The organism is Agrobacterium radiobacter (genome assembly GCF_040801995.1).
In the GTDB taxonomy this organism is placed as follows: domain Bacteria; phylum Pseudomonadota; class Alphaproteobacteria; order Rhizobiales; family Rhizobiaceae; genus Agrobacterium; species Agrobacterium radiobacter.
This window is the reverse complement of the sequence record NZ_JBEGHX010000002.1, coordinates 1,755,204-1,812,874: the sequence shown is the minus strand read 5'-3', so window position 1 is coordinate 1,812,874 and position 57,671 is coordinate 1,755,204. Positions and strand designations below refer to the sequence as shown.

The window sequence follows — 57,671 nt, the reverse complement described above, 5'->3', positions numbered from 1 at the left end:
TGTGGTAAATCGCTGACGATCGCGCGGCCAGATGTCGATCAAACGGTGATCACGACCTTCGGAAAGTCCACGCAGGAATTTAAGGTTGTGCGACGCAGGGGAATAGTTTGTCAGTGTCAGGAGGTAGCAGTTGTAGGCGCTCTCCACTGCCTGATGGAGTTCGAAAACAGCATGCTTCATCCGCTTGTCTTTCAGATACAGCGACGTATCGAGAAACGAACGAGCAGCAGCCATCTCTTCGTTAAAATGCTCTTCGGCTACTCTCAGCGCATCGGCAGGTCTAAGCTGTTTTGGTTCAGCCAGCGGCCTGTCGTCGAATTCGTAAAGGACGATGCCTTCACGGGCGAGATCAACAAAGAAAGGTTGGCCGTCATTTAAAAAATTGCTGATCTCGCGGGCGCCGTGCATGATGAGTCCCACGGGCGTCTCGATCTCCTTGTCCCACATCAGCCGGTCGGTCGCCTTGTCCCAGTATTTGGGATCGGCCAATTCCTTGTTGCTGACGATGACAAGAATGTCGAAATCCGAGCGATAGCCTTTCGACGTATGCGGTTCATCCACCCAGGTGCCACGCGCGTAAGAACCGAACAGAATGATTTTGAAAATCCGCCCGTCTTTCTTGGCGTCAGACTTGGAGCGCTCCACCAGATCAGCAAACTCTTCCTGGATAATTCCGACGACGCGCGCAAGCTCGCGTTGCTTTCGTTCCGGCAAATGTTCAAGGCTGGTCTTCATGTCTGCTCCGTTTCTGGACGGTATCCTGTATGGGCCATTGTAAACTTCTTTGAAACTCCGATTTTTGGTAGCCGCCAATCGAATGCCTGTCTTACGGGACTATCCGCTGCGCGTTACCTGCGCCCGCTCCTGTTTGTCGAGCCGCGCCTCCAATATCTCCTTCCACTTGTCCGGCTCCCTTTGACGCCTATCCCTCCTCCGCCGTGCGATCAGCCTGCGTCTATCGCCCTCCCTTGATTGACGCGATTGTGTCCCTATTCAAACACGAGCAATTGCCACTTGGCGACTACTACTTTTAGTAGTCGAAATGCCTGTTCGATGTTGCTAGCGTTACCACCGGTAAACAGACAAGGGCGCACTTACGACTTGCACCGCAGTTGAGCGCTGAATTTCCCCGTTTGCGGATCGGAGATTTCGGTTGGCGATTTATCATCTCAGCACCAAACCTGTCTCGCGCTCATCCGGCCGCAGCGCTGTGGCATCCGCCGCCTATCGTTGCGCGGTTCTCCTCACCAATCACCGCGATGGTCTCGTGCATGATTTTACCCGGAAAGAAGGAGTGGAGCACATCGAGATCGTGCTGCCGGAAGGTCTTTCTGCCGATTGGGCCTTGGATCGGTCGGCTTTGTGGAACGCTGCCGAGTTTGCAGAAAAGCGTAAGGATGCCCGCGTTGCCCGCGAATTCGAAATCGCGCTTCCGCGTGAGCTTTCGCCAGAGGGGCGACTGAAGGCTGCACGCGCCTTTGCCCAGGATCTGGCAAACCGCTATGGCGCGGCAGTGGATTTTGCCATCCATTCGCCAGGCGAGCATGGTGACATCCGGAACTACCATGCGCATGTGCTGATGACGACGCGAGAGGTTCGCCGGGTCGGCCTTGGCGAGAAGACCCGTCTTGAGCACAAGAACGCAAGGCTGTTGGCAAACGGTATGGCGACAACCGACATGCAGATTCAAGATATCAGGCAGTCATGGGAAGGCATCGCCATCCGTCAGCTTCAACGCGAAGGTCTGGATGTCCGCATCGATCATCGCTCCCTTGCTCAGCGCGGCCTCGAATTGTCGCCGACCGGGCATATGGGCGTGCATGCCTCGCAGATGGAACGGCGAGGGATGGCAGTCGAGCGCGGCCGGCTGGATGACAAGGCAGCACGGCGAAATGCCGCGCTGATCCGTCAAAAACCGGAACAGGTTTTGACGCTGATCAGCCATGAGAAGAGTGTGTTCGATCGGCACGACATTGCCAGGACCCTGCATCGCTATATCAACGATGACGCCCAGACGTTCCGGAACACTTTTGCGGCTGTCATGGCATCACCAGCGCTCGTCGAGCTTCAGGCTGAGCGCATCGATCCTGAGACAGGCAACGTGTCCAATGCGCGCTATTCGACGCGGGAGATGATCGATCTGGAGCTCGCAATGGCGCGGTCGGCGAAGCGATTGCATCAGGCGCATTCCCATGGCGTCGATCATCGCCATGTCGCGCGTGCAATCGAGAGGCAGGATCGCTCTATCCGGAAAACCTCCGGCGGAATGGTGGCTGCGAGCGATCCGTCAACAGGATTGTCCGACGAACAGCGTCATGCGATCAAACATGTTACGGGCCCAGAAGGCATCGCGGCCGTGGTCGGGTTCGCTGGTGCTGGAAAGTCCACCATGCTCGCAGCCGCTCGCAAGGCGTGGGAGGCTCAAGGCTATCAGGTCCATGGTGCGGCGCTGGCCGGAAAGGCAGCCGAGGGTCTTGAGGAAAGCTCTGGCATAGAGAGCCGCACCCTGGCGTCATGGACTTACAGCTGGGACCATGGGCGGGATCTGATTGGCAGCTGTGACGTGTTCGTCATCGACGAGGCCGGCATGGTCGGCAGCCGTCAGCTTGCCCGCTTTATCGCAGAAGCAGAAGAGCGCGGTGCAAAGATCGTTCTTGTCGGCGACCATGAGCAACTGCAGGCAATCGGCGCCGGAGCACCCTTCAGGGCGATAGCCGAGCAGATTGGCCATGTCGAACTTTCGGACATTCGCCGCCAGCGCCATGATTGGCAGAGACAGGCATCGGTTGCCTTTGCGACCCATAAGACGGCCGAGGGCCTTGCCGCCTACCGGGATCGCGGTGACATCCACTTTGCGGAAAGCCGCGACGCGGCGATGGCACAGATCGTGCGTGATTATGTCGCCGACAGTGAGAAGCGTGCCGATGGCACCCGGATTGCCATGGCGCATCGCCGTGCCGATGTGCGCGCCCTCAATGCCGCCATCCGTTCCGAGCTTCAGAACCGACAAAGGCTGGAGCGCAGCCACGGGTCGAGCGCCGGTGGGGACCGTGGGGATGGTGAGGTTGTTGGAGAATGCACGTTCCAGACCAATAACGGCAAACGCGCCTTCGCCGCCGGTGACCGGATCATCTTCCTCGAAAACAAACGCGACCTCGCTGTGAAAAACGGCATGCTTGGCACGGTCGAGCATGTCGAAAAGGGCAAGATCATCGCCCGGCTCGATGTCCGAGGTGGCGACAGTGTCAGCATTCTGACCGACAGCTACCAGGCGATCGACCACGGCTATGCAACGACGATCCATAAAAACCAGGGCGCGACGGTCGATCGCTCTTTTGTGCTGGCGTCCCGCACCATGGATCGGCATCTGACCTATGTTGCCATGACCAGGCATCGCGAAAGCGTGCAGCTCTATGCCGACAGCCAGGAGTTCACCAAGGCCGGCCGGCTGGTCGATCACGGCATTGCGTCCTACAAGCATAATCCGCAATCACGCGACAGCTATTTTGTGACCCTGGAGAACGACAAGGGCGAGCAGCGCACAGTATGGGGCGTCGATCTCAAGCGGGCCATGCAGGAGGCATCTCCCGCAATCGGGGACAGGATTGGACTGCAGCATGAAGGCGCCACGCCTGTCACGCTTCCGGACGGTACGCAGGTCCAGCGAAATGCGTGGCGCGTCGTTACGGGTGATGAACTGGCCTACCAGCAGTTAGAAAACCGCCTGTCGCGTTCCGGCGCGAAGGAAACCACGCTGGACTATGTCAGGGACTTTGCCGAGCGGCGGGGCATCGCGGAGAAGCTCGGGGTCAAAAGCGAGATTGAACTTGCTTCCGCCCGAGATGAGCGTCAAGAGGTCCTGTCCCGCGCGGCCCATCCGGTGCGGGAGCAGCAGGACCGGCCATCAGAGCGTCAGCGGGTTTACGAGGAACGTGCCGGCGATCTGGTCGGCCCTGTTCGCCGCGAAGATCGTCGCAATCAGTTCGCCGGAAATATCGATGACGGACGGCAGGGCGACAGGACAGAGGACAATAAAGGATATCGCCGCATCCGGTGGTCCGATCTCATGTCGCAAGACGGCGCCGCCCCTGCCCCGACAGAAGCTGCCGGCCAGCAATCGTCGCTGGAAACCGGTAAGCAAGCTCCGCTGGTACCAGCAATCACCCGTTACGAAAGCAGCATCGAAGAGGTGGCGCAGATGAGGGCAATGTCCGTCATCGATCAGCAATTCGATACAGTCGAATCTCTGGTGCGGCGCGTGTTCCGTGATCCGGCCGAGGTCTCAGCGAGACTGCGCACCGCGATGACCGAAAAGGAAGGCAATGGCAAGATCATGGCGAAGGCCATGGCCGAGCAGCCAGAACGCTTCGGGGAGCTACGTGGCAAGTCGGGTCTGTTCGGAAACAACAAGGAGCGGAAAGAGGCGCTGCAATATGCCAGGTCTCTCTCTGCCCATATCGGCTATGTCTCCGAGGCGTGGGAGCGCCGGCTTGGCGAAGAACGTCAAAGCGAACAATGGCAGCGCGAAAAGCGTGACGCGATCGAGGTGCCTGGCCTCACGCCCCGCAGTGCCGAAATCCTTGCGAAGATGGAGAAGATGCCGGTCGAGAGGCAAAGCAAGTTCATCAAAGAGCTGCGATCGTTACCTGAGGGCCGAGCCGCGCTTGATGAGGCAAAGCCGGTGGCCAAAGCACTCACCCAGCGGTTGGGAAGCTCCGATCCTCGCAGGATTGCCGAAGAGCTTGCAGCACGCCCGGAGCTCGCGAAGCAGGCTGAGCAGATCAAGACAATCGCCGGCCTGGTGCATCGTGCACGCCATGCAGAACTCAGCCATGACCACGCACTGAAACAGCAACTGGCCGGTCTCAGGGGCTTGGACTGAGCCGATAGTGTGCGCTGGCAACAACACTGGCGTCAGCTTTGATAATCCGTAAGCGGTCAGCCGATGGCGTGGGACTTGAAGTTCCAGGGCATGAGTGCCTCGATTTCAGATACGGGCCAGCCTTGAGCGATGCGGGTCAAGGTCTGGGAGAGCCAGTCAAGCGGATCGACGTTGTTCATCTTGGCTGTCTGCAAGAGGGTGGCGACCGTCGCCCAGGTGCGTCCACCACCCTCGCTGCCGGCGAATAGACTGTTCTTTCTCGTAATTGTTTGGGGCCTGATCGCTCGCTCAACGATATTGGAGTCGATTTCGATCCGGCCGTCCGTCAGGAAGCGCTCCAGTGCTTCGCGCCGGGTGAGCGCGTAACGGATTGCTTCGGCGGTCCTGGACTTGCCAGAGACCTTGCCCAGTTCCTTTTCCCAAAGATCAAAGAGGCCGGAGACGATGGTTGCAGATTTTTCCCGACGCAGCATGGATCGGCTGTCGGCATCCCGGCCGCGGACCTCATCCTCGATGCGCCAAAGCTCGGTCATCGCGATGATCGTGTCCGTTGCAGCCTTTGAGACACCACTGATGTGAAGGTCGTAAAACTTGCGGCGAAGATGCGCCCAGCATCCTGCGAGCCGGATCGTTTCATTGCTGCCGTCTTTGGCGCGCGTCTTGGCGAGACTGGTATAGGCCGAGTAGCCGTCAACTTGCAGGATGCCACTGAATCCGGCGAGATGACGAACCACGCAGTCAGCGCCCCTACTGTCCTCAAACCGATAGGCCACCATCGGCGGGTTGGTTCCACCATAGGGTCTATCATCGCGAGCGTACGCCCAAAGCCAGGCCTTCGTCGTTTTCCCGGACCCAGGGGCAAGAGTGGGTAATGTCGTTTCGTCGGCGAAGATCCTTTCACCCTCCTTGACGCGCTCAAGGATGTAATCGGCGCAAATCTGAAGTTCGAAGCCCAGATGCCCCATCCACTGGGCCATCAACGATCGGCTGATCTCGACACCGTCGCGTAGATAGATTGCCTCTTGCCGGTAAAGCGGAAGGCCGTCGGCGTATTTGGAGACGGCGATATAGGCGAGCAGCCGCTCCGTCGGCAGGCCGCTTTCGATGATGTGCGCCGGTGCCAAAGCCTGGAGCACGCCATCGTGGCCGCGGAAGGTGTATTTGGGGCGGCGCGTCACGATGACCCGGAACTTCGGCGGCACGACATCCAGCCGTTCCGAGCGATCTTCACCGATCAGGACCTTTTCCAAGCCCACGTATTCAGCAGGGATCTCCGGCTCGATCACTTCCTCGATGCGTTCAAGATGAGCGGCAAAACCCTTGCGCGGACGTGCTGCTCGTTTCGGCTTGTCCTTGGCCGCTTGATCAAGCTCGCTCTGGATTTCCGAAAGACCGGTCTCGACTTCCTCGAAGGCAAAGGAGACTTGCTCATCGCTGACACCAAGACGCAGCCGCTCAGAACGGGTGCCATGTTGCGTGCGCTGCAGAACCTTCAGGATCGATGTGAGGTTGGCAATCCGCTCGTTGGCATTCTTCTCCACCGCCTCCAGCCGAACGATCTCAGCTTCAGCAGCTTTCAGCCGCGCTTCTTTCGCCGCCTGCTCGCGCGCCATCGCGAGAACCATCGCTTTCAGCGCGTCCACGTCGTCCGGCAGGTCGTGAAGGGGCAAATCCATGCGAAGGAGTAGAGCACAAAAACAGCTGTTTTCCCAACCATTACAGCGGCATGATTCATCTTGTCGCAGGTGCTGTCAGCCCGTCAACAAGGGTCGCCTGACCTTGGTCGGGCGGATCTTTTTCCAATCCATTCCGGCCAGCAACGCCATCAGCTGCGAATGGTCCAGACGGATCCGTGCCGTCGATATGCCGGGCCAGCAGAAGCCCTGATCTTCCAGGGTTTTCGAATAGAGGCAGACACCACTGCCATCCCACCAGACAATCCGAATACGATCGGCCCGTTTCGACCGGAAGACGTAAAGCGCGCCATTGAATGGGTCGAGTCCCCCATCCCGCACCAGCGCCATCAAGGACGCAGCCCCCTTGCGGAAGTCGACCGGCTGGCACGACACATAGACCACCACACCCGAGGCGATCATGCCTTGCGTACCGCCTGCAGAACCTTCACCAGATGATCAGGATCAAAATTGCCGCCGACGCGCACCACCATATCCGCAATGACAATATCCACCGAGCCGCTGCTTGCCGTTTCAACGCGCGCGAACTTGATCGCCTTGCCCGTTCCTTCCGCCAATGGCGCAACAACTCCCGATGCCAGTGCCTTGCGACGCCACCCATAAAGCTGCGAGGGATCTGAACTGCCCCCCATTTCGACCGGACAGTCGGCATAAGCAGAAAGGCTCAAGCACAGGCTTGGGTATAGGCTTATGTCTAACGACTATCGACACGTTGAATTGCTGACGGGTGATGTTCGCCGCAGGCGGTGGACAACCGAGCAAAAGCTGACAATCATTGAGCAGAGTTTCGAACCCGGCGAGACGGTATCTTCGACCGCTCGCCGTCATGGCGTCGCGCCCAATTTGCTTTATCGGTGGCGCAGGCTCTTGAGCGAGGGAGGTGCTGCAGCCGTGGATTCTGACGAGCCGGTTGTCGGAAATTCGGAAGTGAAGAAACTGGAGGATCGCGTCCGGGAGTTGGAGCGCATGCTCGGTCGCAAGACGATGGAGGTCGAAATCCTCCGCGAAGCCCTTTCCAAAGCGGACTCAAAAAAACGGATATCGCGGCCGATCTTGTTGCCGAAGGACGGTTCGCGATGAAGGCCGTCGCAGACACGCTGGGCGTCTCCCGTTCCAACCTCATCGAGCGGCTGAAAGGCAGATCAAAGCCGCGTGGGCCATACAACAAGGCCGAGGATGCAGAGCTTCTGCCCGCCATCCGCAGGCTGGTGGATCAAAGGCCAACCTATGGCTATCGGCGGATCGCCGCGCTCCTCAATCGCGAAAGGCGAGCCGCCGATCAGCCTGTCGTCAACGCCAAACGGGTCCATCGCATCATGGGCAACCACGCCATGCTGCTGGAGAAGCACACAGCCGTTCGCAAGGGCCGCCTCCACGATGGCAAGGTCATGGTCATGCGCTCCAACCTGCGCTGGTGCTCGGACGGCCTGGAGTTCACCTGCTGGAATGGCGAGGTCATTCGTCTCGCCTTCATCATCGATGCCTTCGACCGGGAGATCATCGCTTGGACGGCGCTCGCCAATGCCGGAATATCCGGCTCGGACGTCCGCGACATGATGCTGGAGGCGGTCGAGAAACGCTTCCATGCAACCCGAGCCCCGAATGCTATCGAGCATCTGTCTGACAATGGTTCAGCCTATACGGCGCGGGACACGAGGCTGTTTGCGCAAGCACTCAATCTGACGCCCTGCTTCACGCCGGTCGCCAGCCCACAGTCGAACGGCATGTCGGAGGCCTTCGTCAAAACCCTGAAGCGGGATTATATCCGGATCGCAGCACTACCGGACGCAGAAACAGCGCTCCGGCTCATCGACGGATGGATCGAGGACTATAATGAAATCCATCCTCATTCCGCGCTCAAGATGGCTTCCCCTCGGCAGTTCATCAGGGCTAAATCAATCTAGCCGACCTGTCCGGTGAAACGGGGAGCACTCCAGGATCCAGGCCTTCAGACCGGGCAACCGCCGAGACATTCGCCCCAGGCTGCAGCGTCGCGGCGACGATCCGTGCCTTTTCGTCATCCGACCAGGCACGCGGCTTGCGCCGTCTTCGCACGGGCTCCGCGGTCAAAACCTCAAAGGTTCGAGGGTGATTCACACTGTCACTCATAGAATTCTCCGCATGACTCATGCAGAAAATCGCCGATCAGCAGTACGAAAGATACGTGGGGTGGCCTACCCGCTTACGATAATCCTCAAATTACCAGAACATGAAGCGAGCCAGCTTTTCGCCGATTCCGCGCCATGTTTCACCGGTTGTGGCTGTGGTCTTCCAATTAGCCACCACAACGATGTCCACGCTGCCGTAGAAAGTAGTTTCAGGGAAAATTGCTATCAGATTACGCGCTATTGGCATTTTTTTCAGAGCTCAAAACAAGGGCCTCCTGGCAAATGAAGACGAGAATTGCATACCTTCTGTCCTTCGGGTGTGCCATGTAACTCGTCCAGAAGCCGGCTCAAGATTGCCCTGACGTCGTCATCACTGTTGTGCTCGATATAAAACCGGGACAGATTTTTACCGGTTTCCTGTCGTTGGGCCCGTAGCAGATACGCTGTCGCCGTGGTCCAGAAACCGGGAGTGTCCTCCGGAAGCGACTCCGGAAGTTTTGCAAGACCGCGGCGCGAAATCTTCAAGCTGAGCAGCGTATTGTCGGTCTCCAGCATCGTGCCGAGAAGGAAGAAAAATGCACGCCTCGCAGCCAATGCCGATATGTCAGGCACGTGTGCAATATAGAACATTCCAGGCTGCACTTGGAGCTTATCGGTTGATGAAATCATGGCCATGCGGTCGGGCTGCGTCCCTCTTGCCCATCCCCGCAGGAAGTTACTCAGGATGGGGTTGTTGGGCAAAGCCTCATGTTTGATGGACTCATTATCAAGGTTGATTTCTGGGAACGGTGTGTCGGCAAGAAGAGGTTGTGGCTGAAACAATGCGGCATCAGGCGCGAACAGCACCCAATGGAATTGCGAATAGATAACGTCCGGTTTCGCTTTTGCGTCATAGCGCCTAGCCTGACGCGCAAACTCGGATAAAACGGCCTTCCTAAGAAAACTTTTGTCTTCGGCGGAAACAAAGCCCTGCAGCTCCGGAGCCATGATACTCCAGATTGCCTGCTCGGTCGGCCAACCGTTGCGGAATTTCGCATCTCTAATAAGAGGACTCCAGTCGTTCAGAGCCTTCTCAATATCCACACGCATCCGTGGCGTACCGATACGATAGAGAAACGACCAAACGCGCAGTTTGGCGTTTCGGACCTCGTGCAACCTGTTGGCGGACGGATCAATAGTGCGGGACGCAAATAAGGCGGTATGCGTTGGACCGCTGCTCGCTCTAAGAAAACGCTCTTGGTTCCGAGTCAGGGTGGGGAGCCATAGCAAGTTAGGCAACTTTCCAGCGGGAATATCGGGAGTGATCAGGCGGGTTGAAAAGCCGTCCGGTTTGCTTGATCGAATGCTCTGAAAGAAATCGAAAAATAAATCATAGCCAAACGCCTCGTCTTTGATTGCCGCATCGAACGCTGGCAGAACCGTGTTCGTCACGAGCTTTTCGGCGGGCTCGGGATAAAGATACCTCGCACTCCATATGTTGCTGCCACTATCCGCCAGGATGATAAGCCCAACAACAAGGGGGAATAGTTCCAAGCCGGTGAAAAAAATTAGTAGCCAGTCTGGGTTGGTAGGCGAATAAGGCGTCAGGTGATTGCGGCGACGCACCTGCTCCCAAATGTGTTTTTTATCCGTTTTGATTATGCGTTTGATCAGAAATCGAAGGGTGAGCCTTCGGAAGAAGACCGCAAAGGTCAGCCGCAATGCCAGCACAGACAAAAGCGAGACAGCGGCTATTCGAATGTCTGTGCCTGCTATTATTCCCAATGTCAGATAGGCGGTAACAAGAGTGAGTCCGAAAATGGTAAGGCCGAACCACAGATTTGTCGACCGCATGATGTGGTATGACGGCATCAGCGTTCTGGCGAAATCGAACGAGAAAGGCCAGCGCCCCTTCTCAAGAGCTTCGTGATAATATGAGTTGAGATCGATTGTTCCAAGATGTGATGGTTGATCTTCCAAGGGGAAGAGCGGGATTTTTCCATTGAAATAAGCCGCTTTCCCCTGACTATTTCTCCACAAAATAGCGTTGCCGCGCTGCGCTTCGGCGAGCCAGTCGAAATAGTGTTTTGCCGATTGCCAGCCACAGACCGTAGCGAGAAGGCCTGGATTTTCCGAAAAATTCGCTCCCTGTTCAATGGCGTTGACCATTGCAGCGATGCCTTTTCCCTCCGTATAGTCTGACAACGGGATTGTATCACCCTTGGGCGGCAACAGTCCCTCAATACCTCTTGCAAGCGCTTGGATGAAGTTTGCATGTTCGGCAAAACTTAGCTCACTGGATGCGCGGTTTAATAGTTCTGTCCATTTGTCGACGCGCCAGTTGCCTTTCTGCGCAACTCCGCGTGTCCGTTCTCTTCCAAAGCTGATAAGTTCACCCAACTCATCCAGCAGCCGCAGTAGACTTTCTTTTCCAGCTTTCTCCTTCTGCGTGGGCTCCCAAAAAAACGGCGCTACGGCGCGTTGTGAGTAATTTTCAGGCTCGGGCGGATTATCGGAATTTTCAGAACTGCCGGAACCCTCTGCAATTCCGTCAATGCTTATGTCGTCAGGCGAAGATGGATAGGCGATTAGCACCCCGGCCATCCGGGACTTTACGATCGCAAGTGCCTGCTTGCGAGCTTCGACCAGAAGCTGAAACCCTGTCGGATCCTCATCCGGGCGAAAATCTCTGAGACGTCGCGAATAGGCTTTGCGGATTGCCTCCTCGTTACTTAGGGGCTTGATGCCGAGAAACGCCCAACAATCACCACTCATTGCGGCTAGCCCCACATTTGATCGAGCGCGTCCAACTGTTTGGCAAACGTTTCCCGCAGTGGTCTCGCATCCCGCAGTCTCTGATTATCCAGAGCCGCGATGAACTGCGCCATTAACGCTGATATCTGTTGGCGTTGCTCGCCGATTGCCTCGGCATACAGGCGCTCCGCCCTTGCGACCAGGGCGAGGTTTTCTTGCTGCTCGCGCGGAGCCAACTTGATTTTCGATAGCTCCTTGAAGCGCAGGGCGATTTCGGCTTCGGTCAGACTGGATTGGTTTTGGAACACTTTACGCTTAATTTCTCCTGTCGAGCGAATCTTGACCTCTACCTCCAGCGCGCCGCTGACATCATAAGTAAAGCGGACCCCAATGCATTGAGATCCGGCCTTGCCCAGCGGTACCGGCACCTCCAGATTTCCGATCAGAATGTTCTGTGAAGGCCGCATGTTCTCGCCTTGATAGACCTGTACATCAATCTTGGTCTGCCCATCGACGGTGGTGGAGTAAAACTGCTCGCGACTTTGCGGAATGATCGCGTTGCGTTCGATAATGGGCGACATCAGCAACTCGTTTAGGCCGTAGGCTTGCTCAACCGACGCAATACCCAATGTATAGGGGCACACATCAGTCATGATGATCTCGTCAAGCGCTTCGTGCCGTGCATGGAGCGCAGATTGAACTGCCGTTCCGATGGCAATGGCGTGATCGGGATTGGGATGCGACAGTGGAAACCGCCCGAACAGGCGGGTCGTCATGGTCTTGAGCAGCGGCATTCGCGATGCGCCACCCACCAGAACAATCTGGCTGAGCGACGACGGATCTGTTTCGGAATCGCGAATGACCCTTTCAATCGGCCTCCGCAACCGAGTGATCAACGGCTTCCACAGCTCCTCTGCCTCCAGTCGCGTAATTTTGCCCTCAACGTCTTTTCCAAAGACGTTGATATGATAAACCGCGTCCTGGGTCTCGCTCAGCGCTGCCTTAATCCGCTCAGCCTCGTTCAGAAACCTGGCCCGATCCAGAGGCCGCTGGCTTTCGAAATCGAGATCGTGGAGGTTCATGAGGTGTGAAGCCAAGCTGTCCCTGAAATCATTACCACCTAGCAGAGAGTCCCCAGCGGACGCCCGTATCTCCATAACCCCGTCGAACTTGTGTAATAGGGAAACGTCAAACGTGCCTCCTCCGAGATCAAGGATCAGAAATTGCCCATCCTCTGAGCTCGCAATTCCATGGGCCAGCGCAGCGGCAGTCGGTTCGTTTATAAGTCTCGTAACATTCAGCCCTGCAAGATGCGCGGCATTGATGGTGGCCTTACGCTGCGGATCGCTGAAATAGGCCGGGATAGAAATAACCACATCAGATACTTCGGTGTCGAGCGCGGCCTCTGCGTCTCTTTTCAGGCTTCTCAGAACAAGCGCAGACAGCTCCTCGGCGCGCCACGCCTTCTTCGCAAGTTTCACCTCATGATTTGTCCCCATCCACCGTTTGAAGGATGCCACCGTTCTGTCCGGGTGAGTAATCAGTCTGTCGAGAGCTGGACGTCCGACAATAGCATCGCCGTTATCCGCGATACTGACCACCGATGGTGTCAGAAACTCGCCCAGCGCATTCTCGATCAGTTTCACGCCTTGGTCGGTCCAGTGTGCCACTAAAGAGTTTGAGGTTCCAAGATCGATACCGATAAGCGCCATTAATCGTTCCATGTCCTGATAAAAGAAAAGACGTCGCGCCAGTCGCTCACTGAGGCTAATTTCCTGCAGCTAACTTCTTGTGAATTGGCATATTGAACCGCCCCAGAGTTGCCAATGCGCTTCACACCTTCCTCGGCAATCGGTCCTGAGCCGGTGCGGGTGTAGTGGACGAGTTGGAGTTGATAGACTATTTATTCAGATAGATAAGCAAGCATTTCCCGTCCTTTTTTCCTACAAGACTGATCGGTCGGACATCATCACCTCCATCGATGGATATCTCTACCGGCAAGCCTTGGTTTTCAAAGGACTGAAGTTCCTTTATCAACTCTTCAATGGTTTTCCCTCTATTAGCCCAATCCTTATGATCTGTGTCTTTAACGTTCATTATCAATCCCCTATACGATTCAGATTTGAGTCATAAGTTCCGAGGCGCGTCCCCTTACCTCCGAGGTCCTTAACGGAAGTGGCCATCTTCCAAGCGCCTCCATTATGACCATCCAAATCCCTCGTTATGAATAGGTTCTGTTGACAAAGTAGCTTGAGGTGCTCGTTAAGAACTACTTTTCTGCGTCGCCCAAAAAAGCTTCGATGCTGACTTCGTGGAGCCTTTTATGCGCTGCTACAGAAATCAGCCTGACGTCGGGATTTTCCTCCACCGCTCTTCCATACCAATATTTTGCGGCATGCAGGTCACCAATCTTCTCATAACACTCTCCCAACCGCTCCCCGAGATATCCGGCATCCAACGACTGGTCGCCATCTGCCATGAAAAGATAAATCTTGATCGCGTCCGCTGCCTTCCCAGTTGCGATCAGGTCTTTCGCTATTCGGTCTAAATGATTGAAGTCATACAAGAATTTTCTCCTTTTTTTGCAACGTGTTACCGTCTTAACTAAGGTGCACAACTCATGAACCAGAGCAAGTGTGGCAACCATATTTTTGCGGCGGCCAACACGAGAAAGGCGGCGAAGGATTTTTGGGTTTTATCGTATCGGGTGGCGACACGACGAAATTGCTTCAGCCGGTTGAACAGCCGCTCGATACGATTTCGGTCCCTGTAGACTGTGAAGTCACAGGCGGGTTGGTCTTTGCCGTTGGCCCTCGGAGGAATAACGGGCCTGACCCCGTGGATCAGCAACTCTTCGCGCAGAGCGTCGCTGTCATAGCCCTTATCAGCGAGAAACAGCCTCGGCTTGGCAACCGGCATGGCTAACAGATCGGGAACGGTATTGTAATCCGAAGCTTCACCGCCTTGTCAGGATGAAGCCGAGAGGGCGTCCCTGACCGTCCGCACGGGCGTGGATTTTTGTCGAAAAGCCGCCGCGTGATCGACCAAAAGCCTCCTTATAAGTCCCTCTTTTGCGCCCGCAGCCTGAGAATGGCCGCGAACCGTGGTGCTGTCAATCATATGCTGCCAGTCATCGGTCAAGCCCAGTTCGACAAGCGTCTCCAGCAGGACATCCCATACGCCTTGTTCTGCCCAACGGCGGAAGCGCACGTAGACGGAATTCCACTTGCCATACCGCTCATGCATGTCGCGCCAAGGGCACCCGACCCGCAGAACATGCAACATTCCGTTGAGATACTGCCGATTATCGTGAGAAGGGCGAGATTTCCTCCCGCGCTCAGTGGGCAGCAGTCCTCCAACAATCCGCCATTCCAAATCCGTCAGGTCGCCGCGAGCCAAAATCGCTTCCTAAAAGGCAGTCTTGAATCATGCTCTATGAATAGACCCGCCTCCCTGCGACTTCAAGGTATATCAAGGTATATAAAGACCACAACCGCATCGAACGAATGTTCAACAGGCTCAGACAGTTCCGACGGATTGCCCCCCGTTACGACAAGACCCGAACTTCCTTCGAAGCGTTCCTTTCGCTGGCCGCCGCAAAAATCTGGCTGCCGCACTTCACACAACGCCTTTAGCCCAGCAATGGCTCAAATCGCCTGTAAGCCCACCATCGCCTATCAACCGGAACCTGCGGTCCATCCGATGGTGGAGACGTGAAGACAGTCATTATTGTTTCATAACCAAAATCCGAGATGACCTCCGATGCGACCACCTCCATGCGTTGTCGGTCATCATCGCTGAAATCGTGATCGATCAAGAATTCCAGCACAATCTTGTTGCCGCTCCAGCCGCACATAACGGCGGCGAGCGTCGGTGATACGGCCCCGAGTAAGGCGCGTTGCACACTAAGTCGAAGTCGTATTTCTCGATCAGGTCCGGACATCGAATCCTCCGTTAGGAGCGATCTTATCGCATTATCACTGATAACTTTGTCAACAGGACCTAGTTCGTCTTCTCATCATACGGCGCGGCCTCGAGTTCATTTGCAGCATTGAGGATCCATACGTCATCCTGATTGTGGTAAAGTAACCACTGTTCAGCGGGGTCATCAGTATTGAGCCACGTCTCTAAGACCCCACCTAAATCAAACTCGAACCGGCATCGCATAGTATCTGGTATGTAAGAGACCGAACGTAAAATTTGGCCGTCGAGAAAATGCGCGGCCCTCGACATCTGAGACTGGTCTGAATTGCTACTCGCCAATAGAGCAGCATTATCTAAAACGTGCCAGCGACAACAATAAATCCACAGATGCCATTCCCCGTGAACTGATATACTTCGCCGCTTTTTCCTCGTGGTGGGCTCTATACGCCGTATACCTGCCCTTCCAAACTCGAAAGTTAGGAAGCTTCCGTGCCCCAATCGCACCAGCCAAGCTGGCTCACCTATTATGGGTTGGAAGATATTTTTGAGAAGTTCGCCATTCAAAGTCGCAATACCTCTAATTCAAGTCAAACATGTCGACTGCAATTTGCTTTATCTCGTGAAACGAATAGCCTTGTCCCGTAATCTCGTCGTGCAGCCTTCTGCGCTGGTTTGGGCTTAGTCCTAGCATTCGCACTATATCGTCTACCTGCTTGTTTTGGGCCTGATTGTTTCCAGGTGTCCCCCCTTTGCCAACGAAATGTAACTCAGCTTTGGCTATAGCCTTATATGTTTCAAGAGAAATCGAAGCACCAGATGTCGAAAAGAAATACGTGCCTGCGCCACCTATTTCAATCTGACATGTTCCCCCGTGTATTCCACATTGTTCCAACTGAGCCAGAACCCGAGGATCATCCCGATAAGAGGCGATTGCAGTCGCCGATTGGGCATCTGTGGATGACAAATTGCCGTCGGAAGCCATCTTTGCAAAGACACTGCCGATAACTTCGGTGACCGTCTTGCCTGCCTCAATTGCTGCATTCAAGCTGTTGGTGGAGATATAGACCTCGAGATCGACGTGCTTGTCTTTGGTGACTTCATAAGCCTTGTTTGGATCGCGGTTGAGTTCGTCGAGCGGCACGGTAGAAGCACCGTCCTTTTCCAGCACCGCTTGCTGCTCCTGGTCACGAATGACAATATCGCCTGGCCCGACAGTGGCGCGTACCGTCTGGCGAGTGTCGTCGAGCCGGTAGGAACCTTCCAGCGTATGGTTGGTGGTGGCGTTACCGGCTGCGTCCTTTCCACTGGAAAGATCGATACCAAGATCAACACTGAAACCTTCGTAACCCTTCTGGCCTTCAAAGTTGTCGTGGGTCAATGTGCCCGTATCGAGTATGAGATCACCGGTTGCAGAGATGATCTTTCCGGCACCCAGATGGGTATTGCCGCCGACGGTGACGTCCATCGCTCCATTGGAAACGAGGCCGGACTGCTCAGTGATCCAGTTCGTTTCTCCAGAACCGCTGCCACCGCCAACTTGCACCCCGGACAGAAGCTGGCCTCCGCCGAGGCTGAAGCCGGCCGAGGTGGAGTGGTTGGAGTTTGTACCGGTATCTGGCACGGACAGGATCGTGAGATCACCACCGACATTGGCAGTGACCGTGTCCCCGGAGACCACCGCACCCGCGAGACGCGTATCGTTTCCTGACTTCAGAGTTATGTCACCGGTTCCGCTGACATGACTATTGACTTGAGTTGTCCCATCGGCGTTGGACTTGCCGACCGACGCATTGGCCCCGCCCGTCAATCCGGCGCTGACACCGTTGATGCCGACGCCAGCGGAAACACCGAAGTTTGCACCGCCTGACATGCTGCTCGTCGATGAGCTGTTGGTTGCCTGGGCGCTTTCGAGAATGATATCCTTGCCGGCCTTAAGCGTAATATCACCGGCTTTTTCATTGTCGGAAATCACGATCTGTCCATCTGAACCGTAACCTGCAGCGATTTGTGCGCCATGGCTCGTCAAATCCCCGGAGACGGCCTCAATCGTTACCGACTGCGCTGCGCGTATCTCGGTCGGAACCGGGACAGAGGATTGCGCGGTTTCCCTTTCTTTCTGGTAGCTGAACCCCACGGTCAGCGACGCCGAGGCAAGGTTGCCGCCCTTGGCAATCTTATCAAGCGCATCATAGGCTTTCAGCGAGGCAAAGGCAGCATTCGCGGCAGAATAGCCATCATTGATGGTCGTAAGCTTCTGTGCTGCGCCGCTTACGCTGGTAGCCGCGTTCACCACAGAAGTCGCCACCGACAGACTTACGCCCGCGAAAAACTCCTCATGCAGGCTTTCGTAGTTGGACTTGTCCTGCGCGGAAAGCAGATTGACGTTGTGCTCAGCGAGAATAGCCACGTCCCGCTCAGCGGATACCCGAGCCGCTTGCAGGTTGGCGTCGCGGCCCGCTGATATCGTGAGGTCACGGCCAGCAAACAGGATGGATTTGGCATTAGTCTCTGATGACTGGCTGGTCTGATCGACCGACTTGCCGTAACCGATACCGATGGATGCGCTGCCATTGCCGGATTTCACCTGAATGCCGAAGCCCGAGCGTTTTTCCTTCTCCTGCGATGAGGCATTTTCTGCCCCAGGAGTGATATTGACGTCGCGGGCTGCATCAAGCGTGATGTCACTGCTGGCTGCGATAGAGGAGCCGATCACATTCACGTCGTTTTCGCGTGCCGTGAGCGTGACATCGGTCCCCGCCTTCAGCGCAGAGCCAACGTTAAGGGTAGATGATTGGCTCTTTTCTTTCTGCTCCTTGCCCCAGAGCGAAAGGAAGCCACCGCCGGAACCGGCGAACAGACCGGATTTCTTGCTGGTGCTCTCCAGCGCGTGCTGCTCCTCCGCCCCGATGATGGCGACGCTGTCGCCCGCGACGCTGATCGCATCCCCGGCCGTTATGTTCGACCCCGCTATGACGGTGTTGCCGCCAGCATCCAGCTTGATGTTGCCGGAGGCGGAAAGCTCGGAGCCTACTGTCGCTTCGTCGTAGTTGTACTGCGTCGAGCTTTTTTTGGAGAGCAAGCCCTTGCTGGAGGAACTCTGTTCGAACTCCGCCGTATTCTTGCCCGACGCGATCAGCAGATCGCCCCCTGCGCTGACGTTGATATCGGCTTTGTTGGTCTCATCGCCAGCAGTTACGTTCGACGCGGAGACAACGGTATCTCCACCTGAGACGATGGATACACCCTTCCCGCCACTGACCGATGATCCGACGGCAGTCTCGGTTTCCGTGTGGCTTGTCGTCTGTTTCTTACCGCCGAACAGGCCACCCTTTTTCTTGTAGGTGTAATCGATCGTGGCGGTGTCGACAGCTTCGGCAATTGTCACGTCGCCAGTCGCTTTCAGACCGACCGTCCCATCAGCGGCAATCGTGCTGCCGATGAGGTTGAGGCTGCCACCCGCATTGGCGGTGATCGATCCGCCCGCGGTGATCTCGGAACCCTGACTTGTGGTTCTCACAACCGTCGTCGTGCTGCGCTTGTCACGTAAGGTGCTGGTTGTCGACCTCTCGGTAACGGAGATATTGATGTCTCCATTCGACGTCAGTCCGAGATTGCCGCCGGCCGTCACCTTTGCGTTGGCGAGCAGAATGCCCTCGTCGCCCTTGATTGAAGCATTACCGCCTGCGCTGAAGGAGCCGCCGATTGCCGCAATCGATGAACCGGAAACGGTAAGATCGCCAGTCGATGCAATCATCCCTGATGTTGCAAGCAAGCCAGTGTCGATCGTTACCTGATTGCCCGCGATCAGCGCGCCAGCGGAGTTCAATCTTTCCCTGTCGTCAGCGGCAAGATGCAGCACCGGCGCAAGAACGGTCGTGCCGTTCACCGTCTGCCACTCATAAACAACGACGGATTCGGTGAGGCTGGCGATCTCTTCAGCCGTCAGCGGTTGGCCGAGCTGGCGCTGGTTCGCTCCCAGATAGGCGGCTCCGTTGTCAAGCAGCTGTTTTATCTGGGTAATCGAATCCTGCCCGGTAAAACCGGAGCCTGTCGCCAATCTGAGCTGCTGCTCAATATATTGGTTCTCGAAATAGGCGTCGCCGAGGAACTGGATCTGACGATCCGGCTGGTAACCGATGCGGCCAAGGAAATAGCCGGAACCGTAGAATTTCGAGACATCGAGGAAGGCGGCACGGGTCTCATAGAGGAATGTCTGGCCGGGAACGGTGCCACCAAACCCGCCGGACTGCGGGGTAGCAACGGCGCCAAGCGTGAATAGCGCTCCGCTCGCCGTTACGCCGGCCAGCAGTGCGATCGGATCGCTCGAAGGCTGAGCCGTAGCAACGGCGGTATGGTCGGCGATTGTTCCAGCCGAAGCAGTATTGTTGACGGCGGCAAAACCGGTGATACCAAGCGCCCCGCCAGAGCGGATCGCCGCGGTAACGCCACCGATCGCCTCAACGCTTTCCACGGTTCGTCCCGGCCCGATATCCTTTGACGCATCCCGCGTTCCGAACGGGCTGGGGCCAGGCACGGCGACCTGCCATGAACCTTCCCAACCACCTGTGTCGCCGCTCGTTTTTGTTTCCTGCCACTCATAAATGACATCCGGATAGTACTGGCAGCCGCCGTGCTGATTGCAATTGAGCGAAGTCGTGCGCTGCAATTGCAGCCCGAGATTGGTCAGCGTGCCCGAGCCATTCAGCGTCATGCCGGAGCCGGCTTCGACTGCACTATAGGCATTGGTAAGATCGACCGTGTCGACAGAAAGTGTGTTGCCCGCCTTGATCAGCGCTCCGGGACTACCTGAGGATATGAGCTGATCCTCGACGACGTCCCGGTAAACGCGATGGATGGGGCTACCGATGACGAATGAGCGGTTATAAAATTCGATGGGCGACGAACAATCCCCGCACTCTCTCGCATAATATATGTCATACGCGGAAACGAGCGCGTTAGAGAGGAACTGTGTTGTGTAGGTAGGTGCAGTTGTTCTTTCGTTGCGCAGATTTGCAGTAATGATCGACATGTTGTGACCGGCTGAGATGAAGCCGGAACTGTTGACAATGGCCGCATTACGCCCGCCATGAGCGTTTCCCGCAATCGTGAGATCATGACCGGCGACAATCGCCCCCTGCTCGTTGGCAAGCACGCCACCCACGAAAAGCGCCGCGTCATTGCCGGTATATATCAGGCCAGTGGCAGTGTTGGTGAGATTGCCGGTGACATTGAACGTCAGATCGTTACCAGCGGCAAGCTGGCCGGCATTGACAAGCTGGGGGAGTGTTAGCGTCAGATCACGTGCGGCCAGAAGATTGGTAGCACCGTTGGCGACGAGGCTATCTGCTGTGATCGCAATATCGCCCGGCACTTGAGCGGAACGAGATGTGCTGCTCGAAGCGACGGCATTGAGCCGCGTCCCCGTCAGATCAGTCACTCCGGATGAGGTAAGATCGATACCGCCGAACGTCAGCGTGCTATTGGCCAGATTGATATTACTAGCATCAATGTAGAGTGTACCCGATGTTGCAAGTCCGCTCCTGTTATTGGAAAGGTCGGCATGTTGCTGCCTGATCCTGATGTCGCCACCGGCGGCTGTGCGTTTATCGAGGCTGATTACACCGCCGGCTGACGATAGCGAGACGTTGCCATTGGCTTCCAGACTGCCATAGCGGATGTTGCCACCAGCCGAGGCCTGCAAATTCTCTTCGGCAAGCACGAGCCCTGAAATCCCAAGATCAAGGCCGGAAAGCAGCGCCAGATCGCCTTTCGAAAGGAGCGCGCCCGCTGCAATCGAGCCTGAAGCAGCCGAAATCGACATCGCCGCGGCGGACTGGGCCGTGCCGCTGATGCCGATGGATCCTGCCCCCGACCATAACGAAACAGGTCCCGCAGCGGAGACGTCGGCCACCGCAACACGTCCATCTGCCAGGATAGTGATCGCGCTACCAGCGCCAAGGGTGCCGACGACATCAACGAAGCCGGCCCCGCCATCGATCAGGATGGCCTCTTCTGCGCCGATCGAAGCGATGTTGACGTCTTTCCCCGCCTTGACCGAGACTGATTTTTTCGAGGTCAGACGACCGGTCGAGACACTCCCCTTCGAAGAGACGCTGACACTTTTATTGCCGGACGTATTGCCGATCGAAATCTTGCCGTCTGCCGATAGCGAAAGCTCGCCTGTGTTGGCAGCCATGTCGCCGCGCATGCGAACGCCAGCGCCCTTCTCCGTGACGACCATCTTGATGCGGCCGGCCTGCATGGCCCCAAGTGCTGAGCCATCGATTGCGTATTCAGGTGTCCCGGAGGTGGCATCGAGCGCTGTTGCCTCACCCGTGGCATAATCGAATTTGCTCTTCCCGGCTGTCAGGCGCAGGTCCTCGCCATAGATCGTTCCGTCGATCTGGATGGTACGGGACACGACATCGAACAGACTGACTGCGCCATCACCAAGCGCAAAATTCCCACCGCTAGGACCGAAGGTGACATCCCCTGCGTTGACCGTGAATCCATTGAGACGTCCATCGGAGCCGATGTCAGGTACACCCGTCGTCAGCGTGGCGCGTGGCGTGTTGATGAAACCGCAGCCGTCGCAGGTGATCCCGTTCGGATTGGCAATGATGACATCGGCCCTGCCACCGAACACTTCGGTTGGACCGAGAAGCGAACTGCGGTTTTGCGACGTGACCTCATTGAGGATGACCGTGGCGGAACCTTTGCCTTGAAGGTTTGGATTACCAGGTGTCGCGCCACCCAGCTTTGACGTACCGATCTCACCGTTGTAGTTGTTGAGAATAACGCCCGGCGTGCCGACGTTGAAAGTGTTGTACTTATTGTGCGACAGACCTTGGCTGTTGGGTCCGACGATGTCGATGAGCGGTACGCCGTTCGGAGCAGCCCCTATCCCGGGGCGATTTTCAAAAGATCCTCCGACTTCCGGCGATATGTCCTGTGCGTGAAGAAGCACTGGCTGAAGCAGGAGCGTAAAACTGACAACGGTGGCAATGATTTTTTGAGCCAGCGTCCCGGCATTAGCGAACAACGCGAGGTCGGTTGTCTTGCGTGGAAGACGCTTAAACTGTGATGTCATTGTTGCTCGCCTCTCGTGGCAGACGGAATTTGGGGCTTAGCGGTCTTTTCTGCTCGTGTCGGCCGGGGATGGCTTGCTGTCGAGTTTCTTGTAGACATCTGCCAGCTTCGATTGCGGAGCTGGGCATTTTTTGCTTTTGGCAATCTCGGCAAGGACCTGATTGCGGTTACGTAAGGCGTCGATCTCCAGTTTTTCCGGCGATTTCGGATCCATGAAAAAAAGGGCCGGCCAGAACAGAAGAACACCTGTCGCACCGAGGATCACGTTTTTACCCTGCGCGTCGGATCGTTCCTTCACCGTCGCCAGCACCTGCCGCTCATTGGCCTCGAACTCGCGCTTTATGCCGGCGCAGTCGAAAGCACTGTCGGCCGGGTTGGTCGACGACACCGGATGTGCAGCCCGGCCACCGCAACCGGATACGACAATGGCTGTCGCCAGCAGGGCGGAGATGAAAGATAATTTGGGGGTGTGAAAAGAAGAGCTGATCATAATATTCTCTTTTGAAGCCTACCAGCGTGCCGTCACGCTGGCGAAAATGAGATTTCCGCGCCCGCCATTGACGCTGCTGGAAAATGTCTGGGAGTAGCCAAAATCGGCGCTGATGTTTCCGCCCACGAGTTTCGCGCCAACGGTCCAGCTTGCGAGGTGGCCGTCGGAGATATCGAAGCGATCCTGTGAAAACACGCGGCCGTAATCGAGGCCGAGGTAAGGGCGTAATTCGCCCAGAACGGGCGCCAGACTCGTGCCCTCCCATGGCATTGTCCGCCATACCAATTCGTTGCGGCTGAAAAATCCGTTATTGCCGAATATGACGCTTTCCCTAAGCCCGCGTACGTTGCTGGAGCCACCCAGGCCGATCTGCTCCGCGCCAAACATGTTATCGGGAGAATATTGGGTATTGAGGAGCGTCGTTAACTCGAAACGCTGGCCAGCCGCTTCGAACGGCCGCGTCGCGCTGACGGTCGTGTTGAGTTTCAGGAACCGGGGATCGGCCGTGCCGGCTCCGGGCTCTCCGGCCTCCACGGCGTCAAAGATATCGAGACCCTGATCAAGGGCAAAATCGATGGCGATGACGCCACCCAATATTCTTTGTGAACGCGACAAGCCCAGGGTGCCTATGGTGTATCGGCGGCTTCCGACCTCAATCCGGTTACCGAGAAGGAAGTTGTCGGTCTGCTTATAGGTGAGACCGCCTCTGAGGGTCGTGATGGAGTCCTTGTCGCGCAGAATGACACGGTCGATGCCAAATCCAACCTGACCGGAATTACCGGAGGTTTCGATAGACCCGAAATTGCCGGGGATGGCGCTGTCATATTCGTACCAGGAACCATTCGCCGAAAACGTCCAGTAGCCATAGGGTACGCTTGTATTGACCGAATAGCTGTTGCTGTGGCCGCGACCATCATCGTCCCATGGGTAGTCCGGGCCGCTGCGCCCATAGGAAAACCCCAACTGGTCATTGATACCCAGCAGGCCGTCGAGGCCGAACGAAACGTTTGTCTGGGAGTAACCGGTGCTCTTCTGACCCAGATTGTTGTTGGAAATACTTGCGTACCAGCGCTTGGATGGTTTGTTCTCGACGTTGAGAATGGATGTTCCATCCTCCTTGCCCGGCAACATCGAAGTCTTGGCGTTATTGGACGACAGACGGTTGATCTGGTCCAGCCCCTGCTCAACATCGCGAATATTAGCAACCTTTCCTTTCATGCCGGGAAAGGCCGTAGCGAATGAACCGTTCTGCTCGGCCGGTTGACCATTGAGGTAGATATCCTCGATCGTGCCTTCGACAACGACCAATCTCAGCAATCCTGTTCCGGCAATATCCTGCGGCGGAACATAGGCGCGTGACGTCACGAATCCCTTGTCTAGATAGATGTCGGTGATGGCCTTGAGCAAGGCGGTAATATCCGCAACACCGATGCAGCGATTATCGTAACGCTCGGTCACTTTTCCGACCGCAGCGCCAGACAGCCTTGTCGCACCTTCGATCTCTACACGTGAAATATCGAAGCAAGGACCAGCGGATTTCGCGTCGCCTCCCGGCGCCCGGCTCTCACGACCAGCGACGCCATCAGGAGTTATCTGTTTCAGGTTTTCAAGCCTCTGCAACTGCTGTTGCTGGTCCTGCCGGCGGGAAAAATCATCGGCGGGCGACTGTGCAGTTGCCTGCCCTGACGCGAGCAGGCTTGCAAAAAAAGAAATGGCAAAGGCGCACCTGAAACTGCTAGACGCGCTCCGCTCCGCCCGCACAGCGATCGGGGAATTGGCGGCAACTCGAACCGCCGAAACAACTGCGAGACAAAAACCCGCAAAGAGTGACGGTCGGGAAGCAGAAATGAGAGCAGCAACGGGCATGTTTAGGAGGCCTGCATTTGAAATGAAGTTTGTCGCGGCAATGCCGCCCATGCTTCACTCTGCAGCTGTCCTCGCTGTCGATCCCCTACCGGGTGCATAGATCAGTTCATCTGATCCAAGAAGCGTTAAAGTAGTAACTTTCTTTGCGAGACGATAGTCTCTAGTCATTTTCTCAAAGAACCGCGCACGTTAAAATCCACGTAATAATCAATCCTACCAACATCATGGCAAGAATGTTACTTTTCATCCGTGATTTTTCAAGACAATCCGCCGAATTTCCCCGCTACGGATCCTTTGATTCAAATAACAACCAGAAGTTATTGCAATAGGTATCACCCTGCAAGCCCCTCACAGGTACCAAAGTTAAGGAAAACTAAAATTGCTTCACAGCCGGCGACATATTTGGGCAATGAGATGGCTCGATCTCGATCGCTGAATTCGGAGTTCATCCAGTGGTCAACCATTGCGGTTGCGGACTAACAAAGGGACTGTTTTAGCCTCACGCACCCCCGGTCCGAGCCTTGCGGAGCGCAAACGTCTTCAGGTTCGGGCGGGCTCCCACAATTCCACGGGATTGCCTTCGGGGTCGTGTATCCTGGCGAAACGTCCAACCTCCGAATCCCATTCGGCCCTAGTTCAACCTCTATACCTTCGGCCGTGAGCTTCGCGATGAGGGTATCGAGATCATCCACCCGGAAGAACACACCGCCAATTCCAACGGCTCTCGCCATGACTTTCTCCCTCTCATCGATAACGGAAGCCATGCTGCGCAGTCGCTCCCAAAACATCAAGCGGAACGGCAGTCGCAGAGGCCATTAAGACCGGTGGAGCATAGTGGCTCTGCTCTGCCGGAGCCACTCAACCGAATCCAAAAGAGCTTTCTTCCCGCTTGCCCGCCAGCGTCGCGTGGCCTTTAAAAAACCCCTTGACCTCAACCATGGTTGAAGTTCTAGAAGTGGTGTCACCTTGTTTTCGCAAGGCTCTTTCCATGCTCTTGAGCGAACAGTTGACAAAGGATACCCCATGGCTTTCCAGCTTCCCGACCTCCCTTACGCCCATGATGCGCTCGCCCCCTCGGGCATGTCAGAGGAGACGCTGAAGTTCCATCACGATCTTCACCACAAGGCCTATGTCGATAATCTCAACAAGGCGATATCAGGCACCGAATGGGAAAACAGGAGCCTCGAAGAGATCGTCCGGGGCACCTATGAGAAGGGTGCGGTGGCGCAATCCGGCATCTTCAACAATGCCTCCCAGCACTGGAACCACAATCTCTTCTGGGAAATCATGGGGCCGGAAAATCATGCGATCCCCAAGGTGCTGGAAGATGCGCTGACGCAGTCCTTCGGCTCGGTCGCGCTGTTCAAGCAGAATTTCGCGCTCGCCGGCGCTTCCCAGTTCGGCTCGGGCTGGGCGTGGCTGGTGGTGGACACCGATGGTTCGCTGAAGATCACCCGCACCGAAAACGGGGTCAATCCGCTGTGCTTCGGGCAGAAGGCGCTTCTCGGCTGCGATGTCTGGGAACACAGCTATTATATCGATTTCCGCAACAAGCGCCCCGCTTACCTCGAAAACTTCCTCGACAAACTGGTGAACTGGCAGGCGGTCGCCACGCGCCTCTGATTTGAGCCCCACCGATCCGGCTGGTCCCGCTGCCCTGGGCGGCCGGTCGGATCAGGCGCAGCCGGACAGCCGCCGTCCGGCTGCAACTCCATTCGAGCGTCCCCATGTCCTACGTCGTCACCGAAAACTGCATCGCCTGCAAATACATGGACTGCGTGGAAGTCTGTCCGGTCGAGTGTTTCTACGAAGGCGAGAACATGCTCGTCATTCATCCCGATCAGTGCATCGACTGCGGTATCTGCGAGGGGGAATGTCCCGCCGCGGCGATCCGGCCGGATACCGAAGCGGGACTGCATGTCTGGCTCGACCTCAATCGCCACTATTCCGGCATCTGGCCGCGCGTGTACGAGAAAAGGTCCCCGCCTGACAATGCCGACATCATGAATGGTGCTGCGGCAAAGATATCCATTTTTTCGAAAAATCCGGGAGCGGGCGGTTAGCCCGGCACACCATGTCTCATAATTTCAGGCTGATCGCCGGCGGCGTCGTCAATCACGCGCATATTCCGCTGAAAGCTTGCGCGTCTCCCATGATCTCCCCGCGTGAATTCAAGGATTCGATGGCAAGCCTTGCTTTCACCGTGGCTGTGGCCACGGCCGCCCACGCCGGAGAGCGGATCGGGCGAACAATCACCTCCTTCATGCCGCTCAGCGCTGAGCCGCCGCTTCTGATGATCTCCATCGATGCCAGCAGCCGCATGGTAGATCTCATCGCAGCAAGCAGGCGCTTCTCTGTTTCGGCGCTTGCCAGAGGGCAGGAAGAAGTTGCCGACGTGTTTGCGGGAAAAGGCAACCTGCGGGACCGGTTTTCCATCGGCTGCTGGGATATCTGGCCTTCAGGAAACCCGAGGCTTGCCGATGCGCTGTTATCCATGGATTGCGAACTTGTCGGTTCCATCGATGCCGCAGACCACATCCTGTTCCTGGGCGGCATCATCGAAGCCGTCAAAAATCCGCTGAGCAAAGCCCTCCTGTGGAGCGAACGCGCCTATTCCGCCCCTCCCTCGCGATAAACCGGGACGACCCTTATCGCCATGACCGGCAACTGCTAGAGAAAAATTGCCTGCTGTCGGCGTCTGTCGCCATTTGCGCGGGCAAAGATGCCAGGAGCGACACCGTTTCTCCTGCGAAAAGCGGTGCTGAATGCGCTGGCGGATTCATAACCGATCTCCTCCGCGATATGATCGAGGGATTTTATCCCGCGCATCAACGCGTCTCTGGCAAGCGCCATTCGCCAGCGGGCCAGATATTCGATCGGCGCGCAGCCGAGCATTTCATTAAAACGCGCTGCGAAGGCCGAGCGCGACATGCCGGCGATCCCAGCCAGTTCGGCCACAGTCCAGTTCGCGCGGATATTGGCGTGCATGGCGGACAATGCGCGGGCAAGCCCGGGCAAACGCATCCCCTTCACCAGCCCCGCCGGAATTGCCTCGCTGCCCGCGTTCGGCCGACGCAGCACTTCAACCAGCAGAACCTCCAGCATGCGCCGGATGATCAGCTCTTTGCCCGCATCCTCGCGCACGCATTCTTCCGACAGCAACTCGATCAAGCGCGCCAGCCGGGATGCTCCGCCCTCGCCCGCCGGTACATGGATCAGGTCGGGCATCAGCGACAGCAGAAGCGCCGCATTGACCCGCTCGAACATGAAGCTTCCGCCTAGCGCGACAAAATCAGGCTCCCCTTCCTGTTCACCATGCCGCACCGCCCGGCCCTGCGGCTCGACCGGAATAGAGTCGACGTCGGGATCGCTGCAAAGCGAGAAGGCGGGCGTGGAGGGTAAAAGCAGGAAATCACCCTTCGTCAACCGCAGGGGCTCCCGGCCATCGATCATGACCCATGCCGCACCGGCAAGAACGACGGCAAAACCCGGCGCGCCATAGGCGTGATAACGCACACCCCAACGGCCCCGGCCGGAGATTGGCTTTGAAACGGCGGCGCTCGGCCGCAAGAGATCAATGATATCGCTAAGAGGATCCACTGTCTGGACGATCGATAATGAATTGCAGTGCCTAGAGCATATATCATCCAGAACACATCGTCTATGTCAGGTCATATCGAACAATGGAGACTTATGATGACCAAGACGATCCTCATCACCGGTACCTCATCCGGCTATGGCAAGGCGACCGCCGAATTTTTCCTCTCGCGTGGCTGGAATGTCGTTGCGACCATGCGGCGTCCGGATCCCGATCGCTTCGGCGGCAATAATGACCGGTTGCGCGTCCTGCCGCTGGATGTGAGGGACGGGCAAAGCGTCGCGGCCCTGATCGATGCGGCAGGTCCGGTCGATGTGCTGGTGAACAATGCCGGCATTGGCATGGTCGGCGCTTTCGAAGCAACGCCCATGTCGGCAATCCGCACGATCTTCGACACCAACAGCTTTGGTGTGATGGCAATGACGCAGGCGATCATTCCCCAGATGCGAAAGCGCCGGTCCGGCGCGATCATCAACGTCACATCCAGCGCCACGCTCGCATCCTTTCCGCTCGCCGCTGCCTACACCGCCAGCAAGCAGGCAATCGAAGGTTTCTCCGGTTCGCTTGCCCATGAACTCGGTCATTTCAACATCCGGGTGAAGCTGGTGGAACCGGGCTATGCACCAACCACCCGTTTCACGACAAATGCCATCCTTCCGCTGGAAGAGCTGCTGCCGGACGATTACATGGACTTCGCAGGCCCAATTCTCGAAGGCTTCGCCAAACCGGCCATGACGACCAGCGAACAGGACGTCGCCGAAGCGATCTGGAGCGCCGTTCATGATGTGTCCGGCCAGCTCCGTTTTCCCGCTGGCCCTGACGCAATTGCGCTGGCTCAGGCGGGGTGACGTCCGATAGCGACTTCACCGTGTGGCGATAGCGTCGAACAAGCGAAGGACGTGCTTCGTCGCTTGTTCGACGGTAGCGACGGCGCCTTCAAGGCGCTCGTTCATCGTGCCCATGCTTGCCGGCATCCATCTTCAGCCAGCTGGCGAAAGCTTCGACCTCATCCGTCTGGATCGCACCGACGCCGGCCTCGGCGAGTGCGCCCCACACCGCCTCCGGTTCTTTGAGCGCCCGCGTATCGTTGAAATCGAGGCAATGGGCGACATCCAGCGTGTTGATCCACAACCGGATATTCTGACGCTCCATCTCGGCACGGCCTTCGGCCAGATCGGCAATATCGGTGAATTTCACCTCGATCATCGGCGCCTTCAATGCCTCGATGCGGCGCAGATCCTCGGCAAACCTGCCCTTTCTCACCGGAAACATCGGCATATGCGGGATCTTGCCGAACCAGTCCGTATCGAGCACCTCGAAACGGCTGGCCTCAGGATCGATATCGGTCTTCACCAGCACCTGGTCTTCAACACCGAGCCGCAGCACGGTTTCCATGACTTGCGGCAGATCGCGGGTGAATTTGATGTCGATATTGACGGTGATCTTGCCCTGTGCCTCTTCCAGCAGTTCTTCCAGTGTCGGCACACATTCATAGGTCACGTCAGCCGCATCGCCACCCGCGCCGGCCTTCAGCCTTGCTGCGCGAACCACCTCGAAAGGCAGCGCGCTCACGGTCCCCTTGCCCGTCGTGGTGCGGTCGAGCGTTTCATCATGAATGACGACCAGCCTGCCATCGGCCGTCACCTGCGTGTCGATCTCGATCATCTCGACACCCGCCGCAACCGCGGCCCGGACGGAGGCAAGTGAGTTTTCTGCCGTAGCAGTCCAGAAACCACGGTGGGCGATGGTCAGGATGGCCGGATTGTCGCGCGAGCAGAGTGCAAGCACATTGCAGGGATTGGAGGTATTTCGGGAGGTAGCGAGGGTTCGGTGCATGGGTCGACTTTCAGGTCTCATGGTCGGCTGATTTTGTCGCCTTCAATTAATACACATAAGGCGTAATATTTATGACAAGGGCTGGGAATAATGTCCCAGTGTACCAAAGCCCCGTGTTGCCGCCGCCCCGCACAGCCGTTATCCAAGGCCATGACAACAGATCAGACGCCGCACCAGAGCTTCGACCGCCAGCCGCTTGCCAGCGAGAATGAGCGCCTCATTCTCGATATCGTCCGTCGCCACGGCCCCATTGCCCGGGCATCGATCACCGGCCACACCAACCTGACGCAGCAATCCGTGCACCGGCTGATCGAAGGTCTGCAGGAGCGCGGGCTTCTGCGAACCGGCGCGCCGCTCAAGGGCACGCGCGGCCAGCCGAGCCCTACCATCGAGCTGGTGCCGGAAGCGGCCTATTCGCTCGGCATTTCCATCAACACCGACTCCGTGGTGATCTGCATCGCCGATTTTCGCTGCGACGTGATTGTCGAGAAAAAACTTGACATGCTTCCGGAGGACCGGGATGAGACGCTCGCCGCCTTGTCTCTGGCCCTGGAGCGGTTGCTGGCGGAACGCGGCATCCCGCGCGAGCGTCTGCTTGGCCTCGGTTTTTCAATGTCCGGCTTCTTCGTGTCGGAAGACCGCGCCTTTAATGCGCCGGAACCTCTGCGCGACTGGTCGCTGATGGACCTGAAGCCGATCCTTGAGAAACGGTTCCGCCTGCCGGTCTGGCTGGAAAACAACGCCACCACTGGCGCGATCGGCGAAAGCCTGCGCGGCGTCGGCTCCTGGTGCCAGACCTTCGCCTATCTGTCCTTCAATTACGGTTTCGGCGGCGGACTAATCCTTGGCGGCCAGCCTTTTCACGGCTTTCACGGCAATGCCGGCGAATTCAGCGGCATATACAGCCCGGACGAAGCGCCCAAACGTCCGGCCCTGCAATATCTGATCACCACCCTGCAGAAAAACGGCGTCGGCATCCATTCGATCGAGGCGCTTTACCAGCAGTTCGACCCCGAATGGCCGGGCGTCGAGGAATGGCTGACCGAGACCATGCCGCAGGTGGACCGTCTGGTGGCGAGCCTGATCTCGGTTCTTGATCCGCAAGCCATCGTCTTCGGCGGGCAATTGCCGCACGCGCTGGGCCAGATGATGATCGAACGCACGCACATGCCCTCGGAGCGCGAACACCGTTACGGCGTCGGCCCGAAGGAGGCCAAACTGGTTCTTAGCGAAACGGTCGGCGATCCCTCTGCAATCGGCGCTGCGCTGCTGCCGCTCAGAGTCCGCTATTTCCTGTAGGCTGGCCCAAGCGGCCTGATGTAATCCCGCAACAATCATCACGGAAACGTGAGGCCAATTTGGCCCCCGGGTTTTTACGGGCTGGCAGCAAAGGCCCGATGGCAGTAAACATGATCATAATAATCATGTTTCTTGCGATATGAGGCGGCGCGTATATTCGCAGCCGCATCATGCGACAAGCCAATACGTCACCGGGTCGATTGATGAGCAAAGCCCTGTTACAGGTTCTCGATGCCGAGGAGGAAAGCCGCCTGATGCGGTTCTTCCGCCGGCGACTGCAGAACCGGGAAGATGCCGCCGATGCCATGCAGGAAACCCTGCTGCGGGCGCTGGAAGTCTCGCATGCCACGCTGATCGACAATCCGCAGGCCTATCTCTTCCAGATCGCCCGGTCCGTCGCCCGCCTGACGGCCATTCGCCAGTCGCGCGAGCGGCCGTTATTCGCCCCTTACGAAGCGGGTTTTGCCGTTGCCTGCGAAGAGCCGGGGCAGGAACGGATCGTCGCCGGACGGCAGCACCTGATTTTGATGGCACGGGCCATCGAGGCCCTGCCGAGACGCTGCCAGCAGGTCTTCGTGCTCAGCCGCCTGCATGGCCATTCCAATGGCGAGATCGCCACCCGGCTCGGCATTTCCCGCAACATGGTGGAAAAACACATTATCAAGGCGCTGCTGCACTGCCGTCAGGTCCGCGTGCAAATAAAAATGTAAACCTGCATCAGGTGTTCGCATCCTTTTTCACTCTATAAGGGAAAAGGAATACACATCAGCACGCAACAAACGGCAGATCAGGACATGAATGAGCGCCCGGACGGTCTGAAGGATGACGGCTTGACCGATGACGGTCTGGCCGAGGAGGCCGCGCTGTGGGTGGCGCGCATGCAATCAAAAGATGCGACGGAAGCGGAGCGCGCGGCGTTTCATGTCTGGCTGCGGGCCGATGCCGCCCATGCTGCCGCCTATGAGGAAATGCAAGGCCTCTGGGGAGAACTCGCCGAGATCGATCTTGCGCCGGCCGAGCGGCAAAAACGCCGAGGGGCCCGCCGGGCGATGCTTGCGGGCCTGGCCGGTCTCTGCCTCATCGGGCTTGCGGCGCTGTTTGCGGAAAAAAGCGGATTAAAGGACCGCTGGCAGGCGGATTATTACACCGGCATCGGCGAAACGCGCGTGCTGGCGCTGGAAGACGGGAGCCGTATCAGCCTGAATACCGACACGGCAATTGCCGTCCATTATTCGCAAAAGGAACGGCGCATTACCCTTCTTCGCGGCGAGGCCTATTTTGATGTCGCGAAAAATCCGGAGCGCCCCTTCATCGTGGAGGATGGAGCGCTGACGGCAAAAGCGCTCGGCACGCATTATTCGGTCCGTACCGGCAATGGCGCACTGCCGCAGGAGGTGCAGGTGGAGGAAGGCCGGGTGGAGGTGACGACAGGGGCCGAGGTCGCCGTGCTCACGCCCGGAGAGGCCGTGACCCTTGGTGGCGACGGCAGGCTGGTGCGCGCGCGCAAGGATGTCGCCAACAGCATGGCATGGCGAGAGGGCAAGCTCGTCTTTTCCGGCCAGCCATTGCGTGAGGTTCTCGATATTCTCTCGCAATATCGCCGGGGTCGTATCGTCATTCTCGATGAGGCGGCGGCGAAACAGCGCGTTTCCGGCATTTTCGACCTGAAGGATACGGATCAGGCGCTCACCATTCTCGAAGAAAGCCTTCCCGTTTCGGTGTCACGGCTTTCCGGAATGCTGGTTTTCGTCCGCTCCAGATAAAAATAACTTTTTTGCGGCTCCGACGTCAGGAGGCGGCCCGCCTTTTCACTCTAGGCAATCAGGACCCGTTTCAGCGGGCGGCATGATCACGAGTGAAAGGGAATGACATGAATTTGGGCAAGCAGGCACGTGGCTGGTTCTGGCTGACGACGACGGCGATCATAGGCGGTATCGTCGCGGCAGGTCCGGGCGCCACGACCGCCAGCGCGCAGACACCGCCGCCCGCAAGCGGCGCATCCGCGACCGTCACCGTCTCCATTCCCGCGGGGCCGCTGGAAAACGCCATCCTCAGCTTTGGCCGCCAGGCCAGTCTGCGCATGGTCTACCCCTCCGCGATCACCAGAGGCCGCAGCACTGCGGGCGTCAAGGGCACGCTCAGCGTATCGGCGGCCGTCAGCGGGCTTCTCTCCGGATCGGGGCTGAACTATGCGCTGGCCGGCGGCAATACGGTTCGCATTTTCGATCCCGCCGGCCAGACCGGTGAAGGCGGCGGTTCTGCCGCCGCCGGCAGCACCCTGCTTGCACCAATCACCGTGCAGGGCACCGGCCTTGAAGGCGCCAGGGGCATCATCGAGAGCAATGGCTATGTCGGCAAATCCGGCCGGACCGCCACCAAGACCGATACGCCTGTTGCCGAAACCGCGCAGTCGATCACCACCGTCAGCCGCAAGCAGCTCGACGATCTGAAGCCGCAGAACCTCTCCGAAGCGCTGAACTACACGCCCGGCGCGCGCATCGGCCAATATGGTGCGGAGCCGCGCTTCGACGCCTTCAAGGTGCGCGGCACCGATCTCAGCACCACAGGCATTTTCCGCGACGGCCTGCGGCAGGTCAGCAGCCAGAACGGCAGCGCCCGGCTTGAGCCCTATGGCGTGGAAGCGGTCTCCATCCTGCGCGGCCCGGCCGCCTCCATCTATGGCGCAAGCAGCTCCGGCGGCATTGTCGATATCATCTCGAAGCGCCCGACGGAGGAGACATTGCGGGAGGTGGAGCTGCAATATGGCTCCTATGGCCGCGTGCAGGGCGCTTTCGATCTTTCCGGCGCTGTCGATGACGAGAAGACCAAGCTTTATCGCCTGACCGGCGTGGCCCGCGACGGACGCAACGAAATCAGCGCCATCAAGGACGACCGGCTGTTCATCGCGCCGGCCTTCACCTTCCAGCCGGATGCCGGCACCAAGCTGACACTGCTCGGCGAATATATGGACAGCAGCACCGGCGGCACCTGGGGTTACATCAACAACTACGGCAGCGACGGCAAATCAATCGGCGCGACGCCGGTTTATGGCGGCGATTCCCGTTTTAATGACTTCGAGCAGAAACAATGGCGTATTGGCTATGAGTTCGAGCACGAAATCAACGACAATGTCACCTTCTACAGCAAGGCGCGTTACTCCGGCCTTTCGGCCGACCAGCAATGGGTCTTCGCCAATTATCCCGGCATCACCATCGAGGATAATGAAGGCGTTTCCGCCGATAATTATCTGAAGACCGAATTCGACACCGGCCCGGCGAAACATACGCTGCTGACGGGTATCGACTTCAGCCACATGTCCTACACATCGAAACAGGGCAATGGCGCCAGCCCCTTCACCGACACCTTCACCTATGTGCCTGATGTGTCGCTGATACTGAAGCAGAGGATGAACACCCTCGGCATCTATGCGCAGGATCAGGTTGAAATCGATCGCTGGCGCCTGACGGCCGGCATCCGCCACGACTGGCTGGATACCGAATATCAGTCCCAGACCGCGGGTGCGGCAGCGGCTCCCACCTATGATGGCGATGAAACAAAAACGACCGGCCGCGCCAGCCTCGGTTATGTCTTCGACAGCGGCGTGATGCCCTATGTCAGCTACGGCACCTCCTTCGTCGCCAATCCGGGCGTCATCATCACCACGGGAACGGTCATCGGCCAGGCGCAGCCGACGGTCGGCAAGCAATATGAACTCGGCGTAAAATATGCCCTGCCGCAATATAACGCTTTGCTGAGCGCCGCCTTCTTCAATCTCGATCAGGACAATGCCACGGTCTACGAAACCTCGTCCGGCATCAACCTGCTGCGGCAGCTCGACCTGCGCTCGCGCGGGGTGGAACTGGAAGCGACCGCCTCGCTCGACAATGGCTGGAGCCTTATCGGCTCCTACTCCTATAACGACGTCGAAATCACCAAGCTGACGTCGGAAACAGTTGGCAGGCAGCTCAATTCCTCGCCCTACCACACCTTCTCGCTCTGGGCCGATTATGAATTCCAGGGCGGCGCGCTGGAAGGCCTCGGCATCGGCGCGGGCCTGCGTTACGTGGGATCGAGCTTCGGCGACAACCAGCACACGCCCATTCTCGACAATGAATCCCGCACCTTCGTCGATGCCTCGCTGCGATACGATCTCGGCAAGGCCCTGCCCTCGCTGGAGGGTGTGAAGCTGCAGGTCAACGCCACCAACCTCCTCGACGAGGTCAAGCAGGTCTGCACCACGGGCTTCTGCTATTACGACGAGGGTCGCAAGATCGTCGGCAGCATCCGGTATCGTTTCTGATGCTGCAGCAGAACCCCCTCGCAGCAAGACCGTCACCCGCCGCCGTCTTCGTGGCGGTCGGCGGGCTTTATGTCGGTCAGAGCGTCATTGGCGGGCTGACCTTTCTCGGTCTGCCCGCAGTGCTCAGAACCGCTGGCCTGCCGCTGGACCAGATCGGCCTGCTTTATCTCGTCGTTCTGCCCTGGGCGCTGAAATTCCTCTGGTCGCCGCATGTGGAGCGTTACCGCCTGCCGCCGGTCGGCAGGAACCGTTCGCGGATAATCGTCGGCGCGGGCATCGCCGCCTGCGCCTGCGGCCTCGCCACCCTCGCCTTCACCGGCCCTTCGCCGGTCTCCGTCGCAATCGTCATCCTGTCGGTGATCGCGCTGGTGACCGCGACGGTCGATATAGCCTGCGATGGTTATGCGGTCGAAACACTGGCGGCCGAACATCACGGCTGGGGCAATGCGGCGCAGGTGGGCGGCTCCTATCTCGGTTCGGCCATCGGCGCGGGCCTTTTTCTGGTGCTGGTGGAGCGGTCCGGCTGGACGAGCGCCACGCTTGTGATGGCCGGACTGGTCATCCTGCTTGCCCTGCCCTTCCTGTTCGGCCCGGCGGCAAAAACGGTGGTGCAGACGCGGGATCACCTGCCCTCCATCAGAAACGCGCTGAAGCGGCGCGAGGTGCGCACCGGCCTTCTGGTCGCGGCCGTTTATGTCGCCGCACAGAAATGGGGGCTCGCTATGCTCGGCCCGTTTCTGGTCGATTATGGCTTTGATCTAGCCACCATCGGCGCATTGAATGGTGTCGGCAGCATGATTATCGGTTTCGCCGGTGCGCTGCTCGGCGGCACGCTGGTCAGGCTTTACGGCGCATCGCGGGTTCTGCTCATCGCCATCTTCGTACAGACGGCGCTGCTCTGCGTCTTCGCCTATTTCAGCGTCCATCGCGACGTTTCGCAATGGGTGGTCATGGCGGTTGCGGTAGCAAGCTCCTCGGGCATCATGTCCATCGGCTTTGTAGCGCTCTACGCCTGTTTCATGGGCTGGTCAGACCCACGGCAGGCCGGGGTCGACTTCACCCTCTTCCAGTGCATGGACGGCATCGTCAGCATGGCGGGCGGCTTGGGTGCCGGCGCGATTGCCGAAAAATTCGGCTATCAGGCCTCCTTCGCGCTTGCCGCCATCGTTTCCGTGCTCGCCGCACCCGTCATATTCCTGCTGATGCGGCGGCAGAATTCCTGAAACGAGACCCTTTCGGGCGCGGCGGCATGACCGCGCCCGCACTGTCGCAGCCTACTCGACCACTACCGATAATGCCGAACCGGTATAGACCGGCCGCACTTTCACAGTGCCCGCATCTATCGACGTAAAGGTTCCGCTCAGATCGTTGGCGGAGATAACGTCGAGCCGCGTTCCGGCGGCCGGTGCAGCGCCATCGAAAACGAGCTTCAGCGTTGCGCCCTCAAGCACCGCATTGCCCTTGATCCGCAACGGAGCCTTTTGCGCAAGCATCAGCGTGCCGCCCGACTGCATATAGTCACCGCCGATGACAACGTCTTTGCCTGCCTTGAGCGAAAGCGCGCCGCCGGTGACCAGCACATCGCCGGTTCCAAGCGCATCGGCAGACGACGCCACCAGCGTTCCCTCCCTCAAAATGGTACCACCGCCATAGCTGTTATTGCCGCTGAGCGTCAGCGCCCCGCTGCCGGATTTGACGAGACGCCCCGCCCCGGCAATATCGTTCGTCCAGCGGTCTGCCGCATTGAACCCGCCGGCGGCGGCATCCATGGTCACCTCGACATCGCCGTCAAACGCGCCGTAGCCACCGGCAGCGGCCACCAGGTTGATGCGGCCCCAGCCATTGCTGTCATCAAGCAGCGGATAGCCGGCCTCGATGCCGGTGGAAAATAACACCGCGCGCCGTTCTGTGGCATCGAGATAAGGCAGGCGCGTCTCCAGCAGCACTTCCGCGCCCTTCGGCACCACCATCGGCGCACCGCCCACGGCCTTGTCGCGGCTGAACGAGAAAGTCATGCGCCGGCGATAATCCGCCCCGTTCTTGGCAGCATTATAAAAGCGGTCGGCATCCGGCCCTGCGCCATGGGCGAAATCGACGAGCGACTGTCCCTGCGGCAGGCGCTTAGTGAAATAGGCCTGCAAGGCTTCGTGCGCCGCCTTCTTCACCTCGGCATTTTTCGGATCCTGCAACATGGCCGCAGCCATAGCGGTTGCCGTGATGCGCCCGCCGATCACGTCGAGCGGCGAATGCATGCCGGCGACGATACGGCTCTCGCCAAGTTCGGAGGCCGCCGTCAGCAATTCGGAAAAGCGCTCCGGCGCAGCATAGGCATAAGCGATGGCGGCGAGATAGGCGGCATTGGTGTGCCCGCTCGGGAAACCGCCATCCTTGCCGCGACCGCGGGTTTCACGCACATATTTCAGTGCCGGCACGATGACACCGGGATCGCTGTCATAGTTTTCGAATGAGCGGTCGCCGATCGTTTCCTTACCCGTCTCGATCACCTCGCCCTTGGCGTTCATGCGCCAGGGACGCGGTGAGGAATAGAAATATTTGGCCGGCGATGTCGTGCCTTCCGGACCGCGGATCACCTTCATGAAAGTGACGAAATCCTTCAGCTCGCTATCCGCCGCACCCGCCTCGGTGCCCTTGTCGGCCTCCTTGCGGGTGATGACCTCGTTCGGATCGAAATCCGCAGGCGTGTGATTGATCGTCGTCGTCGCACCCGCCCCTTCGCGATACCATGCGGCAAGCGGGCCCAGGCCGTCGATGACGCTGTAGCCCTGCGAGCGGCGGTCGTTCATATAGGCTTCGAAAGCGGCGGCGCGCGTGCGGTTCTCGCCGGTCACGGACAGGACGTAGCGCATGTTTTCCTGCCAGACAGCGGGATCAACGATCTTGACATGGCTGAAATCCGCCGGGCCATCGCCATTGGCGCCGCCATCGGCCCATTTTTCATCGCCAAGCGTCCAGATGCGATTAAAACCGGAGAGGATTTCAATGATGGGATTGTCCCGGTCGTCATAGGCCCGGACTTCCTCGCCCTTCTCATTCTTGCCGGTCTGGTTGCGATAATTGTCGGCAAGCGGCAACGGATATGTCGCGGCCGGTTCCGGCACCGTGATGGCATAACCACGCCCCACCGGTTCGGCGGCATCGAAAGCCTGCGCGCCGGGAACAAAAAACAGCAAGGCGACCGAGGCGAGCAGGGTCGAGCGTGCGGAAAAGAAAGACGACATCTTCAGTCTGGCCATGACGAATCCTATGATTTTCAGCGAGTGACGCGTGACGAAAACAGGCGGCGCGACGTTCCGCGCGCCTCATCGTCAGGTTTAAACAAAGCATATTTCAGTTTTTCGATGGCCGACGGGAACGGCTTCTTGCGGCGGTTCCCTGGCGACGATGCGCGCCTCCGCAGGGAAACGGCGGAATATGCCCGGAGTATCACTCCGGGCATATCGTCCGACGGCTTCTCCATTCCGCCAGAAGCGGATGGCCGTGCCGTTATTTCTTGACCGCGACAGCCTCGTTGATCTTGGCGACGTCATCCTCCAGAACCTTGTAGGTCTGGTCGAGCGTCAATTCACCGACGATGAGCTGGCTCATACGCTGCACGATCTGCTGATACATGGCGCTGCCGCCCTTGGCGCGTTCGAATTCACGCGCGGCCTGCGGCACATTCTTCTTGTTGTCGAGGAAGACCTTCATCGCCGCCTTGGCGTTTTCGCTCTTCAGCTTGTATTGCGGATCGACGATCTCGGCACCCGTCAGGATGACATAGTTCTCGGCAATTTCCCGCTGCACCTTTTCGGAGCCGAGGAATTCGATAAAATGGGCGACATCCTCGGGATATTTGGTGCGCTTGAAGCCGACGATTGCGGTGCCGCCGGGCATGGCGTAGCAGCCGGCATCGCCGCAGGGCGCATTGATCGCGGTCCATTCGAAACCGTCGCCGATCTTGTTCTGGAACGGATTGACCATCCAGTTGCCGGCGAGATAGGTCACGACATTGCCGTTGACGAACTCGTCACCCATGTTCTTGTATTGGGAACCGCCGGCCGCACCCCACATCTCCTTCGGGAAACTGCCGTTCTGCGTCCATGAAAAGAGATCGGCGATGTATTTTTTCGCCGCATCATCAGGGAAGCTGAACTTGCCGTCCTTCACATAGGTCGAGCCGTAAGAGAAGGCGCCGCCGGAAAAGCGGTGGCCGGAACGGTCCATGGTGAAGGGGATCTGCACGCCGGTCGCCTTGGCGACGCGGGCGGACGCTTCCACGATCTCGCTGAACTTGGCGGTCGGGCCGGGCAAGGGTTCGCCGGCCTGCTCGAACAGCGTCTTGTTGACGAAAGGCAGGTTCAGCGTCTGCGACGCCATATAGCCGTTGATCGACTTCGGATCGTTGACATTGGGCAGGCGAAGCTGGTCGAGGCTGGAACCGTGTAGTTTCGCGAAGGCTTCCGCATCCTTCATGTAAGGCCGCATGTCGAGATAATAGGGCGCGAGCTGCCAGTCGGTGATCTTGGCGATATCGGGCCCCTCGCCCACCGCCAGCTGCACCGGCAGCTGCTTGGAAACCGCGTCGTAACCCGACGATACGAAATTGATCTTCACGCCGGGATTGGCCGTCTCGAACTCCTTGCTGAGTTCCGACATGCGCTGCACGTAACCCTGGTCGTCATCCGTAAAAAGGAACGTAATCGTGCGGGTCTCGGCCTGGGCCGTCGCAAGACCGGCGACGGAGGCCATTACGAGGGCGCTGACGCCCGAAAACAATTTCATCATGCTCATCCTCCCAATGAAAACATTTTCATAAATCGAATGGAAGCTCCTCTGCTTAATTCGATTTATGATGTTTTGCGACTTGACAGAATAAACGTCAAGCTGTTTGTTTTGGCGAAATCGCACAAATCGGCGCAGAAAAGCGAAAGCAGGTTTGTGAAAATAATTTCATTATAGATCGACGGGAGGCGATCCATTATGACGGATGGACCATTTGCGGCGAATGCGTCGCAGCCGACATATACCGTCACGGATGGCGAGACAGTGACCGCCTGGATCGTCTCCGATCTCGTGGAGACGTCGTTTCCCGGCATCGCAGCCCCCGCCGAAGACCGCGTGAACTATCGCTTCATCAATGGTTTCGTGGATGTGGGCGACCTGCCCTGCCGCAAGGCTTTCCAGGAAACCATGATCGGCCGCGATATCGCGCCCGATACCGGGTGGCCGGTGTCACACCTCAACCTGCCAGGCTCCAACCGCCGCGTCGAATTCACCGGCTTCTGGCATGTTCCGACCCACGTACAGCGCTGGCTGAAGGGCACCTTCCGCAGCGAGACCGCAAGAAAGGCGCATTTCCGGCTGCGCACGTGCGGCGGCGTGCGCATCTGGGTGGGCGGCGTCGAACAGGTCCGTTTCGAACCCTTTATCCGCAATGTCGAGAGCAGCAGCGACATCACGCTCGATCTGTCGGCCGGCGATAACGAGGTGCTGCTGCTCTGCGAAGATCTGGCGGAGCGCGACATCATCTGGTTTTTCGAGCTTGAGGTCATCGATCCGGTGCCGCTCACCGTCGTGCTGCCGGTGCCGCTCGACCGGGAGGAGACGAAGCGTCTGGCCGCACTGGTGCGCGACGTTCACCCGGCGCGGGATGTATTTTCCGGCACGCCCCTCGAACTGGTCTTCGGCGCGGCCCCGGCAAACGACCTGCCGGTGCATATTGCCGTCAAAAGCCATGGCCACGAGCGCGCCACGCTCGCGGAAGTGAAAACCGTGCTGAAGGCCGGGCAATCCGCGCTGACGATCCCCGGAACGTCGGGCATTCCGGACGGGTATCACGGTGTCAGGATCACCATGGGTTCGGGAGCGGGGACGGTCACCCGCCTCATCGACGCCGCCTTCATGCATGATATCGCGCCGGAAGCATCCAATGCCGATATCAACGAGCGCAAAAAGGCGGCCCTCTCCTTTAGCGCCCGTTTCGGCGCCTGGCGCATCGGCCGCGCGCTGGCGATGGTCGCCACCGGCAGCGATGACATCGAGACGATTGGCGGCATCGTTGATGCGACGCTGCATTCCATCGACAGGCGCGAAGACTGCTCCGATTTCGTGATGATCCCGCTGCTCTGGCTGGTGCGCGCCTATGGCGACCGGCTGCCGGCCGACATGCGGGCGCGGATCGATGCAACGATCCTCGGCTATCGTTACTGGGTGGACGAACCGGGCAATGACGTCATGTGGTTCTGGAGTGAGAACCATGTTCTTTGTTTCCACACCAGCCAGCTGCTGGCCGGCGACTATTTGCCGGATGCCCTTTTCACCGCGTCGGGCCGCTCCGGCCGGCAGCAGGCGGCGCTGGCCGCCGACCGTCTGGAGCGCTGGTTCGACAGCGTCGAGGCGCATGGCCTCGCCGAATGGAACTCCGCCGCCTACTACCCGGTGGATTTCATCGGCCTTCTTGCCATCGAACATTGGGCGGGGCCGGAACTTGCCGCCCGTGCCCGCCATCAGCTCGATCTCATTTTCGAGATGATCGCGTTGCACACACTCGGCGGCGTCCCTTCCGGTTCGCAAGGCAGAGCCTATGACAAGGAACTGCGCGCCGGGCCGCTGACGGAACTGGCGCCCTTTGCTGAGGTCGCCTTTGGCAAAGGCTGGCTCAATAATGGCGTCGCCTCGCTACCGATGTTCTGCTGCGGCGACTACCTGCCGCCGGCGCATCTTGCCGCCCTCTCCCAGCTGGAAACCGGCCGCATGGTCGAGGCGCGGTATGCGCAGGGGCTGGAGCCCGGCAAGCTTGTGCTGTTCAAGAACGAGGCCGCCCAGCTTTCCACCGTTGTCGACCACAAGACCGGCCGCAAGGGCCACCAGCAGCATGTCATGGACATCAAGCTTGCCGGCCATCCGATGGCGCGGCTCTGGGTCAATCATCCCGGTGAAGACGATCCATGGGGCACGCAGCGCCCTTCCTATTGGGCGGGAAGCGGCATCCTGCCGCGTGTGGCGCAGCATCGCGATCTGGCCATGCTGATCTTCGACACGGACGATCACCGCAATGACTGGACCCACGCCTATCTCGGCCGCGACGGGCTGGACGAAGTGCTGACGGAAGGCAACTGGCTCATCACCCGTTCGGGCCGCGGTTTTGCCGCCCTTTACGCGACCAACGGACTTCAGCCCATCACCTCTGGCGCCACCGCAAACCGCGAGATCAGATCACCCGGCCGCCGCGCTGGCTGGGTGGGCGTCATCGGCTGCGGCGACAAGCAAGCCTTCGCCAGTTTCCGCGAGAAAATTCTCGCCACACAGGTCACCTTCAATGCCGAAAGCCGGCTGCTCTTGGTCACGCCGCCGGGCGGACCTGAGCTTACCCTGACCTGGGACGGCGCCTTCACCATCGGCGGTCAGGCCATGGCCTTCGACCATGACCAGCCGCAACCGCAAATCACCTTCGAAAGTGCCGATCCCGCCTCGGACGGCGCGGCGCGACCCTTCTACTCCTAAGCGGAATTGACAGATGAACCAGCCAAGCATGGAAAAAGACACTCTCAGGACGACGATCGACAATGTCGCCGCCGCCTTCAGCCGCCTCAAGGGCATTCAGGAAGGTCTGGTCAGCGGCAGTTCCGATGGCAAGATCCAGTTCGATGAATGGGACTGGGAAGTGGGTGTGGGCCTTTACGGTTTCCTGCGCCGGGCGCTGGCCGCCAACGACCAGAAGGCATTGGACGACCTCGTCACATGGTATGGCTGGCAGATCGAACGTGGCCTGCCACCCCGCCAGATCAACAGCTCCGCGCCGATGCTGCCGCTCGTCATCCTGACCGAACATGTCGACCGGCCGGATTTCCGGGCGCTGGTGGAAGACTGGGCCGACTGGCTGGTGCATGAATTGCCGAAAACCGAAGATGGCGGCTTCCAGCATGTCGTCAAGGAACGCCTGAATGAAGGCGAACTCTGGGACGACACGCTGTTCATGGCATGTCTCTTCCTCGCCCGCGCCGGCGTCGTCTGCAAACGCCATGACTGGATCGACGAAGCGGTCTATCAGTTTATGATCCATACGCGTTATCTGTCGGACCCCGTCACCGGCCTCTGGTATCACGGCTGGACCTTCAACGGCCGCCATAATTTCGCTGACGCCTTCTGGGCGCGCGGCAATTCCTGGATCACCGTCGCCATTCCCGAACTCTTCGAACTGGTGCCGACGCTTGCCGGAAAGGACAAACGTTTCCTCGCCAATGTACTGGCGAGCCAGGTGCGGTCGCTCAGGCAATACCAGCGTGAGGACGGCATGTTCCACACGCTGCTCGACGATCCCACATCGCCGGTCGAGACATCGGCGACGGCAGGCATCGCCTATGGCATTCTGCGCGGCATTGAGGCCGGCATCCTCGGCGAAGAGAACCGGCCGCATGCGGAACGCGCGCTGAAGGCGGTGCTTGGCAATATCGACGATGAGGGCGTCGTCCACGGCGTTTCCGACGGTACGCCGATGGGTCATGATCTCGACTTCTACCGCCGCATTCCCAATCTGCCCACACCCTACGGGCAGGCGCTGACGATGCTGCTTTTGATCGACGTTTTTCTGAAAAGGCCGCAGGCATCATGAGCATGAACCAAGAAATCACAGCCGCAGCCGATGGCCGCGACGCCACTACCGCCATCCAGCAGGCAATCGACACCGTCTCGGCCGCAGGCGGCGGGCGTGTATCGCTCGCAGCCGGGCGCCATGTCAGCGGCGGCCTTGTTCTTAAGAGCGGCGTGGAACTGCACCTTGCCGAAGACGCGGTACTTGCACCCGTTTCCGATTACGAGGCCTATGCGGATACGACGGTTTCGGTCATCGCCGAGGATTCCAACCGCGGCATGCTCATCGCGAGCGGCGCGCACGACATCGCCGTCACCGGTCCCGGCCGCATCGAGGCTGGCGGTGAGAACTTCATCATCGGCGACGACAAGGCCATGGGCACCTATGTTCCAGCCCAAAAACGCCCGCGCGTGATGGTGCTGGAAGCCTGCCACAACGTGCGCCTTGAAAACCTCCACGTCAGCGCTTCACCCATGTGGACGCTGCATATGGTCGATTGCGAAGACCTCCATTTCCGCAATCTCCGCATCGAAAACGACCGCCGCCTGCCGAATACCGATGGCATCGTGCTGGATGCCTGCCGCCGCGCATTGATTGAGGACTGCTTTATCTCGACTGCCGATGACGGCATCTGCCTGAAGACCAGCGCCGGACCGGATGGCAAGGCGGTGGGGGTCTGCGCCGATATCACCGTTCGCCGTTGCACCGTTTCCAGCATGAGCTGCGCGCTGAAACTCGGCACGGAATCCTTCGGTGACTTCACCAATGTCGTGTTCGAGGATTGCAGCATCGTCCAGTCCAATCGCGGCGTCGGCCTTTTCTCCCGCGATGGCGGCGCGATGCGCAACATCCGCTTTTCACGGATTAAAGCCGAGTGCCACGAAACGCCGGGCGGCTTCTGGGGTTCGGGTGAAGCGGTCACCGTCACCGTTGTCGACCGTCGCCCCGAACGGCAGGCCGGCAGTGTGGACAATCTGGTCGTGGAAGACTTGAGCGGCTCGATGGAAGGCGCGATCAACCTCGTCGCCACCTCGAAGGCCGGCATTCACAATGTCCGGCTGGAGCGCATCACGCTTGCGCAGCAGCCCGGCAAGCTCGGCACCGGCCTGCAATATGACCTGCGCCCCACCAATGCCGATATTGCGCCAAACGCCGATGCGGCTGGCCGCGCCAATGCCTGGACGCAGGATGCTGAGGGCCGGATCGTCGGCATGGAGGATTATCCGGGCGGCATGCCCGCGATCTACCTTGAGGGCGTTCACGGATTTTCGGCGCATGACGTCGCCATCAAAAGAACGACGCCCTTGCCCGAGGGCTGGAACAGGCAGGAGATCGTCGCGACGACGGGCTCGGATAAAGGGAGCAGGTGATGGGAAGTCTGAAACTTGAAAACCTCAACAAGGCGTTCGGCGCCGTTCATGTGCTGCATGATATCGATCTTCAGATCGAAAACGGCGAATTCGTCGTTTTCGTCGGCCCTTCAGGCTGCGGAAAATCGACGCTGCTGCGCATCATCGCCGGTCTCGAGGACGTCACGTCGGGCACAATCGCCATCGGAAATCGCGATGTCAGCGCGCTTTCTCCCGCCGAGCGCAAGATCGCCATGGTCTTCCAGTCCTATGCGCTTTATCCGCATATGAGCGTGCGCAAGAACCTTGCATTCGGGCTGGAGAACCTGCGCTTCAAGCGGGCGGAAATCGAAAGCCGCATCAACGAGGCGGCGCGCATGCTGGCCATCGAGCCCTATCTCGACCGCAAGCCGAAACAGCTTTCCGGCGGCCAGCGTCAGCGCGTCGCCATCGGCCGCGCCATCGTGCGCGAGCCTGATATCTTCCTGTTCGACGAACCGCTGTCGAACCTCGATGCGGCGCTGCGCGTCCAGACCCGCGCCGAAATCACGAGGCTGCATCGCGATATCAAGACGACGATGATCTATGTCACCCATGATCAGGTGGAAGCCATGACCATGGCCGACAAGATCGTGGTGCTGCGCGCCGGGCGCATCGAGCAGGTGGGCAGCCCGCTCGAGCTTTTCGACAATCCGCGCAATCTCTTCGTCGCCGGTTTCCTCGGTTCGCCGCGCATGAACATGCTCAAGGGCGTCATCACCAAGGGCGAAGACGGCGGCATCGCCATCGACGCCGGCTACGGCGTGTCCCTGCCCTGCCTTGTCGATCCGGCAACCGTCAGTCCGGGACAGGCGGTTCTGGCGGGCATACGCCCCTCGCATTTCACCATCGCGGATGCCGGTCTGCCCTTCGAGGTGCAGTACCACGAAAGCCTCGGCACCGAGACCTATCTCTACGGCAATATCAAGGGTGAGAAGGAGCAGATCATCGTGCATCAGGCGGGCCATTTCGCGCCCGCTTCCGGCTCGGTGCTGAAGATCATGCCGGCGCGTGAGAAGGTGCATGTCTTCGATCCCGCCACCGAACTGGCGCTGCCGCGCCTTGCGAGCGAAGGGAGAGGGTAGCATGGCCAATCCGAAGCTCGCGAGACTGTCCGACCGTGTGCTCGATGCCGTGATGGCGATTGCCGAAGTGCCGCTCAACTTCATCGAGCGGCTGATCGGCAAGAGGCGCATGCCCTATATTTTCCTGATGCCGAACCTCGTTCTCTTCGGCATTTTCACCTTCCTGCCGATTGCGATTGCCGTCGGTTACGCCTTTACCGGCGGCACCGAACTTTTGATCACCGACCGCCCCTTCGTCGGTTTCGAGAATTTCGGCAAGCTGCTGGATTGCCAGAGCTATATGGACCCCGGAAGCTGCCGGGAATCCCTGTTCTGGACGGCGATCTGGAACACTTTGTGGTTCGTCGGCTTCAACGTCATCGCCACGCTGCTGGTCGCGCTCATCACCGCGCTCATCCTCAATCGGGCGATCGCCGCGCGCGGTTTCTTCCGCGCCATGTTTTTTTACCCGGTCCTGCTGTCGCCGGTCGTCATCGGCCTCATCTGGAAATGGTTCCTCGACCGCAACGGCCTGCTCAACGCCTTTTTCCAGATGCTGGGCGTGCCGCCGGAAATCTTCCTTCTCGATGTCGGCTGGTCGCGTTTCTTCGTCGTGGTGGTCTCTGTCTGGTTCCATATGGGCTTTTATACGCTCATCCTGCTGGCGGGCCTTCAGGCCATCCCGAAGGACCTCTATGAGGCCGCCGCCATCGACGCCGCTTCGCCCCGGCGCACGCTCTTCCGCATCACGCTTCCGCTGCTTGGTCCCAACCTGCTCGTCGTGCTCATCCTGTTGATGATCCGCTCGGTGCAGATCTTTGATGAAGCCTGGGTTTTGACCAATGGCGGCGGGCCGGGCACGGCAAATACATTCGTGGTGCAATATATCTACCAGATGGCCTTCGGCAGCGATCTGAGGCTGTTCGGTCTTGCATCCGCCGCATCGGTTCTCATGGGCCTTGTGCTTCTTGCGCTGACGCTCGTGCAATTGCGCCTTGGCAAAAAGATGGAGTCCTGACCATGTCCAACGCCGTCTCTTTCCTCACGCGCACCCGCCGCCCCGGCCGGATCGGCCTCACCGATATCCTCTCCTGGGTCTGGCTCATCGGCGGCACGCTTGCCGTCCTCATCCCGGTCGTCTGGGCCGCCATGTCTTCGCTGAAACCGGAAGCCGAGATCACGCGGTTTCCGCCGAGCCTTCTGCCGCGCGCCGCCGTGCAGGTGGAGGTGCAGGGTTACGACAAGCCGCTCAGCCTGTGGAAAGCCAGCATCGATGGCGTGGAACGGGAAATGGCCATGATCCGGCGCGTCGGCCTCAAAGCCCAGATGGTCGACCCGGCCAATCCCGGCCCGCCCGTCAGCGTCGACACGCGCGGAATAACGCCGGTTCAAAAACTGACCATTGCGACGGAGAACTTCACCGATCCGCTGACACAGTTCAGCTTCTTGACCTTCCTCAAGAACTCGGTCTTCGTCACCTTTGTCGCAACGGTCCTGACCTTGATCGTCAACGCCATGGCGGCATTTGCACTGTCCAAATACCGTTTCCGTGGCGAGAAGGCGATCTTCGTGCTGATCATCTCGACACTGATGATCCCGCTCACCGTCGTCATGGTGCCGGCCTATCTTGTCATCGTCGGTGTCGGCCTCGTTGACAATCTCTGGGGTGTCATCATCCCCACCGTCGCAACGCCGACGGGCGTGTTCCTGCTCCGGCAATATATGCTGACCATCCCCGACGAGCTGATCGAGGCGGCACGTGTCGATGCCGCCAGTGAATTCCGCATCTTCTGGCGCATCATCCTGCCGCTGACGGCCCCGGCGCTTGCGGTTCTCGCCATCTTTTCGGTGCTCTGGCGCTGGAACGACTTCCTCTGGCCGCTGATCGTTCTCAGCAGCCGCGAAAACTTCACGCTGCAGGTGGGCCTCAATGCCTTCCAGGGCGAGTTCTCGGTGCAATGGCACTATATTCTCGCCATGACCTTCCTCAGCCTGGCGCCGGTTACCGTCGTGTTCCTGTTCCTGCAGCGCTACATCACGACGGGCATTGCCGGCACGGGAATGAAATAAACCCTGACATCACTTGGGGGGCGGTGCGATGCTGCCCCTCAACACCAGCCGACAACCGAGCTCGAGCCGGTGCGCCGGACGTGTCGGATCGGCCGCCATAAGCCGCTGCTCCAGCAGCGCAAGCGCCGCACCGCCCAGCCTGTCAGCGGGCAACTGGATGGTGCTAAGCGGTGGCGCACTGAAGGCTGCCGGCATGATATCGTCAAACCCCAGCACCGAGATATCGTCCGGCACCCGAATTCCTGCCTCCGTCAGGGCCTTCAGACAACCGAGCGCCAGATTGTCGGCGGCGCAGAAAATGGCGGTGGCGTTTCTGAGCGGCTTGTCTTCGGCCAGCAGACGGCGGATGGCGGCCTCCCCCCATTCGGGCTCGTAACTTTCCACCTCGATGACCATATCGGCGGGAACTGTCAGGCCCGCCGCAAGAAAGGCGTCGCTATAACCGTCATATCGGCGGCGGATCGTCGTGCGGCCCTTCCAGGTAATGTGCAGAATATTGCGATGCCCGAGCGACAGCAGATGCTCGATACCAAGCCGCGCGCCAAAACGATTCTCGGCCGTCACCGTATCGACGATCATGGCCGGATCCTCGCCATTGATCAGAACCACCGGCCGCGCAAGCGCCGACAGCGCCTCGACCAGCTGCGGCCTGTCATCGTTCAGGATCACGATGCCATCGACATTGTCTGCGTCCGCCGCTGCAGCCACCAAGGCGGGATCGAGCCGGCTCGTCGCGCTCACATAGGGAACGATACGAATGCCGCGCCGCTCGCATTCGCGCCGGAAGCCGTTCAGCATCGTCCAGCTGACCATGTTGAGATCGCTCTGCGGTGCTGCATCATTGGTCATGGCGAGCAACACGACGCGCAGGGTGGCGATCGTTGCCTTCTGCCTGCGGTTTTCGAGGTAGCCGAGCGTGCGGGCCGCCTCCAGCACCCGGTCGCGAACCTGCGTGGTCAAGGGTGCCGTGCCATTGATGGCGTGCGAAGCCGTGCTCAGCGAAACATTCGCCTCCCGCGCCACGTCCTTAAGCGTCGTTTTCCTATCCGCTTTCATATAGGGAAAATTCAACCACTCTTCTTCAGACGGTGCGGGCAGAAAGCCTGCCTCGCGCAGTCGATCTGAAGAATACCCGTGCCTGTTTACTGCTCTCTCGTCAGCGGAAGACTACAGCATCATCCGTAAATGCGGAATTGATTTCTCTGGGTTTTTACCGATCGTTTATCCCCCGGAAACGCCGCCCGCAGCAAACCGCGGGCGGCAAGGCGGTCAAAGCGCCCGGGAGATATGGTCGATGCTATCCTTCAAGGCAGCGGCCGGATTCTTCAGCTCGTGCACTTCCGCCGCAAAGGGCTCGAAACTGTAAGGCCCCCTGTAACCGGCCGCCTCAAGCGTTCTGATCTGGGCAATATTTTCCAGCCGGTCGCCGCCATCCACCAGCACACGGTGGGCGTCCAGCATATCGGCGACGGAGACGGCGGGGTCGGTCACGCCGGAAATATGCACGAGGCCGGTACGTTCGGGGAAGAACTCTGTTTCGCCCGCAAGATGGTGGTGGAAGGTATCGTGCACCAGCCTGTAGACATCACCGCCGCCCGCAGCATCGATGGCCCTGATGGCCTCGGCCTTGGTGCGCAGCGACGAGACAGGGAAACCGAGCGGCTCGACAAGGCCGGTCAGTCCGCGTTCCTCAAGGATCGGCTTCATGGCCTTCAGCGCCGTGACGAGATCGTCAAAAGACACCGCCGTGCCGTCGTTGAGCGGGCACATGACCAGCGCCTTCGCACCGCTTGCCGCTGCATAGTCCGCCATGGCAACAGCCCGTGCAGGTAGGTCGCCCGACCAGACGTTGAAGGGATAAAGCGCGTTGATCGAGATGATCGTCACGCCTGCCTTTTCGGCCGCCGCCTTCACGGCAGCCGGCTCCACCGTGCCGACGATGTCAGGCACATCGTTGCGGATTTCAACTTCGGTGAGGCCGAGTTCGCGGGCTGTCGCGAAGAATTCCTCAAGGGAGAGCTTCGGCGCGGTGATGTGATTGATGGCAAAACGCATGAAAGACCTCACTGATAAAGGGCGGGACGCGTGGGAAGCTTAATTGCGACGGCTGCTCCGTCGGTCTCCTGCGCAGCGACACAGGCGTCGGCGGTGATGGCGGCCACATAGCCATCCCAGGAGCTGGGCCCCGATGCCGTGCCCTTTACCGCCGCATGGATGAAGTCCTGCAATTCGACATCGTAACTGGCGATGAAGCGATCCTTCCAGTCGGTCAGGATGTCGTTCTGCAGCTTGGCGCCAAGCCGTGTCTGCACCGACATCGGCTCCGGCAGGCTGGCAATACCGTCCTCACCCACCACCTGGCACTGGATATCGTAGCCGTAATGGCAATTGACGAAGATTTCGACGTCGATGATCGTGCCCTTCGCCGTCTCCAGAATGACGATCTGCGGGTCTTTCAGCCGCGCATGGCTTCTGGCCGCCGAGCGGGGAAAGAGGACCCGCGCCGAAACATAGTCATCATCAAGCAGCCAGCGCAACACGTCGATCTCATGGATCATCGTGTCGTGGATCGCCATCGGGGTCACATATTGCTCCGGAACCGCCGGGTTTCGGTGGGCGGCATGCACCATGATCGGCGCGCCGATCCTGCTGTCGACGGCCTGTTTCAGCGCGACATAACCGGCGTCATAACGGCGCATGAAGCCCACCTGAACCAGCCGTCTGCCATGGGCCACCTCAGCATCGACGATGCGTCTTGCACCTTCCGCCGTTGTCGCCAGCGGCTTTTCGCAAAAGCACGGCTTGCCGGCGGCGATTGCCGCCAGCACATATTGCTCATGCGTCGCGCCCCAGGAGGTGACGAGCACGGCATCCACATCGGGTGAGGCGATCAGCTCCTCGCCGGTGGCGAAGATTTCCGCATCCGGGGCGATGTCATTGCGCACCGCTTCTGCCGATCCATGATTGACATCGCTCAGCGCGACGACCTTTGCGCCGCCGAGGACCTTGTTGATGCGGCGGGCATGGTCGCGGCCGATGGCGCCGGTGCCGATGACACCAATTCTCACAGTCATTTTCAAAACCTCACTTCCGGTATTTTTCGATGTAATTGTTGATCTCGGCACACATGAACTTGCTCGATTCATCGGCCCTGTCCTCCCAGGCGAAGACACAGGAGGTCATGATGCCGTCGAAACCGATTTCGGAAAGCGTGCCGAAGAAGTCGTCCCATGGCACTTCGCCCTGGCCGATATTCAAGTGCTGATGCACCCGCGCCTGCGTGCCCGGCGGGTTGAGGATATAACGCAGCCCGGAGCTCGCCTTGTGGTTAAAGGTGTCGCCCACATGCACATGCGCCAGCACATCCCTGGCTTCCCGCAGCATCGCCCTGGTGTCGTCGCCGAAATAGAAGGTGTGCGGCGCGCAATAGAGGAATTTGACGTTCTTCGAATTGACGGTGCGGATGATGTCGAGCGCCGGCTGCAGCGTCTCGCACCAGTCTTCCGGATGCGGTTCGACATGCAGGCTGATGCCTTCGCGTTCGAAGATCGGCACCAGCTCTTCCATCGAGCGCCACCAGGCATCCTCGCAGGCCTCGATCATCGAGCCGGTATGGCAGCAATAACAGGAGCCCTTGTCGGGATGCGGACCGCGGCCGAATTCGGAGTTCATCGTGTCGACCTCCAGTTCGATGGCGATCTCGATGGCGCGTTTCCAGTGTTTGACCGCCGCCTGCCGTTCGGTCTCGTCATTGGAGGCCCAGCGATACATTGGCAGCAGCGAGGCGATACCGACATCGGCCTCCTTCAAAGCCTTCTTGAAGGACCTTATGCGTTCAGGAAAGACGCGCGGCGCCTTGAACCATTCGAGGAAATCGGCGCGCGGGCTGAGCTCGATCCAGTCGAAGCCGAGTTCCTTTACTTTGGCCGGGAGGGCTTCGAGGCTGAGATGGCGGTGCATGAAAGGGTCGATGGCGATGCGCATATACGCTTCCTTGTCATTATTGTCTGTCGAAGGGCCCTTGCGGGCCGGTTATGCAAGGCCGCGGTCCGGAAGAGGGGACCGCGGCCTTTGGCCGACTTTTCGCGGGCGGCCATGTTTGTGCTCTGCTGACGGCATTCGGTCAGCATTCCGGCCAAAACTCCGGTTCAGTTCCGGGCCTGATAGTCCCCAAGGTTTTCCGGCATCACCAGTTCGAAGGGCACCCAGAGCGTCTTTTCGACTTTTTCACCGGCAGCGGCTTTCAGCGCCGTCTGAACGGATACTTCGCCCTGCTTCGTCGCGTTCTGGTAAACGGTGATGTCGAGATCGCCCGCCTGCATGGCGGCGAGGCCGTCAGGCGTGGCGTCGATGCCGGCGATGACGACATCCTTCATGGAAACGCCCGCCGCCTTCAGCGCCTGCACGGCGCCGATCGCCATTTCATCATTGTTGGCGATGACGGCATCAAACTGCACACCCGCCGTCAGCCAGGAAGAGACGAGATCCTGCGCCTGCGTGCGGCTCCAGTTCGCCGTCTGCTTTTCGAGGATGTCGATCTTGCAGTCCGGCCGGGAAAACACCGTTTCCACATCCTTGGTGCGCACCAGCGCGGCATGGTTTTCCAAAGGCCCCATCAGGATGACGGCCTTGCCCTTGCCGCCCATCAGCTTGCAGGCCGCTTCCGCCTCCATGGTGCCGGAATCGAGCTCGTTGGAGCCGACAAAGGCCGTGCCATCGGGCAGGCCTGTCTCCAGTTCGGCTGGCGGATGATTGACATAAACGAGAGGGATTTTTGCGGCGGACGCGGCTTTGGTGATCGCGGCCGTGGCGTCACCGTCAACGGCATTGACGATGATCGCATCGACGCCATTGGCGATAAAATTCTGCACCTGATTGAGCTGCTTCGAGGGATCAAGCTGGGCATCCTCGACCAGAAGTTCGATATTTTTATCACGCCCGGCCTCGGCCCTGATGCCGTTCAGCAGGATCGTCAGAAACGGGTTATCGAAAGACGTCATGGAGACCGCAACGCGGGTCTCGGCAAGAGCCGGCGTTGCGAAAATGCAGAGCGCCGTCGCCATCAGTAATTTTTTCAAGGTTTCCTCCCGCGGAAATCGCCGCTGGTTGCATCATCCTGTGTCGCCGGAGCCGGCCATTCCGCCGGCTCCGGCGCGTTCGGCCCGCCCGGCGGCGCTCCCCGGGAGCGGAGAAGCCGCCTGGGCGAGGCCATGGCTCAATTCTCGGCCTGATAGTTCTTGAGGTTCGCCGGCGTCACCAGCTCGAAGGGAACGAAGACCTTCTTGTCGACCGCATCGCCCTTGGCGAGTTTCAGCGCCGCATCCAGGGCACCCTTGCCCTGCCCGGCGGCATTCTGGAAAACGCTCACATCCAGATCACCCGCCGCCATGGCGGCAAGCGCGTCCTGCGTGGCGTCGATGCCGGCGATGATGACGCTGTCCATCGACCGGCCGGCCGCCTTCAGAGATTGAATAGCGCCGATGGCCATTTCGTCATTGTTGGAAATGACGGCATCGAACTGCACCCCGGCAGAGAGCCAGTTGGTCATCAGATCCGACCCTTGAGTACGCGACCAGTTGGCGGATTGTTCCTCGACAAGCTTGATGAAGCTGCAATCGGGGGTGGCCACCACATCCTTGATATCCTGCGTGCGCATGCGGGCCGCCTGGTTGGAAAGCTCGCCCATCATCACCACCGCCTTCGCTTCCGTCTTGCCGGCCGCCTTCAGCAAACGGCAGACTTCCTGCGTCTGCAGGGTGCCCGACTGTTTTTCATCGGAGGCAACGAAGGCCTGTTTTTCCGGCAGGCTGTCGAGATTGACCGGCTGGCGGTTGACATAGACGAGCGGAATGCCGGCGGCCGCGGCGGCCTGCGAAAGGGCCACGGTCGCATCCGTATCCACCGGGTTGACGATGATGGCGTCGACGCCGGCGGCGACGAAGTTCTGCACCTGGCTCAGCTGTTTGCCGACATCGTTCTGCGCATCCTCGATCTGCAGCGAAACACCGCTCATGCCCTTGGAATAATCGACCATGCCATTACGCAGCACGGTCAGGAAATTGTCATCGAACAGGGCCATCGAAACGCCGATGGTCTCAGCCGACGCGGTGGTCGCCAGCATGGTGGCAAGCGTTGCAATCGCTAAATGTCTTTTCATGTCGTTCTCCTCCAAAACCCTTGAAAAGAAGCCGGCCACGCAACCTTCGTCACATCGTGCTGCAACCGCGCACCGGCAAAGGAATACCGGTCACCGGAGACGGTCATCTGCGGCGTGCGGCAATCCTGAAACATCGTTGGTGTCGTGGACCAGCCTCCTGCCCGTTCCACATGCGGGCAAGATTTCCCAGTACGCGCCCGGCGTCAACGGGTCAGCACCAGCCGAAACCATCAAGGCTGATAGAAAGAGACGCGGAATTTATGATAGAATCCATCAAACCATCAAAGGCTTTCAGGAACCCATAGATGGGCGGGCACAAACCGCTGCCCCGGCGTTTCCGCCATGCCATGTTCTATGGTGTGCACCATGGTCGCGACAAGGTCAGTGCATAATTCGCGAAGCGGCGTCTGGAATATGCCGCTGATACGCTTTTCCAGCAGCGCCTGACGTGACTCGAGCGTCAGTTCGTTGACGAGACAGACAATGCTCTCCTGCCGGTTTTCCTGCTGCAGCGCCTCGATCACGCCTTCCATGCCGCCGCCAACGCAATAGATGCCGACCAGGTCCTTGTGTTTGGCGATGGTGTCCATGACAAGCTCATAGGTCAGCCGCCGGGTTTCCAGCGTGATCAGCGCGTCCATCACCTCGAATTCCGGCGCATATTCGCGCATATAGCTGCGAAAGCCGGTTTCGCGCAGCGAATGGCCGTGAAAACGGTGGCCGCCAAGTAGCAGAAGCACCTTGCCCCTGCTGCGCGCCAGCCGCGAGATCATCCAGGCCGCCGTGCGTCCCACTTTCATGTTGTTGGCGCCGAGATAGGCTTCCCGCACTCCCTGGGCGAAATCCGAAAGCAGCGAAAATGTAGGAATGCCCTTCGCCTTCAGGGCCTCGACGGCGGCAGTGACATCGTGATGGTCCGGCCCGGTGGCCGCCACGGCCTGCACGCGGCCCTTCATCCCCGTCAAAAGGGCTGCAAGCTCGCTCGGCTCGCCCGACTGGGCAAATTCGATGCGCAGATTGAGATGGCGATCCCGGACGTTGCGCGCCGCAAGCTCCAGCTCGTCGGCAAAGGTCTGGTAGAAGGCGTGCCGTTCCTTGCGCAGGATGATGCCGAGACTATAGGAAGGCAGATCGGCCAGCATGCGCTGGCGAATGATGTTGGTTGCGTGAAAACCGATCTTCTCCGCCGCGTCGAACACCCGCCGGGAGGTTTCCTCACGCACCGGCAGCCGACCGTTCAGCACGCGGTCAACGGTGGCGACGCTGACGCCTGCGGCCTTTGCCACATCTGTGATGGTCGGACGTTTCATGCGAGCACCCCATAGACGGAAAGATTCCTGTCATGTCTTGCAAAACATGTCACGGATGGTGATGGAATCCAACATGTGCGAAGGGATAAGGGCGTGGAGCACTTTATCAGGGAATAATCGACCGGGGCCTGCATCGCAGGGCCGGCTTGCTTGGCCCAGCACGCCTCCTCCCCTCATCTCTGTGCTTGTCACAGAGATCCAGCCAGCCCAAGTCCTTGGGCTGAAAGGAGTCCTTCCGCCGCGCAGACGCGCGTCGGCTGGATTCCTGTGACAAGCACAGGAATGAGGGGGCTGGGATGTGTCAGAGCGAAAAAATCACCTGCCGAGTAACCTGAATGGCCACTGTCACACGTAAGGAAGCTGCGGCAGCGAGCATTCGTACCGTTTTACGGCGGTATTCGTACCGTATCACGATGCCGAATGCCGCTATCCCGTCAGACCCGCTCCAGCGCCACGGCAATACCCTGCCCGACGCCGATGCACATGGTGGCGAGCGCAAGGCGCTTGCCGGTCAGCGAAAGTTCAAGCGCCGCGGTGCCGGCAATGCGCGCACCGGACATGCCGAGCGGATGGCCAAGCGCGATGGCGCCGCCATTCGCATTCACCCGTGCATCGTCATCCGCAATGCCGAGTTGCCTGAGCGTCGCAAGGCCCTGGCTGGCGAAAGCCTCGTTCAGCTCGATCACGTCAAGCTGTTCCTGCTTCAGCCCCAGCCGCGCCAAAAGCTTGGCCGAGGCCGGGGCCGGGCCGATGCCCATCACGCGCGGCGGCACGCCTGCGGCGGCACCGCCGAGAATGCGGGCAATCGGCGTCAGCCCGTATTTCTTCGCGGCTTCCGCCGATGCGACGATGAGTGCGGCCGCACCGTCATTGACGCCTGATGCATTGCCCGCCGTCACCGTCGCGCCTTCGCGCCTGTTGACCGGCTTCAGCTTCGCCAGCGATTCGAGGCTTGTGGCGCGCGGATGCTCATCCTTCGATACCACCAACGGATCGCCCTTGCGCTGCGGGATCGTCACGGGCACGATTTCCCTGTCAAGGCGGCCATTGGCCTGTGCGTCGGCCGCCTTCTGCTGGCTGCGAACGGCGAAGGCGTCCTGATCCTCGCGGGAGACCTGATAATCAATGGCGACGTTATCCCCGGTTTCCGGCATGGAATCGACGCCATATTGCGCCTTCATCAGCGGATTGACGAAGCGCCAGCCGATGGTGGTGTCATAGATTTCGGCATTGCGGGAAAAGGCGCTGTCCGCCTTGGGCAGAACGAAGGGCG

Annotated in this window: 42 protein-coding genes and 4 pseudogenes (2 of these 46 cut by a window edge); 18 read left to right on the top strand and 28 right to left on the bottom strand. The window is 59.0% G+C overall.

From position 1 onward, the window contains the following. Nucleotides 1-735 carry the 5' portion of a nucleotidyltransferase and HEPN domain-containing protein gene (locus MRBLRC7O_RS22105; RefSeq protein WP_367727717.1) on the bottom strand. It extends 177 nt beyond the left edge of the window, so 735 of the gene's 912 nt are visible here — the first part of the coding sequence; the start codon lies at nucleotides 733-735; the stop codon falls past the left edge of the window. Nucleotides 736-1,153: 418 nt separating this feature from the next. Between MRBLRC7O_RS22105 and traA the strand changes: the two genes are divergently transcribed. Then, complete coding sequence (gene traA / locus MRBLRC7O_RS22100) at nucleotides 1,154-4,882, top strand: Ti-type conjugative transfer relaxase TraA (RefSeq protein WP_367727644.1); 3,729 nt, start codon at nucleotides 1,154-1,156, stop codon at nucleotides 4,880-4,882. Nucleotides 4,883-4,938: 56 nt separating this feature from the next. Here traA and tnpC read toward each other — a convergent pair whose 3' ends face one another. From tnpC to MRBLRC7O_RS22085, 3 genes are all read right to left on the bottom strand, one after another. Further along, nucleotides 4,939-6,558 carry an IS66 family transposase gene (gene tnpC / locus MRBLRC7O_RS22095; RefSeq protein ID WP_367727643.1) on the bottom strand — a complete coding sequence of 540 codons (1,620 nt, stop codon included), beginning with the start codon at nucleotides 6,556-6,558 and terminating at the stop codon, nucleotides 4,939-4,941. Nucleotides 6,559-6,633: 75 nt separating this feature from the next. Further along, nucleotides 6,634-6,978: an IS66 family insertion sequence element accessory protein TnpB gene (gene tnpB, locus MRBLRC7O_RS22090; protein ID WP_217005844.1), complete on the bottom strand. Its 345-nt coding sequence runs from the start codon at nucleotides 6,976-6,978 to the stop codon at nucleotides 6,634-6,636. Further along, nucleotides 6,975-7,133 carry an IS66 family insertion sequence element accessory protein TnpB gene (locus MRBLRC7O_RS22085; protein ID WP_367727642.1) on the bottom strand — a complete coding sequence of 53 codons (159 nt, stop codon included), beginning with the start codon at nucleotides 7,131-7,133 and terminating at the stop codon, nucleotides 6,975-6,977. The genes tnpB and MRBLRC7O_RS22085 overlap by 4 nt, the downstream gene beginning before the upstream one ends. Before the next feature lie 133 nt (nucleotides 7,134-7,266). Between MRBLRC7O_RS22085 and MRBLRC7O_RS22080 the strand changes: the two genes are divergently transcribed. Continuing rightward, nucleotides 7,267-8,480 (top strand): IS3-like element IS426 family transposase gene (locus MRBLRC7O_RS22080; protein ID WP_112967582.1). Its coding sequence is split into 2 segments (ribosomal slippage): nucleotides 7,267-7,603 and nucleotides 7,603-8,480, totalling 1,215 coding nucleotides; the frame shifts between segments, so codons are not numbered across the junction. A 31-nt stretch (nucleotides 8,481-8,511) separates the two neighbouring features. On the opposite strand, the pseudogene MRBLRC7O_RS22075 reads toward MRBLRC7O_RS22080, so the two are convergent. From MRBLRC7O_RS22075 to MRBLRC7O_RS25560, 7 genes and pseudogenes are all read right to left on the bottom strand, one after another. Beyond that, nucleotides 8,512-8,685: pseudogene (locus MRBLRC7O_RS22075) on the bottom strand (transposase); the annotation flags it as partial. A gap of 251 nt (nucleotides 8,686-8,936) precedes the next feature. After that, complete coding sequence (locus MRBLRC7O_RS22070; protein WP_367727640.1) at nucleotides 8,937-11,438, bottom strand: hypothetical protein; 2,502 nt, start codon at nucleotides 11,436-11,438, stop codon at nucleotides 8,937-8,939. A 5-nt stretch (nucleotides 11,439-11,443) separates the two neighbouring features. Continuing rightward, nucleotides 11,444-13,129, bottom strand: coding sequence for an Hsp70 family protein (locus tag MRBLRC7O_RS22065; RefSeq protein ID WP_111820981.1), 1,686 nt, complete (start codon nucleotides 13,127-13,129; stop codon nucleotides 11,444-11,446). Between the two features lie 187 nt (nucleotides 13,130-13,316). Further along, nucleotides 13,317-13,514, bottom strand: coding sequence for a hypothetical protein (locus tag MRBLRC7O_RS22060; RefSeq protein ID WP_044459931.1), 198 nt, complete (start codon nucleotides 13,512-13,514; stop codon nucleotides 13,317-13,319). A gap of 2 nt (nucleotides 13,515-13,516) precedes the next feature. Further along, a complete protein-coding gene (locus tag MRBLRC7O_RS22055; protein WP_087746868.1) occupies nucleotides 13,517-13,642 on the bottom strand; it encodes a toxin C-terminal domain-containing protein in 126 nt (41 codons plus the stop codon). 44 nt (nucleotides 13,643-13,686) lie between these two features. Further along, on the bottom strand, nucleotides 13,687-13,983 hold the full coding sequence (locus MRBLRC7O_RS22050; protein WP_111820982.1) for a hypothetical protein: 297 nt from the start codon (nucleotides 13,981-13,983) through the stop codon (nucleotides 13,687-13,689). Between the two features lie 38 nt (nucleotides 13,984-14,021). Next, a pseudogene (locus MRBLRC7O_RS25560) lies at nucleotides 14,022-14,816 on the bottom strand (IS5 family transposase). A gap of 77 nt (nucleotides 14,817-14,893) precedes the next feature. Here MRBLRC7O_RS25560 and MRBLRC7O_RS22035 point away from each other — a divergent pair. Next, nucleotides 14,894-15,052: pseudogene (locus tag MRBLRC7O_RS22035) on the top strand (IS5 family transposase); the annotation flags it as partial. Here MRBLRC7O_RS22035 and MRBLRC7O_RS22030 read toward each other — a convergent pair. The 5 genes and pseudogenes from MRBLRC7O_RS22030 to MRBLRC7O_RS22010 form a co-directional block, all read right to left on the bottom strand. After that, a complete protein-coding gene (locus tag MRBLRC7O_RS22030; protein WP_111820983.1) occupies nucleotides 15,049-15,360 on the bottom strand; it encodes a MafI2 family immunity protein in 312 nt (103 codons plus the stop codon). The pseudogene MRBLRC7O_RS22035 and the gene MRBLRC7O_RS22030 overlap by 4 nt on opposite strands. A gap of 558 nt (nucleotides 15,361-15,918) precedes the next feature. Then, on the bottom strand, nucleotides 15,919-22,431 hold the full coding sequence (locus MRBLRC7O_RS22025; protein WP_367727638.1) for a hemagglutinin repeat-containing protein: 6,513 nt from the start codon (nucleotides 22,429-22,431) through the stop codon (nucleotides 15,919-15,921). Between the two features lie 36 nt (nucleotides 22,432-22,467). Next, entirely contained in the window at nucleotides 22,468-22,920 is a 453-nt protein-coding gene (locus tag MRBLRC7O_RS22020; RefSeq protein ID WP_104679942.1) for a hypothetical protein, read from the bottom strand. 18 nt (nucleotides 22,921-22,938) lie between these two features. Continuing rightward, nucleotides 22,939-24,837, bottom strand: coding sequence for a ShlB/FhaC/HecB family hemolysin secretion/activation protein (locus tag MRBLRC7O_RS22015; RefSeq protein ID WP_367727637.1), 1,899 nt, complete (start codon nucleotides 24,835-24,837; stop codon nucleotides 22,939-22,941). Nucleotides 24,838-25,326: 489 nt separating this feature from the next. Next, a pseudogene (locus tag MRBLRC7O_RS22010) lies at nucleotides 25,327-25,484 on the bottom strand (VOC family protein); the annotation flags it as partial. A gap of 325 nt (nucleotides 25,485-25,809) precedes the next feature. Here MRBLRC7O_RS22010 and MRBLRC7O_RS22005 point away from each other — a divergent pair. The 3 genes from MRBLRC7O_RS22005 to MRBLRC7O_RS21995 all read left to right on the top strand — a co-directional run bounded on the left by MRBLRC7O_RS22005 (nucleotide 25,810) and on the right by MRBLRC7O_RS21995 (nucleotide 27,421). Continuing rightward, nucleotides 25,810-26,409, top strand: a complete 600-nt coding sequence (locus tag MRBLRC7O_RS22005) for a superoxide dismutase (protein WP_367727636.1) — start codon at nucleotides 25,810-25,812, stop codon at nucleotides 26,407-26,409. Between the two features lie 104 nt (nucleotides 26,410-26,513). Next, nucleotides 26,514-26,849, top strand: a complete 336-nt coding sequence (gene fdxA / locus MRBLRC7O_RS22000; RefSeq protein ID WP_367727635.1) for a ferredoxin FdxA — start codon at nucleotides 26,514-26,516, stop codon at nucleotides 26,847-26,849. A gap of 11 nt (nucleotides 26,850-26,860) precedes the next feature. Further along, entirely contained in the window at nucleotides 26,861-27,421 is a 561-nt protein-coding gene (locus MRBLRC7O_RS21995) for a flavin reductase family protein (protein WP_367727634.1), read from the top strand. A 35-nt stretch (nucleotides 27,422-27,456) separates the two neighbouring features. Here MRBLRC7O_RS21995 and MRBLRC7O_RS21990 read toward each other — a convergent pair whose 3' ends face one another. Beyond that, a complete protein-coding gene (locus tag MRBLRC7O_RS21990) occupies nucleotides 27,457-28,386 on the bottom strand; it encodes an AraC family transcriptional regulator (RefSeq protein WP_367727633.1) in 930 nt (309 codons plus the stop codon). Between the two features lie 96 nt (nucleotides 28,387-28,482). Here MRBLRC7O_RS21990 and MRBLRC7O_RS21985 point away from each other — a divergent pair, with 96 nt between their 5' ends. Continuing rightward, entirely contained in the window at nucleotides 28,483-29,232 is a 750-nt protein-coding gene (locus tag MRBLRC7O_RS21985) for an SDR family oxidoreductase (RefSeq protein WP_367727632.1), read from the top strand. 88 nt (nucleotides 29,233-29,320) lie between these two features. Here MRBLRC7O_RS21985 and MRBLRC7O_RS21980 read toward each other — a convergent pair whose 3' ends face one another. After that, nucleotides 29,321-30,220: a glycerophosphodiester phosphodiesterase family protein gene (locus tag MRBLRC7O_RS21980; protein ID WP_111796978.1), complete on the bottom strand. Its 900-nt coding sequence runs from the start codon at nucleotides 30,218-30,220 to the stop codon at nucleotides 29,321-29,323. Between the two features lie 150 nt (nucleotides 30,221-30,370). Between MRBLRC7O_RS21980 and MRBLRC7O_RS21975 the strand changes: the two genes are divergently transcribed. The 5 genes from MRBLRC7O_RS21975 (at nucleotide 30,371) to MRBLRC7O_RS21955 (ending at nucleotide 37,042) form a co-directional block, all read left to right on the top strand. Beyond that, nucleotides 30,371-31,519 carry an ROK family transcriptional regulator gene (locus tag MRBLRC7O_RS21975; protein ID WP_367727631.1) on the top strand — a complete coding sequence of 383 codons (1,149 nt, stop codon included), beginning with the start codon at nucleotides 30,371-30,373 and terminating at the stop codon, nucleotides 31,517-31,519. A 203-nt stretch (nucleotides 31,520-31,722) separates the two neighbouring features. After that, nucleotides 31,723-32,229 (top strand): sigma-70 family RNA polymerase sigma factor, encoded by a 507-nt coding sequence (locus MRBLRC7O_RS21970; RefSeq protein WP_060727276.1) that lies wholly within the window; start codon nucleotides 31,723-31,725, stop codon nucleotides 32,227-32,229. 84 nt (nucleotides 32,230-32,313) lie between these two features. After that, nucleotides 32,314-33,282 carry a FecR family protein gene (locus MRBLRC7O_RS21965; RefSeq protein WP_111796980.1) on the top strand — a complete coding sequence of 323 codons (969 nt, stop codon included), beginning with the start codon at nucleotides 32,314-32,316 and terminating at the stop codon, nucleotides 33,280-33,282. A 107-nt stretch (nucleotides 33,283-33,389) separates the two neighbouring features. After that, nucleotides 33,390-35,819 (top strand): TonB-dependent siderophore receptor, encoded by a 2,430-nt coding sequence (locus MRBLRC7O_RS21960; protein ID WP_367727629.1) that lies wholly within the window; start codon nucleotides 33,390-33,392, stop codon nucleotides 35,817-35,819. After that, complete coding sequence (locus MRBLRC7O_RS21955; RefSeq protein WP_367727628.1) at nucleotides 35,819-37,042, top strand: MFS transporter; 1,224 nt, start codon at nucleotides 35,819-35,821, stop codon at nucleotides 37,040-37,042. The genes MRBLRC7O_RS21960 and MRBLRC7O_RS21955 overlap by 1 nt, the downstream gene beginning before the upstream one ends. A gap of 51 nt (nucleotides 37,043-37,093) precedes the next feature. Here MRBLRC7O_RS21955 and MRBLRC7O_RS21950 read toward each other — a convergent pair whose 3' ends face one another. Together MRBLRC7O_RS21950 and MRBLRC7O_RS21945 are read right to left on the bottom strand one after the other, a co-directional pair. Beyond that, nucleotides 37,094-39,073 (bottom strand): phosphatase PAP2 family protein, encoded by a 1,980-nt coding sequence (locus tag MRBLRC7O_RS21950; RefSeq protein ID WP_367727627.1) that lies wholly within the window; start codon nucleotides 39,071-39,073, stop codon nucleotides 37,094-37,096. A 250-nt stretch (nucleotides 39,074-39,323) separates the two neighbouring features. Further along, nucleotides 39,324-40,604: an ABC transporter substrate-binding protein gene (locus MRBLRC7O_RS21945; protein WP_003505538.1), complete on the bottom strand. Its 1,281-nt coding sequence runs from the start codon at nucleotides 40,602-40,604 to the stop codon at nucleotides 39,324-39,326. 195 nt (nucleotides 40,605-40,799) lie between these two features. Between MRBLRC7O_RS21945 and MRBLRC7O_RS21940 the strand changes: the two genes are divergently transcribed. The 6 genes from MRBLRC7O_RS21940 to MRBLRC7O_RS21915 are packed head-to-tail and all read left to right on the top strand — an operon-like array spanning nucleotide 40,800 to nucleotide 48,931. After that, nucleotides 40,800-43,322, top strand: a complete 2,523-nt coding sequence (locus MRBLRC7O_RS21940) for a hypothetical protein (protein ID WP_367727626.1) — start codon at nucleotides 40,800-40,802, stop codon at nucleotides 43,320-43,322. A gap of 13 nt (nucleotides 43,323-43,335) precedes the next feature. After that, entirely contained in the window at nucleotides 43,336-44,430 is a 1,095-nt protein-coding gene (gene bglB, locus MRBLRC7O_RS21935) for a beta-galactosidase BglB (RefSeq protein ID WP_020008931.1), read from the top strand. Then, entirely contained in the window at nucleotides 44,427-45,779 is a 1,353-nt protein-coding gene (pglB, locus tag MRBLRC7O_RS21930; RefSeq protein ID WP_367727625.1) for a polygalacturonase PglB, read from the top strand. Before bglB ends, pglB begins: the two co-directional genes overlap by 4 nt. After that, nucleotides 45,779-46,882 (top strand): ABC transporter ATP-binding protein, encoded by a 1,104-nt coding sequence (locus MRBLRC7O_RS21925; protein WP_087746826.1) that lies wholly within the window; start codon nucleotides 45,779-45,781, stop codon nucleotides 46,880-46,882. Before pglB ends, MRBLRC7O_RS21925 begins: the two co-directional genes overlap by 1 nt. 1 nt (nucleotide 46,883) lies before the next feature. Then, nucleotides 46,884-47,879, top strand: a complete 996-nt coding sequence (locus MRBLRC7O_RS21920) for a carbohydrate ABC transporter permease (protein WP_087746824.1) — start codon at nucleotides 46,884-46,886, stop codon at nucleotides 47,877-47,879. A gap of 2 nt (nucleotides 47,880-47,881) precedes the next feature. Beyond that, entirely contained in the window at nucleotides 47,882-48,931 is a 1,050-nt protein-coding gene (locus tag MRBLRC7O_RS21915; protein ID WP_003505529.1) for a carbohydrate ABC transporter permease, read from the top strand. Nucleotides 48,932-48,940: 9 nt separating this feature from the next. On the opposite strand, the gene MRBLRC7O_RS21910 is transcribed toward MRBLRC7O_RS21915, so the two are convergent. The 8 genes from MRBLRC7O_RS21910 to pcaF all read right to left on the bottom strand — a co-directional run. Beyond that, complete coding sequence (locus tag MRBLRC7O_RS21910) at nucleotides 48,941-49,987, bottom strand: LacI family DNA-binding transcriptional regulator (protein WP_026372485.1); 1,047 nt, start codon at nucleotides 49,985-49,987, stop codon at nucleotides 48,941-48,943. A gap of 213 nt (nucleotides 49,988-50,200) precedes the next feature. Further along, nucleotides 50,201-50,986 carry a TIM barrel protein gene (locus MRBLRC7O_RS21905; RefSeq protein ID WP_112493839.1) on the bottom strand — a complete coding sequence of 262 codons (786 nt, stop codon included), beginning with the start codon at nucleotides 50,984-50,986 and terminating at the stop codon, nucleotides 50,201-50,203. A gap of 8 nt (nucleotides 50,987-50,994) precedes the next feature. Continuing rightward, nucleotides 50,995-52,005 carry a Gfo/Idh/MocA family protein gene (locus MRBLRC7O_RS21900; protein WP_003505525.1) on the bottom strand — a complete coding sequence of 337 codons (1,011 nt, stop codon included), beginning with the start codon at nucleotides 52,003-52,005 and terminating at the stop codon, nucleotides 50,995-50,997. 10 nt (nucleotides 52,006-52,015) lie between these two features. Continuing rightward, complete coding sequence (locus MRBLRC7O_RS21895; protein ID WP_367727624.1) at nucleotides 52,016-52,915, bottom strand: sugar phosphate isomerase/epimerase family protein; 900 nt, start codon at nucleotides 52,913-52,915, stop codon at nucleotides 52,016-52,018. A 164-nt stretch (nucleotides 52,916-53,079) separates the two neighbouring features. Then, a complete protein-coding gene (locus MRBLRC7O_RS21890; RefSeq protein ID WP_112539325.1) occupies nucleotides 53,080-54,009 on the bottom strand; it encodes a substrate-binding domain-containing protein in 930 nt (309 codons plus the stop codon). A 137-nt stretch (nucleotides 54,010-54,146) separates the two neighbouring features. Continuing rightward, complete coding sequence (locus tag MRBLRC7O_RS21885; RefSeq protein ID WP_223569068.1) at nucleotides 54,147-55,088, bottom strand: sugar ABC transporter substrate-binding protein; 942 nt, start codon at nucleotides 55,086-55,088, stop codon at nucleotides 54,147-54,149. 281 nt (nucleotides 55,089-55,369) lie between these two features. Next, nucleotides 55,370-56,398 carry a LacI family DNA-binding transcriptional regulator gene (locus MRBLRC7O_RS21880; protein WP_111784723.1) on the bottom strand — a complete coding sequence of 343 codons (1,029 nt, stop codon included), beginning with the start codon at nucleotides 56,396-56,398 and terminating at the stop codon, nucleotides 55,370-55,372. 434 nt (nucleotides 56,399-56,832) lie between these two features. After that, nucleotides 56,833-57,671, bottom strand: partial view of a 3-oxoadipyl-CoA thiolase gene (gene pcaF / locus MRBLRC7O_RS21875; RefSeq protein ID WP_020810194.1) — the 3' portion only. It continues 367 nt past the right edge of the window; the window shows 839 of its 1,206 coding nt (coding positions 368-1,206); the start codon falls outside the window, past its right edge — the gene reads right to left on this strand; it ends in the stop codon at nucleotides 56,833-56,835.

Coding starts and splice junctions, on each gene's coding strand:
- tnpC (WP_367727643.1), bottom strand. CDS start 6,558: ATGGATTTGCCCCTTCACGACCTGCCGGACGACGTGGACGCGCTGAAA.
- tnpB (WP_217005844.1), bottom strand. CDS start 6,978: ATGATCGCCTCGGGTGTGGTGGTCTATGTGTCGTGCCAGCCGGTCGAC.
- MRBLRC7O_RS22070 (WP_367727640.1), bottom strand. CDS start 11,438: ATGAGTGGTGATTGTTGGGCGTTTCTCGGCATCAAGCCCCTAAGTAAC.
- MRBLRC7O_RS22065 (WP_111820981.1), bottom strand. CDS start 13,129: ATGGCGCTTATCGGTATCGATCTTGGAACCTCAAACTCTTTAGTGGCA.
- MRBLRC7O_RS22060 (WP_044459931.1), bottom strand. CDS start 13,514: ATGAACGTTAAAGACACAGATCATAAGGATTGGGCTAATAGAGGGAAA.
- MRBLRC7O_RS22030 (WP_111820983.1), bottom strand. CDS start 15,360: ATGTCCGGACCTGATCGAGAAATACGACTTCGACTTAGTGTGCAACGC.
- MRBLRC7O_RS22025 (WP_367727638.1), bottom strand. CDS start 22,431: ATGACATCACAGTTTAAGCGTCTTCCACGCAAGACAACCGACCTCGCG.
- MRBLRC7O_RS22020 (WP_104679942.1), bottom strand. CDS start 22,920: ATGATCAGCTCTTCTTTTCACACCCCCAAATTATCTTTCATCTCCGCC.
- MRBLRC7O_RS22015 (WP_367727637.1), bottom strand. CDS start 24,837: ATGGGCGGCATTGCCGCGACAAACTTCATTTCAAATGCAGGCCTCCTA.
- MRBLRC7O_RS22005 (WP_367727636.1), top strand. CDS start 25,810: ATGGCTTTCCAGCTTCCCGACCTCCCTTACGCCCATGATGCGCTCGCC.
- fdxA (WP_367727635.1), top strand. CDS start 26,514: ATGTCCTACGTCGTCACCGAAAACTGCATCGCCTGCAAATACATGGAC.
- MRBLRC7O_RS21995 (WP_367727634.1), top strand. CDS start 26,861: ATGTCTCATAATTTCAGGCTGATCGCCGGCGGCGTCGTCAATCACGCG.
- MRBLRC7O_RS21985 (WP_367727632.1), top strand. CDS start 28,483: ATGACCAAGACGATCCTCATCACCGGTACCTCATCCGGCTATGGCAAG.
- MRBLRC7O_RS21980 (WP_111796978.1), bottom strand. CDS start 30,220: ATGCACCGAACCCTCGCTACCTCCCGAAATACCTCCAATCCCTGCAAT.
- MRBLRC7O_RS21975 (WP_367727631.1), top strand. CDS start 30,371: ATGACAACAGATCAGACGCCGCACCAGAGCTTCGACCGCCAGCCGCTT.
- MRBLRC7O_RS21970 (WP_060727276.1), top strand. CDS start 31,723: ATGAGCAAAGCCCTGTTACAGGTTCTCGATGCCGAGGAGGAAAGCCGC.
- MRBLRC7O_RS21965 (WP_111796980.1), top strand. CDS start 32,314: ATGAATGAGCGCCCGGACGGTCTGAAGGATGACGGCTTGACCGATGAC.
- MRBLRC7O_RS21960 (WP_367727629.1), top strand. CDS start 33,390: ATGAATTTGGGCAAGCAGGCACGTGGCTGGTTCTGGCTGACGACGACG.
- MRBLRC7O_RS21955 (WP_367727628.1), top strand. CDS start 35,819: ATGCTGCAGCAGAACCCCCTCGCAGCAAGACCGTCACCCGCCGCCGTC.
- MRBLRC7O_RS21950 (WP_367727627.1), bottom strand. CDS start 39,073: ATGGCCAGACTGAAGATGTCGTCTTTCTTTTCCGCACGCTCGACCCTG.
- MRBLRC7O_RS21945 (WP_003505538.1), bottom strand. CDS start 40,604: ATGATGAAATTGTTTTCGGGCGTCAGCGCCCTCGTAATGGCCTCCGTC.
- MRBLRC7O_RS21940 (WP_367727626.1), top strand. CDS start 40,800: ATGACGGATGGACCATTTGCGGCGAATGCGTCGCAGCCGACATATACC.
- bglB (WP_020008931.1), top strand. CDS start 43,336: ATGAACCAGCCAAGCATGGAAAAAGACACTCTCAGGACGACGATCGAC.
- pglB (WP_367727625.1), top strand. CDS start 44,427: ATGAGCATGAACCAAGAAATCACAGCCGCAGCCGATGGCCGCGACGCC.
- MRBLRC7O_RS21925 (WP_087746826.1), top strand. CDS start 45,779: ATGGGAAGTCTGAAACTTGAAAACCTCAACAAGGCGTTCGGCGCCGTT.
- MRBLRC7O_RS21920 (WP_087746824.1), top strand. CDS start 46,884: ATGGCCAATCCGAAGCTCGCGAGACTGTCCGACCGTGTGCTCGATGCC.
- MRBLRC7O_RS21915 (WP_003505529.1), top strand. CDS start 47,882: ATGTCCAACGCCGTCTCTTTCCTCACGCGCACCCGCCGCCCCGGCCGG.
- MRBLRC7O_RS21910 (WP_026372485.1), bottom strand. CDS start 49,987: ATGAAAGCGGATAGGAAAACGACGCTTAAGGACGTGGCGCGGGAGGCG.
- MRBLRC7O_RS21905 (WP_112493839.1), bottom strand. CDS start 50,986: ATGCGTTTTGCCATCAATCACATCACCGCGCCGAAGCTCTCCCTTGAG.
- MRBLRC7O_RS21900 (WP_003505525.1), bottom strand. CDS start 52,005: ATGACTGTGAGAATTGGTGTCATCGGCACCGGCGCCATCGGCCGCGAC.
- MRBLRC7O_RS21895 (WP_367727624.1), bottom strand. CDS start 52,915: ATGCGCATCGCCATCGACCCTTTCATGCACCGCCATCTCAGCCTCGAA.
- MRBLRC7O_RS21885 (WP_223569068.1), bottom strand. CDS start 55,088: ATGAAAAGACATTTAGCGATTGCAACGCTTGCCACCATGCTGGCGACC.
- MRBLRC7O_RS21880 (WP_111784723.1), bottom strand. CDS start 56,398: ATGAAACGTCCGACCATCACAGATGTGGCAAAGGCCGCAGGCGTCAGC.